Below are 54789 nucleotides of genomic sequence, written 5' to 3' on the forward strand. Positions count from 1 at the left end.
CGTCCGGTCGATCTCGTCATCCAGCGGCATATCGCCCAGCGACAGGTCGAAGCCGAGCGCGATCAGGCTGTTGAGGAAATGTTCGGGCAGCTCCGCCTTCATGTCGATGCGGCCGCCATCGGGATGATCGACCCGGATGCGACGGGCATGGAGGTGCATCTTGCGGCTGATCGAACCGGACAGGAAACTGTCCTTGCCGCCATATTTGCCGTCGCCGACCAGCGGGTGGCCGATCGCCGCCATATGGACGCGCAACTGGTGGGTGCGGCCGGTATAAGGCTGCAACTCGACCCAGGCGGCGCGGTTGCCGGCCCGTTCGATCACACGATAGCGGGTGCGGGCGGGCAGGCCCTCTTCCTCGTCCACATGCATCTTCTCGCCGCCGGTGCCCGGCTGCTTGGTGATCGGCAGTTCGATCATGCCATCGTCGATGCTGGGCACGCCGATGACGATCGCCCAATAGACCTTCCGCGCGGTGCGGCTGGAAAATGCCTTGGCGAAATGCGCGGCCGAGCGGCTGGAGCGGGCGAGCAGCAGCGCGCCCGACGTATCCTTGTCCAGCCGATGGACCAGCTTGGGCCGGGATTCCGCGTCGAAGATCAGCCCGTCGAGCAGACGGTCGACATGCTCGTCGGTCTTGGTTCCGCCCTGGGTAGCGAGGCCCGGCGGCTTGTTGATGACGATCGCCTGCTTGTCGCGGTGGATCACCATGTCCTGGACATAGGCGATCTCGTCCTCGGTCAGGTCGATGACGCGGACGCGCTTGGGCTTGTCGGCCGCCGCCACCTTGGGCTCGGCCGGCGGCACGCGGATCATCTGGCCTTCGGCGATGCGGTCGCCGGGCGCGGCGCGGGCGCCATCGACACGCAACTGGCCGGTACGCGACCAGCGCGACACGATGTTGAAGCCGACATCGGGCAAATGCCGCTGGAACCAGCGGTCGAGGCGGATGCCATCATCATCGGCCTGCACGCGATATTGCCGCACGTCCAGGCTGACGCCCTTGGCCGGATTGGGCTTGGCCGCGACCGCCGGGGCCGGTGCCGCCGCCTTGGCGGCGGGCGCCTTGGTGCGGGGCTTACCCACTGACTTGGCGCCGGGCTTGAACGGCCGGTCGCCATCCTGCTTGCGCGCACTCGCCGCCTTGGCACCGCCACGGGCACGACCGGGCGCGCCGCTGCGCCCTGCGGGCTTGCTACCGCCGGGCTTGCCGCCCCGTGCCGGACCGCCGGATTTGCCGGGAGGACGCCCCTTCATGCCGCAACACTCCGCATAACCGTAAGACCCAGCGCCAGCGCGGCCACCGCGCCGACCAGCGAGAAGAGCGCATAGCCCAGCGCCAGGCCGATCTGGCCGCGCTCGATCATCAGCATCGTCTCCAGGCTGAAGGAGGAAAAGGTGGTGAAGCCGCCCAGCACGCCGACGCCGAGCAGCAGCCGCATCGGCTCACCCGATACGGTGCTGCCGCGCGCCAGCCATCCGGCGAGCAGGCCCATGGCGAAACCGCCGATCAGATTGGCGGCAAAAGTGCCCCAGGGCCAGGCCGCGCCGGGCGCCATCTGCCCGGCGAACCGCCCCAGCAGATAGCGCAGCGCCGCGCCAACCGCGCCGCCGCCCATAACAAGGAAGATATTGGTCATGATTTTCGCCCTATCGCGATTCCGCCAAAGGGGAAAGGACGCATTCAGGCGGCGATGCTGGCCTCTGCCGGGATCGGACGGCGATGGGCGGCGATGCAACTCAGCACCGAGAGGATCACCAGCACGAATGCCGTGCCCTCCAAGGGCGTCGGCAGCCGCGCTTCCCAGATGAAACCATAGGGCAGGGCAAAGCCGGTTTCGAACAGGATCATCTGTCCCACCATGGTGAGCGGCAGCAGCCGGGTCATGCGATTCCACAGCGCATTGCCGACGATCGAGGCGAACAGGGCGACAGCGATCACGACAGCCGCAAAGCGGGTCCAGTCGGCCGCGTCATGCGTGCCACTGCCGAGCCACGGCACCAACGGCAGGAACAGCAGCGCCTGCGCCCCGGTGGCAAGGCCGATCAGGAAATTCCAGTCCTGCGACGTGATACCGTCCATCCGCCGCAGCCAATGGGCATTGCCGATCGCAAAGGCGGTCCAGGAAATCAGCGCGCCGACCGCGCAGGCAAAGCCGATGATCCGCGTCGCCACCGCGCCCCCGCCCGGCATGACGATCGCCTGCCAGCCAATGCACAGCGCACCCGCGATACAGAGTAGCAGCGACGGCGCCAGATGCCGCAGCGGCACCGCGCCCGCCTGCCGGCTGCCGACGATGGTCACCGCCACCGGCAGGAAGCCGACCACCAGCGAGGTCATGGCAATGCCACCCATCTGCACCGCGCTCACCAGCAGCACATAATAAAAGAGGTTCCCCGCCAGCGCGAGCCAGGCCAGCGCCCACAATATGCGCGGCGTCAGCAGCGGCCGGATCGTCCGCCATCGCGGCGCGACCAGCAGCACGGACATCAGCCCATAGACCAGATAGCGACCGATCGCCTGTTCGAGCGGACTGAAACCGGGCACGATCTCGGGCGCCAGGAAGACGAGGCCCCAGAGCGCCCCCGCCCCCATGCCGCAAAAGATGCCGGCCAGGATCGCGCCGGATGCTCGTGACTGGTTCATGCTCGCATTCCGCCTGTCGAAAATTCAGGTGACGGGAAATATCATCATCGACATGAGAAAGGCGCTCTTGATTGACCGGTCAAATGCAACAATTACTCATTTCATGAACCAGACCACCAAGATCGACCTTTTCGACCGGGCGATCCTGCGCCTGATCCAGCGCGACACTCGCATGCCCCAGCGCGCAATTGCCGAGGCGGTCAACCTGTCGACCGCCGCCGTGCAGCGCCGCATCGCCGCGATGGAGCGCAGCGGCGTGATCGTGCGCAATGTCGCGATCGTCGATCCCGATCAGGTGGGCCTGGGCGTGACATCGATCGTCGAGGTCAATCTGGTCGATGAAAAGGCGGCGCGCGTCGACAAGGCCAAGCAATTGTTCCGCGACGCGCCCGAAGTGCAGCAATGCTATTATGTCACCGGCGGCCGCAGCTTCATCATGCTGATCGTCGCGCCCGACATGCGCAGTTATGAAGCGATCACCCGCCGCCTGTTCGCGGAAAATGAATCGGTCGCCAGCTATCACAGCTATCTGGCGCTCAACCGGGTGAAGGCGGGCATGGAACTGGTCATTCCCTGATCCGTGCGCCGCTTCGGGTTACGGATTCGCCTCGATCGGAACCTGCTGCCGATCGGGACCACTGACCGCGGGCGGCGGCATCAGTTCGCGGATCACCCCCCAATAGCCCTGCGTAACGTGCGCATCGCGCGCATAGCGCGGATCGGACGCCATCAGATGCCGGTGCAACCGGCGCAGATTATGCCAGGGCACCGACGGGAACAGATGATGTTCCAGATGATAGCTGACATTGAGCGGCCCGATCAGTATCCGGTCGATCAGGGTCGGGATGACGGTGCGCGTGCCACGTATTTCCGTCTCGTCCGTGACGCCATTATGCTCCGCCATCGCCCGCAACCGGTTGAACACATTGGCCCAGATGAACTGGGGAATCATGAACAGGCCCAATATCTGCCAGCGCCAGGGCGACCACAGGATCGCGCCATAGACCAGGACCGCCCAGACGATGTAGCGGATGCGCAGCGCCAGCCGGAAATCGAAGCCGAAGCGCATCGGATTGTGAAAATTGGACAAGGGCGACCAGATTCGCGCCGCCCGCGCCGCCCGATAATAGTTGAGGCCGGACAGGCTCCGCAGCAGCAGCACGACCATGGCGCGCCCGCTTTTGGGGAAATGCTGGTCGGCATCCTTGCGCTGCACCCGATAATCATAGTCGCGCATCGTGTTGGTATGGCGATGATGCACCATATGGGCGACACGGTAGAGATCGATGCTCAGCGCCAGCGGATAGGCGACGAACAGGTCGCCGATCAGGTCGTTGACGCGCCGGTTGCTGAACAGCATCCCGTGACAAGCCTCATGCATCATCACCGCCAGAACCTGAATCCGCGTGCCGATGACGATGCCGGCGATCAGATAGGCCGGCCAGCGATCGGCCCGGATCGCGATCACGCAGGCGGCGATCATCACCGCCCATTGCAGCGCCAGCAGCAGCGCGTTGCGCCAGTTGGGCACGACCGACAATTGCCGGATCAGCGGCAGGGTAGCACGCCGCGAGTAACGATAGCCGGGGCCACGTTCCTGGGCGATATCCTCCATGGAAACTGCCTCCCGACACCATGCCTGCCTGGGACGGAATGCTATGGTCGGCGCAGAACAGCGTCAAGCACGCCCCTTCTTTCCCATCAGCATTAACGGCTTGTTAGGCGCATGGCCGCAGAAGGATCGCTTCCAATCGGTGGGGATCGATGATGGTTGATATTGTTTTCGAATTTTCGGCGCGCATGCTGGCGCTCGGGCTGATCGTCGGCGGGCTGTACAGCCTGACCAAGGAAGCCGGCTTGCGCTAAAGGCCATTCAGGCCAGCGTGCTACCCGTCAGCGACGGAAAGCTTTCCGCGACATAGTCGATGAACGCGCGCAGGGTCGGCGACATGCCGGTGCGCGCGGTGAAGAGGACATGGACGATGCCCTCGCTGGTCCGCCAGTCGGGCAGGACATGCACCAGCCGCCCCTGTTGCAGCTCGACCGAACAGGCCGCTGACGACAGCAGCGCCACGCCCAGCCCGGCCACCGCCGCATCGCGCACCGTGGCCGAATCATTGCTGCAGAAACGGGGATGATGGGCGACGACATGCTGTCGCCCCTGCCCGTTCATCAACAGCCATTCATCATGTTCGACATGCTCACCCACGCTCAGCGTCGGCAACTCGGCAAGGCTGGCGATGGTCGTTGCCGCGACCTGCGCCGCCACCGCCGGCGCGGCCACCAGGATGCGGTCCAGCCGCCCCAGCTGATGCATCGTCAGCGCCTGATCATGCACGGTGTCGATATCCACGCGAAAGGCGGCATCGAACCGCTCCTGGATCAGGTCGATCCGCTGGCTGCTGATATGCATTTCCAGATGCACGTCGGGATAGAGCAGCAGGAACCGGGCAAAGACGTCGGTGCGCAGATAGCGGGCCAGCCCCGGCGGGCAGGCGATGCGCAGATTGCCGCTGATCTGCGACCGGGCACGCGCGGCGATCGCCTGGGTAGCGTCGATCCCCTCGGCGATCGTCTCGCACTGGCGATAGATTTCGCGGCCGACATCGGTCACGCGCAAATTGCGGGTCGATCGCTCGATCAGGCGGACGCCCAGCACCTGTTCCAGCCGCGCGACCCGGCGACTGAGCTTCGCCTTGCGTTCGCCGGTGGCACGCTCCGCCGCGCTGAAGCCGCCATGGCGCACGACCTGGGCAAAGCTGCGCAAATCATCCAGATCCATGGCGCCGTCCCGTCCGCTCTCCTGCCGCGTCGGACCGGTGCTACACGCTCCGCCCGGCTGGCGCCAGCCGGGCGCGGCATCCGCGATCACCGCGCCTGGCCGCTGACCATCATCGGCAGGAACAAGAGCGACGCCGCGACCGTCGCCACGAAGGATACCAGCAGATCATCGACCATGCCGTTGATGCCGCTGAACAAAACGATTTCCACGAACAGGATCAGGAAGAACAGCGCCAGCCGCGTGACGACGCGCGGATGCGCCAGATGGAATGCGCGCAGCATCTCCAGCGCCTGCATCGGCGGCTGGCGCAACGCGCTGCCGGAAGGATCAGGCCGCACGGACCACCGCCCGCCGGGCATCCCCGGTCATGTAGAGCACGCGCAGCAGGTCGAGTTGCTCGCGCGAGAAACCCGCCGCATCGAACGCATCCAGTTCCTCGCCGGTCAGCGACCGGCCGGTGCGCAGGATGATCGCGCTCTGGCGCAGCGTTTCCAGCCGCGGATTGGCCAGGGTGTAGGTCGGTTCCGGGCCGCGCAGGAAGCTGCGCAACCGGCCGAGCGGCGCACGGACCGAAGGCACCGAACTGGCCGGATCGCTGTCGGCCAGCCAGAGCACCTGGCGCTCCTGCGCGTCAAAGGGTTCGCCGACATTGTCATTGGCCGTATCGGCCCGGTTGAAGACGGAGTGTTGCATCGCCTTGATCCCACCTGTTGTTGCAGGCGATGTAGCGATGCACGGGTCGGGCTTGTAGCCGGCAAAAGGACGACAGATCGTTTCCGTTTTGGAAACAAAGCGCCCCTGTGCAGCAAAAGAGGGCGAAGCCCCCCCTTATCGGTCCCTTCTTATCGGCCGTGATCGGCGATGATGTCGACGCCCGTCTTGCCGCCCGGCGCATTGGTGAAGACGATGAAATAGGCGCTGCCATCGGCCTTGCGCGTGCCGCCCAGCACATTGTCGCCCTCGACGATGCGATGTTCCGCATCGAAGCCGGCGCGGCGCGCCTGGGTATAATAATAGTCGATCACGCCCTGCTTGGGCACCGCCGTCACGAAGCTCGCCGCGCGCAGGGTGCAGCCATCCTTCTCCGCACCCGCCGCCTCGGTCAGTTGCGCGCCGGGATAGAGGGTGAAGGGATCGGGCATACGGCTGGCCCATTGCATGCCATAGACCAGCTTCTTGGCGCAGCCGGCATTGCCGCCGCCGCCCAGTTGCGCCTGTTCGCGCGCCAGCCCGCCCAGCGTCATCGGACTGTTCTTGATCGGGCCGCTGACCGGTGCCGGCGCGGACAGCAGCTTGCCGCCGACCAGCTTGGCCGCTTCCGACTGTGCCTTGCCGGCGTCGCCACCCAGCACCGGCAGGGCGCCATTGGCGGCGCGATCGGCACTGCGCACGGCATTGCGGTTCGACTGGCCGACCAGATTGGGATCGACGACGATATCATCGGCCAGCGCGCCCTTGACCGCCGGGTCCGCGGCATTGTTGGTCAACTGGTCGTCCAGCGCGGCGAGATTGCCGTCCTTGCCGCCCTTGCCGCAGGCCGCGAGCGCCAGCAGCAACGCCATCACACCAACTTGTCTGGAAATCGCCATCCGCCTCGCTCCTTCATAACCCGGCACATAGAACGGATAGCGGGACTTTCCGTTCGCATTCAGGGTGCATAGACGCCCCTACCCCATCGCAGGGCCAGTTTCTGCCGGGTGGCATGGTCGCTTGTCTTGTTCCGGGACAGCAAAGCCGCCATCAGTCGGACTATGCTCAACCTTCTGTCAGCCCTGATCGGTCTTGTCACCCTTGTCCTGATGATCCCGGCGGTGTTTCCGCTGCTCGGCGCGCTCAACTGGCTGCTGGTGCCGATGGCGCTGTTCGGCGCCTTCATCGGCCTGATGTCGTCGAAAAAGGGCGGGCAGAATTTCTGCCTGATCGTCGCCGCCTTCGGCGCGCTGCGCCTGTTCCTGGGCGGCGGCATCCTGTGACCATGGCGGAAAACGAAGCCCGCAAGGGCGTCATCGCCGCGATCGGCACCTACAGCATCTGGGGGATGCTGCCGCTCTTCTTCCGCCTGCTGCATCATGTCGACCCGATCGAGATCGTGACCCAGCGGGTGATCTGGTCGGTCATCCTGATCCTGGTGCTGCTGGCCGCGCGCAAGGGGCTAGGCGCCTTCGTCGCGGCATTGCGCACGCCCCGGCTGGTCCTGCCGCTGATGGCATCGGCGGTGATGATCGCGATCAACTGGCTGGTCTATGTCTGGGCGGTCAATGACGGCCATGTCGTCGCCTGCAGCCTGGGCTATTTCCTCAACCCGCTGGTCAGCGTGGGCCTGGGCGTGGTCATACTCAAGGAAAGGCTGCGGCGCGGACAGATGCTGGCGATCGCGATCGCCGCGGTCGGCGTCGCCATCCTGGCTGCGGCCGCGCTCACCACCCTGTGGATCAGCCTGGCGCTGGCGATCAGCTTCGCCCTTTATGGCCTGATCCGCAAGCTCACCCCGGTCGCGCCGATGACCGGCCTGGGCGTCGAAACGCTGCTGCTGGTCGCGCCCGCGATCGGCTACCTGATCTGGCTGTCGGGCCATGGCGGCATCAGCTTTGGCCAGGACGTGCCGACCACCGGCTTGCTGATCCTGGCCGGCGGCGTCACCACCGTGCCGCTGGTGCTGTTCGCCACCGCCGCCCAGCGCCTGCCGTTGGCGACGCTGGGGCTGCTGCAATATCTGGCGCCGACGCTGCAATTCCTGTGCGGCGTGGTGCTGCTGGGCGAGACGCTGAGCCAGGGCCAGATGCTGAGCTTCGGCCTGATCTGGCTGGGCCTCATCCTCTTCGCCAGCGACAGCTATGCCGCCGCCCGCCGCAACCGGCTGGCGACGGCCTGACCCCGGTCTGGACAGGTCCGTTCGGGGTAGCGGATGGGCGTGCATGGTGGGCGAAAAGGCCCAAACAGCGGGATTACATGGTCGCAAGAGGCGAAACTATACCGATCAGGTGGTGATAGCGGCTGCCCGATGACGTTTCACCCCAATCATAACAACGTCTTTTCAATGCCTTAGCTGAAGGCGCGCGGAAGTTTACGCGTGTGCGCCATGAGGGATATTGGGCCGATCGGAAAAAACGGCCGGAATAGAATGGGTTGACGATAGGAAGGAGCCGGCCGGAAGTTTATACCGGGTGCATGGCTGTAGGACAGGACTTTTATCGGGGCGGCCGGAATGGGTGGGGAGCGGACAGGCGGGTTTTCAACCCAGCTATTGGAAAGCAGACGGCGTCAGCCTAGAGCATTTGACATGAATGTGAATGATTACGATCTTCAGCTGGAAGAGTTGCAACGTCGCTCGACGATGCGGCTGTTGGCATCGGAAACCTTCGATACTGAGGCATTTGCTGCTTTGAAGGCACATATTTGCCGGAAAGCCGAAGACCTTCGTAACGAGCATGTTATTTCAAAACAGATACTTAAATGTCTGCGCGAAGCTTCCGGGGCGATCCGCAACCAAGCGGAGCACGTCCCCGCTGCTCGTGAGAAACTGCACGTCGCAAACGACTTCGAGATGTTGCTCGACCTCTTGATCGCTGGTGAGGGCTGCGCTGATCGCCAACCAGGAGTGCCTCGGATCATTTAGCTTGTGTCTGATTTCGGGCTCTGCAAGCGAGATTGGAACGGCAAAAAAATGGTCGCTTCTAGACCATCCTCCCCTGCAAGGGGAGGTGGCTGGCCGTAGGCCAGACGGAGGGGTGTCGCCCTCTCGATAGGGCGTCACCCCTCCACCACTTCGTGGTCCCCCTCCCCTTGCAGGGGAGGAATTTACAGCCGCTTCTGCTCAGCCGTCAAAATCCGACATCCTCATTGCGAGCGCAGCGAAGCAATCCACCGGCGTGAGATGGATTGCTTCGCTGCGCTCGCAATGACGCTATTTGGTCGTATTCCCCCCTCTCTCGCAGGCGGGAGGGGGGCTGGGGGCCGTCCCTCGCGACGGCCTGACCCGGTCAGTTGAACTCGGTCGCCTCGAACCGGACCGGCTCGCCGACCGCCTGATTGGCGAGGCTGTCTTCCCACATCACGCGGTTGCCGCGGATGATGGTGCCGATCGCCTTGCCGGTCAGGTCCATGCCGTCGAACGGCGACCAGTCGCAGCGCGAGGCGAGCCAGTCCTTGCCGACGGTCCATTTCTTCTTGAGGTCGACCACGGTGAAGTCGGCATCATAGCCGAGCGCGATGCGGCCCTTGCAGGTGAGGCCGAACACGCGCTGCGGCCCCGACGAGGTCAGTTCGATGAAGCGGCGCAGCGTCAGCCGCCCTTCCGCCACATGGTTGAGCAGCAGCGGCACCAGCGTCTGCACGCCCGGCATGCCGCTGGGCGAAGCGGGATAGACCTTGGCCTTTTCCTCGATCGTGTGCGGCGCATGGTCGCTGCCCAGCACGTCGGGCACGCCCTGGTTGAGCCAGAACCACAGGCCGTCGCGATGCGCCGCGCTGCGGATCGGCGGGTTCATCTGGGCATAGGTGCCCAGCCGCGGATAGGCGTCTTCCCCGGCCAGCGTCAGATGCTGCGGCGTGACTTCGCAGGTCGCGACATCCTTGTTCTGGCCGATATATTCCAGCTCAGCCGGGGTGGTGACGTGCAGGATATGGATGCGGCGACGCGCCTTGCGGGCGAGCGCGATGATCCGCTTGGTCGCGATCATCGCGCTTTCATCGTCGCGCCAGACGGGGTGGGAGGACGGATCGCCCTCCACCCGATAATCCTTGCGCGCGTTCATGCGCGTCTCGTCCTCGGCATGGATGGCGACGCGGCGGGTGCCCGACGCCAGCACGCGGGCCAGCGCCGCGTCATCGTCCACCAGCAGGCTGCCGGTCGATGCGCCCATGAAGATCTTGACGCCGGACGTGCCGGGAATCCGCTCCAGCTCCTTCAATTGCTCGGCATTTTCCGCCGTCGCGCCAACATAGAAGGCATGGTCGCACCACATGCGGTGATGGGCGCGCTTCAGCTTGTCATGCACCCGCTCGGCGGTGTCGGTATTGGGATTGGTGTTGGGCATTTCGAACACGGCGGTGACGCCGCCCAGCACCGCGGCGCGGCTGCCCGATTCCAGATCCTCCTTATATTCCAGCCCCGGCTCGCGGAAATGCACCTGGCTGTCGATGCAGCCCGGCAACACGTCGAGGCCGGTGCAGTCGATCACTTCGCCCGCATCGCCCAGGCTGGTGCCGATGGCGACGATCTTGCCGCCGCGCACGCCCACATCCACCTGCTCCGCGCCGCCCGGCGTATGGACGGTGCCGTTCTTGAGGATCATGTCGAAGGTCTGGGTCATGGCGATATTCCTGTCTGCTGTTCGCGCGAACCGCTTGGCGAAGTCGTGCCGCCGTCCTACCTAAAGCCGATGACCGATACCACCCTTACCGACCGAGCGATCCTGCGCATTTCCGGCGAAGAGGCGCGCCCCTTCCTGCAGGGGCTGCTGACCCGCGACGTGCTGACGTTGAAAGACGGCGAAGCGCGCTGGACCGCGCTGCTGACGCCGCAGGGCAAGGCGCTGTTCGACTTCATCCTGTGGGGCGACGACGGCGATATATTGATCGACTGCGAGGCGGCACAGGCCGATGCGCTGGCGAAGCGGCTGACCATATACCGGTTGCGGCGCAAGGTGGTGATCGCGCGCGACGAGTCGCTGGCGGTGCATTGGGCGATCGATGCGGCCGACAAACCCCGCGACCCGCGCCTGCCAGACCTGGGCGCGCGCTGGCTGGCGCCGGCGAGCGATGGCGACGCCGCCGCCGCGTTCCGCGCGCATCGGCTGTCGCTTGGGGTGTTCGAAGGCGCGGCGGAACTGGGGCAGGACCAGACGCTGTGGCTGGAAACCAATGCCGAGGAACTGCACGGCGTCGATTATGACAAGGGCTGCTATGTCGGCCAGGAAAACACCGCGCGCATGCATTATCGCAACAAGGTGAACCGGCGGCTGGTCGCGGTGCCGCTGGAACAGGCCGACGAGAAGCGCCAGCGCGCCGCCCTGCCCGACCTCAATCTGTCGATCGAACTGCAACGGGTGGAGGCGATCGACCCCGCCACCCTGCCCGCCTGGCTCGCCACCGCGATCGCCGCGCAGGCCGCCGAATGAGGCAAGGGCTGCTGGCGCTCGCCTGCGCCCTCACCCTGACCATGCCGGCTCGGGCCGAAACGCCCTGGACACTGGTCAAGGCCTATCCGCATGACCCGGCGGCCTTCACCGAGGGCCTCTTCTACCTCGACGGCGCGCTCTATGAGAGCACCGGCCTCGAAGGCCAGTCGGAGATTCGCAAGGTCGCGCTCAAGACCGGCAAGGTCGAGCAGCGCCGCGTGGTCGAGCAGCCCTATTTCGGCGAAGGCATCGTCAACTGGGGCGGCAAGCTGGTCAGCCTGACCTGGCGCCACCGCCAGGGCTTCGTGTGGAAGCTGGACGATTTCTCGCCCCTCTCCACCTTCCGCTATGAAGGCGAAGGCTGGGGCCTGACCCAGGATGGCCGGTCGATCATCATGAGCGACGGCAGCGCGCAGCTGCGCTTCCTCGACCCCGAGACGCTGAACGAACAGCGCCGCATTACCGTCACCTGGAACGGCCGCGCGGTCGATCGGCTCAATGAGCTGGAATGGGTCAAGGGCGAGATCTGGGCCAATGTCTGGTACGACACGAAGATCGCCCGGATCGACCCGCGCAGCGGCGGCGTGATCGACTGGATCGATGTCGCCCCGCTGCGCAAGCAGGCCGGCGTCACCGACAGCGAAGCCGTCGCCAACGGCATCGCCTATGACGCGAAGAGCGATCGCGTCTTCATCACCGGCAAGAACTGGCCGAAACTGTTCGAGATCAGGGTCGGAAAGTAAGGCGACGATCCCGCCTTAAAGCCCTCTCCCGCAGGCGGGAGAGGGTTGGGTGAGGGTCTTCTTCTTTTCCCTTACCCCGCCCGAGTGGCAAGCAATTCCAGCCTGATCCGCTCCACCACGCCGTCGAAATTCTCGACCACATCATGATTCCAGAACCGGTGGATCACATAGCCCGCCGATTGCAGTTGCGCCGTGCGCGACGCATCTGTTCGCTCATCATGCTGCCCGCCATCGATTTCGACGATGAAGCGACATTCGGCGCAGAGGAAATCCACCACAAACGGCCCGACCGTCGCCTGGCGCCGGAACTTGAAGCCTTCAAGATGGCGATTGCGCAGGACGGCCCATAACCGTTGCTCACATTCGGTTGCGTTGCGCCGCAGACGTGCGGCGTTGGGACTGGTCGGGCCGATGCTGGGCATCGGCAGAGCCTATCATGAGGGTCGCCTTAGAAAAGCCCTCACCCAACCCTCTCCCGTAAACGGGAGAGGGCTTTAAATGGACGTTCCGTTTACCGCTTCCAGCGTGCCCAGATGGCGGTGGGGAGCAGCAGGCCGCGGGCTTCCTCGCGCACGGTCAGTTCGCCCGCTTCCACCTCACCGGGCAGGTCGGCAAAGGCCTGGCGCAGCAATTCGCCGATCGCCAGCGCCGACATGCGCACCGCATAGACGGTGAGGAACAGGAAGCGGCTGTCCGCGTCCAGCAACTGGCGGCAATTGGCGATGAGGCCCGGCAGATCCTCTTCCAGCCGCCAAACTTCGCCATCGGGGCCGCGGCCATATTTGGGCGGGTCGAGCAATATGCCGTCATAGCGGCGGCCGCGCCGCACCTCGCGCGCGACGAACTTGGCCGCATCCTCGACGATCCAGCGGATCGGCCGGTCGCCCATGCCCGACAGGTCCGCGTTCGCCCGCGCCTGCGCCACCGATTTTTTCGACGCATCGACATGGACCATGCGGGCGCCGGCCGCCGACATGCCCAGCGTGCCGACGCCGGTATAGCCGAACAGGTTCATCACCTCGGCCTCGGGCTTGTCGGCCGTGCTGGCGCGCATGAAGTCCCACACCGGCGCCATGTCGGGGAAGAAGCCGAGATGGCGGAAGGGGGTGCAGCTCGACTGGAAGGTCACTTCCTTCCAGTGCAGCGGCCAGCCTTCGGCCGGGACCGGCTTGTCATAATACCAGCGGCCGCCGCCATCCTCGTCCGATCCGGGGATGAATTCGCCGTCGGCGCGCCAGTCTTGCGTCGCCGGCGCCCACATCGCCTGCGGTTCGGGGCGGATGAAGCGGAAACGGCCATAGCGTTCGAGCTTGCGGCCGTTGCCCGAGTCGATCAGGCCATAGTCGGACCAGGGTTCGCCGATGAGAGTCTTGAGTTCCATTCCGGCCTCATCGTCTCTTGCACCGCTCCTGTCGAGAGGAGATCAACCCGCGATCAGCCGCGCGGCGTCGCCCGCTCCGCGACATAGGCGGTCACCGCCTCAAAGGTGCCGGGCAGCTTGGCATAGCTTTCCTCGCGCGCGAACAGGTCGCCGACCCGTGCGGGCAGCGGCGGCCGCGTGCCGGTCGCCCGTTCCACCGCGTCGCGGAACTTGGCGGCATGGGCGGTCGCCAGCGTCACCACCGGGATCGACGGGTCGATGTCCGCCTCGCGCGCGGCGGCGAGGCCGATGGCGCTATGCGGGTCGATCACCTGCCCGGCGGCGTCGAACGCCCAGCGCATCGCCATGGTCATGCCGTCGGCATCGATCCGGGCGGAGGTGAACAGGTTGGCCGCACCTTCGCGCTGGGCATTGGTGAGGCGCATCGCCTTGCTCGCCTCGAAACCCTGCATCTGCTGGGCGAGCGCAACGCCGTCACGGCCGCCGGCATCGAACAGCAGCCGCTCGAAATTGGAGCTGACCTGAATGTCCATGCTGGGCGTCGCGGTCGGCACGACCTGGCCCTGGCTATAGTCGCCCTCCGACAGGGCGCGGTGCAGGATGTCGTTGACGTTGGTGGCGACCACCAGCCTGGCGACCGGCAGGCCCATTTTCGACGCGACATAGCCGGCGAAGACATCGCCGAAATTGCCGGTCGGCACCGAGAAGGCGATCGGGCGATCGGGCGCGCCCAGCCGCACGGCGGCGTAGAAATAATAGACGACCTGCGCCATCAGCCGCGCCCAGTTGATGCTGTTCACCGCCGACAGGTTGAAGCGCGCCTTGAAGTCCGCGTCGTTGAACATGCGCTTCACCAGCGCCTGCGCATCGTCGAAGCTGCCGTCGATCGCGATGTTGTAGACGTTCGGCGCCAGCACCGTGGTCATCTGGCGGCGCTGCACGTCGGACACGCGCCCCTCGGGATGCAGCATGAAGATGTCGACCTTCTCGCGGCCGGCGACCGCGTCGATCGCGGCCGAACCGGTGTCGCCCGATGTGGCGCCGACGATGGTCAGATGGTCGTCGCGGCGCGACAGGAAGCGCTCGAACAGCTGGCCGAGCAGCTGGAGCGCAACATCCTTGAACGCCAGGGTCGGACCATGGAACAGCTCCAGCATCCAGTGGCGATTGTCGAGCTGCACCAGCGGCGTCACCGCGTCATGGCTGAACCGGCCATAGGCGGCGGTGCAGAGGTCACGCAGTTCCTCTTCGCTCAGCGATCCGGCGACGAACGGCGCCATGACCCGCACGGCGGTTTCGACATAGGAAAGGCCGGCGAGCGCGCGAATGTCGGCAGCGGAAAATTGCGGCCAGCTCTCCGGCACATAAAGCCCGCCGTCGGACGCCAGGCCCGCCAGCGTGACATCTTCAAAACCGAGCGCCGGTGCGCTTCCCCTGGTGCTGACATATTGCATAATGGGAAAGCGCGGTAGCGACGCGGGCGCGCCGGGGCAAGTGTTTACGACGGCCTTGGTGGCTCCGCATTGCGCCGGCGCAGGACAAGCAGATAGATTATTGCTGCCAGCGCGGCAAAAATGAACCATTGCACCGCATAGGCGAGATGATTGTTGGGCACGTCGGCGGTGCTGGGCGGCGCCATGGGTTTCAGGCCCGGCGGCGCGGCGCGCGCGACCAGCATCGGCCGCAGTGGCATGGTCTTGCCGCTGGCGCGCGACAGGAGCGAGCGATGATCGGGCTCCTGCGAAATCCAGCCTTCGACCTGTCCGCCGGTCCAGGCCGGCTTGTCATCCGGCTTCTGGCCGACGCCGACCGCGACCAGCGCGCCCGGCCCTTCGGCGCCGGTCGCGCATTGGGCGATATGGCGATAGCCGGTCGATCCGTCGGCGGCGCGCCCGGCCACCACCTGCCAGCCGACGACGCGCAGGCAATGGACCGAGGATGGGCGGAACAGCAGTTCGTCGGGCACCGGCGGCATTTTGGGGAAGGCGACGGCCGGGCGCGACACATTGCTGGCGGCCAGCGCCAGCATGGATTCCTTCTCGCCCCGGCGCTGCAACTGCCAGATGCCGAGCGCGATCATGACTACGATCGCGACACAGACCAGCAGGGTCGGGACAATCGGGATGCGCCGTCCGCTCATGCGTCCTTCTTCTCCACCACCCGCCCCTCGCGGGCATTTTTGCGATATTCGAGCGTCAGCAGCGCACCCTTGGCGACGCGCAGGCTGCCGACCACGGCGCCGGCGGTCAGCGGCGCCCACAGCAGCAGGTGCAGCCACAGCGGCGGATGGACCGTCAGTTCCAGCGTCAGCGCCAGCGCGACCATGACCGCGCCGATGATCAGCGTCAGGAAAGCCGCCGGCCCGTCGCCGACATTATATTGGCCATAGTCCAGCCCGCACTGGCGGCAGCCCGACGCAAAACGCACCGGCCCTTCGAACAGGGTCGGTGCGCTGCAACGGGGGCAAAGGCCGCGGGCGGAGGCCGCAAGCAGGTCCATGCCTGTCGCCTTCGCCGTCATCCCTGAACCATCAGCCGCCGTGGATCGGCGCGCCCCAGCCGCCCCAGACATAGATGGCGGCGAACAGGAACAGCCACACCACGTCGACGAAATGCCAGTACCAGGCGGCGGCTTCAAAGCCGAAATGCTGGCGCGGGGTGAAGTCGCCCTTATAGGCGCGGATCAGGTTCACCACCAGGAAGATGGTGCCGACCAGCACATGGAAGCCATGGAAGCCGGTCGCCATGTAGAAGGCCGAGCTATAGGGCGAGCCGCCGAACGGGAACGGCGCGTGCATATATTCATAGGCCTGGATGCAGCTGAACAGCGCACCCAGGATCACGGTGCACCACAGGCCCTTCTTCAGCCCTTCGCGATCGCCATGGATCAGCGCGTGATGCGCCCAGGTCACGGTGGTTCCCGAGCAGAGCAGGATCAGCGTGTTGAGCAAGGGCAGCTCGAACGCGTTCATCACCTCGATGCCCTTGGAGGGGAACATGCCCTCGATCGGCGCCAGTTCGCTGGGAAAGAGGGAGAAGTCGAAAAAGGCCCAGAACCAGCCGACGAAGAACATCACTTCCGACGCGATGAACAGGATCATGCCATAGCGCAGATGCAGCTGGACCACTGGGGTATGATCGCCGGCATGCGCCTCGGCAATCACATTGCTCCACCAGCTGAACATGGTGAAGAGGACACCGGCCACACCGATCAGGAAGATCCAGCCACCGCCGGCAGGCATCGCGTCGGGATGCATCCACATGATCGCGCCCATCGCCATCACCAGCGCCGACATCGAGCCGAACAGCGGCCAGATGCTGGGCGGAAGGATATGATAATCGTGGTTCTTGGCGCCTGCCATGACGGTTTCTACCTCTTCCCTGTTTTTCGGTTATTCTCGTCAGCTTAGCTTGGCTGCTTCCCCTGCTCAACAGGATAGAAGGTGTAGCTGAGCGTTATCTGCTGCGTGTCCTTGTTGTCGGGATCCTGCAATATCTTGGGATCGACATAATAGATGACCGGCATGCGCACTTCCTCACCGGGCTGCAGCGTCTGCTGGGTGAAGCAGAAACACTGGATCTTGGTGAAATAGGCGCCGGCCTGGGTCGGCGTGACGTTGAAGCTGGCGGTGCCGGTCACCGGCTTGTCGGACAGGTTCTTTGCAATGAAAATCGCCATGTCGCGGGCCCCCACGGTCACCGTGTCGGTGCGATGTTCGGGCCGAAATTCCCAGGGCATGCCGGGCTGGACATTGGAATCGAAGCGGATCGACATGGTCCGCCCGGCCACCGGGGTCAGCTTCACATCGGCCGCCGCGCGCTGGGTCGTGCCGCCAAAGCCGGTCGTCTGGCAGAAGATGCGATAGAGCGGGACCGAGGCGAAACCGAGGGCAAGCATCGCCAGGCCGATGCCCGCCATCGCCACCAGCGTCCGCCGGTTGCGGCGGTCGCGGTCAAAGGGCGAGGGCGGGAGCGAGGCCATCAGATATTATGGCTCGCGCCGATCTTCGCCAAAGTGATGGCGAAGAAGAGGATGGCAAGGAAGCCGAGCAGCAGCCCGGTCACCAGCGCACGGGACTTTTGCCGCGCGCGCACCTGATCCTTATCTTCCGGACTCATGCCAGCAGCCAGCGGTCGACGACCACTGCCCCGAACAGCAGGAAGAGATAGAGGATCGAATATTTGAACAGTCGCTTTTCCGGCGCCATGCGCGCGGGATCGGTTTCGCGGCGCAGATAGACCTGAAAGGCCATGGCGGCGAAGATCGCGGTGCCGACCAGCGCCGCCGTGCCATAGATCGCGCCAGTCAGGTGCAGCGCGACCGGGGCCAACGCCGCAACCGCCATGATGAAGGTGTAGAAGAGGATCTGGCGCCGGGTGACGACCTCGCCCGACACGACCGGCAGCATCGGAATGCCGGCGGCGGCATAATCGGTCTTCACGAACAGCGCGAGCGCCCAGAAATGGGGCGGCGTCCAGAAGAAGATCAGCATGAACAGCGCAATCGGCAGCGCGGTGATGTCGCCCGTCACCGCCGCCCAGCCGATCACCGGCGGGAAGGCGCCGGCCGCGCCGCCGATGACGATATTCTGCGCCGTCCGGGGCTTCAGCCAGATGGTATAGATGAAGACATAGAAGAGGATCGAGACGGTCAGCACCGCGGCGGCGAGCCAGTTGGTCGCCATCCCCATCAGGATCACCGAGAAGAAGGACAGGCCGACGCCGAAATGCAACGCCGTCTGCCGCTCCATCCGCCCGGCGGGCAGCGGCCGGCTGGCGGTGCGCTTCATCTTGGCGTCGATATCGGCTTCCCACCACTGGTTGAGCGCGGCGGCCGCGCCGGCGCCCAGCGCGATGCACAATATCGCGGTAAAGCCCAGAACCGGATGGATATGACCGGGCGCGGCGAGCAACCCGCACAGGCCCGTGAACACCACAAGCGTCATCACGCGCGGCTTGGTCAGCGCGACGAAATCGCGCCAATGAGCGGGCAGGACGGGGGCATTAGCCCCGGACGAAAGCGGCGAACTGGCCATAAACTCCTCTTCGATCAGCCGGCGCCCCATACAGGCCCTGACCGATTCCGGCAAATGGACAGACGGTCCTACCCATCTGCCCCGCCGCAGGGGGGACGGAGTGCCCGGTCCAGGCCGGGCACCCGCATGGCGATCAGTCGATGACCGGCAGGGTCTCGAACTGGTGATAGGGCGGCGGGCTGGTCAGCGTCCATTCCAGCGTCGTCGCGCCTTCGCCCCAGGGATTGCCCTCAGCGCGTCTGCCGGCGAACAGCGACCAGAAGACGTTGACCAGGAAGATCAGCACGCCGACCGCCATGATCTCATAGCCGTGGGTCGCGATCTTGTTCCAATAGGCGAACGCCTCGGGATAGTCGGGATAACGGCGCGGCATGCCGCTCAGGCCCAGGAAGTGCATCGGGAAGAACAGCAGGTTCACGCCGATGAAGAAGACCCAGAAATGGAGCTGGCCCAGCACTTCATTATACATGCGCCCCGTCATTTTCGGGAACCAGTAATAGAAGCCCGCGAACAGCGAAAAGACCGCGCCCAGCGAGAGCACATAGTGGAAGTGCGCGACCACATAATAGGTGTCGTGCAGCACGTCGTCGACGCCGCCATTGGCCAGCACGACGCCGGTCACGCCGCCCACGGTGAACAGGAAGATGAAGCCCAGCGCCCACACCATCGGCGTCTTGAAGCTGATCGACCCGCCCCAGATGGTCGCGATCCACGAAAAGATCTTGATGCCGGTCGGCACCGCAATGACCATGGTGGCGGCGGTGAAATACATCTTCACATTCACCGACATGCCGGTGGTGAACATATGGTGCGCCCAGACGACGAAGCCGACCACGCCGATCGCGACCATGGCATAGGCCATGCCGAGATAGCCGAACACCGGCTTGCGGCTGAAGGTCGAGACGATCTGGCTGACGATGCCGAAGCCCGGCAGGATCATGATATAGACTTCGGGATGGCCGAAGAACCAGAAGAGATGCTGGTAGAGTTCGGGATCGCCGCCACCGGCCGCATCATAGAAGGTCGTGCCGAAATTGCGATCGGTCAGCAGCATGGTGATCGCCGCGGCCAGGACCGGCAGCGCCAGCAGCAGCAGGAAGGCGGTGACCAGCACCGACCAGACGAACAGCGGCATCTTGTGCAGGGTCATGCCCGGCGCACGCATGTTGAGGATGGTGGTGATGAAGTTGATCGCGCCCAGGATCGAGCTGGCGCCGGCGATGTGCAGCGACAGGATCGCCATGTCGACGGCCGGGCCGGCCGACCCGCTGGTCGAGAGCGGCGCATAGACGGTCCAGCCGGTGCCAGCGCCATTACCGGTGCCGCCGGGCACGAAGGTGGAGCCGAGCAGCAGCAGGAAGGCGGGGATGAGCAGCCAGAAGCTGATATTGTTCATCCGCGGGAAGGCCATGTCCGGCGCGCCGATCATGATCGGCACGAACCAGTTGCCAAAGCCGCCGATGATCGCGGGCATCACCATGAAGAACACCATGATGAGGCCATGGGCGGTGATCAGCACGTTCCACAGATGATAGGCCTGGTCCAGCGTCGCGGCGGGACCGTCGCTCCACTGCGCCCAGATATGCAGGAACTGGATGCCCGGCTCGCGCAATTCCATGCGCATCAGGCCGGAAATGGCGCCGCCGATCAGGCCGGCCATGATCGCGAAGATCAGATAGAGGGTGCCGATGTCCTTGTGGTTGGTGGACATGAACCAGCGCTGGAAGAAGGCCGGCTTGTGGTCGGCATCATGATGATCATGGGCATGGTCGCCATGATGATCGCCATGATGGTCGGCGGTGATGGTGGTCATGACGTTCCTACCCCTCAGATCTTCTTTTCAGCAGTAGCGGCAGCGGCTTCAGCCGTCTTCTCCGCCGCTGCGCCCTTCAGCGTGCCGCCCTGCGACTGGACCCACTGGTCGAACTGGGCCGGGGGCAGTGCCTCGATCGCGATCGGCATGAAGCCGTGGCGCGCGCCGCACAGTTCCGAACATTGGCCATAATAGACGCCCGGCTTCTCGATGGTGAAGCTCTTCTCGTTCAGGCGTCCGGGCACGGCGTCCATCTTCACCCAGAGCGAAGGCACGGCAAAGCTGTGGATCACGTCGGCGCCGGTGATGATCAGCTTGACCGGACGACCGACCGGCAGGACCAGGCGATTGTCGGGCGCGAGCAGATAGGGCTCGCCATTTTCCTTCGCCTTGTCCTCGGGCAGCATGTTCGACACGAATTCGGGGATGCCGTTGTCGGGATATTCATAGCCCCAATACCATTGATAGCCGGTGACCTTCACGGTCAGCGCATCCTTGGGCGCGGGCTTATACTGGTCGGCCAGCAGGCCGATCGAGGGAATCGCGATCACCAGCAGGATGAGGACCGGGACCAGCGTCCACACCACTTCGATGACAGTGTTGTGGGAGGTCTTGGACGGCACCGGATTGGCGGAGCGGCGATAGCGCACCATCACGTAGAGCATCAGCAGCAGCACGAAGACCGAGATGATGGTGATGAGCGGCAGCAGCATCTTGTCGTGCAACCAGCGCGCGGTGTGGCCGGTGGAGGTGAACTGCTCCTGCAGCGTGATCTCGCCGGGCTTGGGCATGCCGATGCCTTCGGTCGGCTTCATCCGCGGCGGCGCGGCGACCTTGGCGGCGGGCGCGGCTTCAGCCGCAGGGGCCGTCGCATTGTCGGGTGATTCGGTCGATATAGCTGCATTGTCAGCAGCGGGGGCGGCAGCGGCGGCATTCTCCTGCGCCAATGCCATCGGGCTCATCACCGTTGCCGGCGCCATTGCCAGCAAGCCGGCCAGAATGAGCGATCTCACCTTTTTCATAGCCTCATCTACCCCTAACCCCTTGTTGCCGCTGCAACGGGAACGTCCACTTTCGCGTCGTGCCCGCCCGTTCGGTCTATGTGGCGGCTTATAGGCAACGAATTTTTCTGCCTCAAGTCAGTGTGGACCAGATTTTCTTCGCTGTTGCAACGCCTCCCGCTCCCGCCTATCTCGCACCTCGCGCACAGGTGCGCGATCATGGGCATGTCATGCCCGTGCGATATGGGCGGGCCGGGCGCCGTTTTTGCGCGACCTCCCGCAACGGAATAGTGGAACAGGGCGGAATGACCGACGAAGAAGTATTGGCAGAATTCCGGGCAGCAGGTGCGCTGCTCGAAGGACATTTCATCCTGTCGTCGGGCCGCCGCAGCGCCAATTACCTGCAGTGCGCCCGCGTGCTGATGAATGCCGAACGCGCCGGCAAGCTGGCCCGCGCCACCGTGCAGCAGCTGCCGCGCGAGCTGCGCCAGGAGATCGACCTGGTCGTGTCGCCCGCCATGGGCGGCCTGATCATCGGCCATGAAGTCGGCCGCGCGCTCGACAAGGATGCGGTGTTCCTCGAACGGCCCGAGGGCGTGTTCGAACTGCGCCGCGGCTTTGCCATATCGCCGGGGCAGAAAGTGCTGATGGTGGAAGACGTCGTCACCACCGGCCTGTCCTCGCGCCAGGCGATCGAGGCGGTCGAGCGTGAAGGCGGCATCGTCGTCGCCGAAGTGGCGCTGGTCGATCGTTCGGCCGGCGAAGTGGACCTGGGCGTCCCCTTCTACCCGCTCGTGAGCATCAATTTCCCGGTCTATGACGCCGATCAGCTGCCGCCCGAACTGGAAGCGGTGCCGGCGATCAAGCCCGGCAGCCGGAAGCAGTAAGATGGCCGCCGGTCCGCTGCGCCTGGGGGTCAATATCGACCATGTGGCGACGATCCGCAACGCGCGGGGCGGCGAACATCCCGATCCGGTCAAGGCCGCGCTGCTGGCGGTGAAGGCCGGCGCCAACGGCATCACCGCGCATCTGCGCGAGGATCGCCGCCATATCCGCGACGAGGATATCGCGATGCTGATGGCGGCGCTCGACGTGCCGCTGAACCTGGAAATGGCGGCGACGCAGGAAATGCTGGGCATCGCCCTCAAGCACAAGCCGCATGCCGCCTGCATCGTGCCGGAAAAGCGCGAGGAGCGCACGACCGAGGGCGGCCTCGACGCCGCCGGCCAGATCGCGGTGTTGCGCCCGATCGTCGCCGCGCTCACCGATGCCGGCATCCGCGTCAGCCTGTTCATCGAGGCCGACGCCGCCCAGATTGAGGCCGCGATCCAGCTTGGCGCGCCCGTGGTCGAATTCCATACCGGCGCCTATGCCCATCTGACCGGCGAGGCCCGCGCGGTCGAGCTGCGCCGCATTGCCGACGCCGCCGCGCTCGCCGCCAAGAACGGCATCGAGCCGCATGCCGGCCATGGCCTCACCTTCGACAATGTCGCGCCGATCGCCGCCATCCCGCAGATCGCCGAACTCAATATCGGCCATTTCCTGATCGGCGAGGCGATTTTCGGCGGGCTGGAAGCCAGCATCCGCGAAATGCGCCGCCAGATGGATTTGGCGCGATGACCGCCGCATGATCATCGGCCTCGGCTCCGATCTCTGCAATATCGAGCGGATCCAGAATTCGCTCGACCGCTTCGGGGACCGGTTCGTCCAGCGCGTCTTCACCGATGTCGAACAGGCCAAGGCGGAACGCCGGCCGTTCACGAAAGCCGGCACGCTGGCCAAGCGCTTCGCCGCCAAGGAGGCCTTTTCCAAGGCGGTCGGCACCGGGTTCAAGGCCGGTGTCTTCATGAAGGACATCGGCGTCGTCAACGCGCCCAGCGGCGCGCCCACGCTGGCGCTGACCGGCGGCGCGGCACAGCGGCTGGCATCGATGGTGCCGGCGGGCTACAAGCCGGTCATTCACCTGACGCTCACGGACGATCATCCATGGGCCCAGGCCTTCGTCATCATCGAGGCGCTGCCGCTTTGAGCGGGCCGCCCTCCCCATCCGAGCATAGCCCTTCCATGACGGCAGTCGACATGACCCAAACCGACCCCCTGCCCCCCGCCGCGCCCGAAACGGCAGCCGACGACAAGGAGGCAGGCACCAGCGGGGCCGGCGGCAGCGGGGTGAACTGGTGGCATGAGGTGAAGAGCATCGTCCTGCTCATCCTCGCCGTGCTGGCCTTCCACAGCTTCGTCGCCAAGCCCTTCTACATCCCGTCGGAATCGATGATGCCGGTGCTGCTGAAGGGCGACCGGCTGGTGGTCAGCAAATTCCCCTATGGCTGGTCCTATGTCAGCCCCAGCTTCCATCCGCTGCCCTTCCTGAAGGGGCGCATCCTGGGCCATCTGCCCGAGCGTGGCGACATCGTCATCGTCTCGCCCCAGAACCGGCGCGAGGATTATATCAAGCGGGTCATCGGCCTGCCCGGCGACATTGTCGAGGTGCGCGGCGGCCAGGTGATCCTGAACGGCGTGCCGGTGCCGCAGAAGGTGCTCAAGCCCCTGCGCATAGCGGTCGACGGCAACGCCCCCTGCCCGCCGATGCAGTTCCCCGGCGCGCTGGTGACCGACAAGGCGGGCAAGAGCTGGTGCGAACTGCCGGTGCGGCAAGAAGTGCTGCCCAACGGCAAGACCTATGTCACGATCGACATGGGGCCGAGCGCGCTCGACTGGTATGGCCCGGTCCGCGTGCCCGCCGACCATGTCTTCCTGATGGGCGACAATCGCGACAACAGCGCCGACAGCCGCGCGCCGCTGGAGGAAAATGGCCTGGGCGGCCCGGTGCCATGGGAAGCGATCGGCGGTCGCGCCGAATTCATCACCTTCAGCCTGGACGGCGATTCGAGCTGGAACCCGCTCAGCTGGTTGCATGCCTTCCGTGGTGGCCGTGCCGGGAACAGCCTGCGCCCCCAGAGCGTTACCGAGGCGAAATAGTTCACAGCGATTGATGGGGGTTCCGGGTTTGAGCGACGCGCAGCAGCATATCGAGCAACCCGGCCCCAGCGAATTGCGCAGCCCGCTGGTCCAGCATGAGATCAAGCGGGCGGGCGTCTGGTTCGCGATGGCGATCGGCATCGCCCTGATCGTGCTGCTGGCCCAGCCGATCATGCTGATCCTGGGCGCGCTGGTCTTCACCACCATGATGGATGGCGGCACCCGCCTGCTCGGCCGCGTGCTGCCGATCGGCCGGGGCTGGCGCCTGACGATCGTCCTGCTCGCCGTCGTCGCCTTCCTCGCCTATACCTTCTACCTCACCGGCTCCAGCCTGGCCGCCCAGGCGCAGGCGATGCGCACCATCGTCGAGGCGCAGGTGGAACGGGTCGGCGGCTGGATGCAGCAACTGGGCATCACCACCACGCCCGAAGACCTCAAGAGCCTGGCCCAGCAGGCGATGAGTTCCATGGGCCGGGTCACCGCCGCCGTCGGCACCGCCGTCGGCGCGATCACCAGCGGCGTCATGATGCTGGTGCTGGCCATCTTCATCGCGGTCGAACCCAAACTCTATGAACGCGGCGTCGCCTGGATGCTGCCGATGGACAAGCGCGCCCATTTCTACACGGTCGCCGACAAGATGGCCTTCACCCTGCGCCGGCTGATGTTTGGCCGACTGATCGGCATGGCGGTGGAGGGCGTGGGCGTATGGCTGCTGCTGTGGGCGGGCGGCGTGCCGATGGCGGGCCTGCTCGGCATCCTCACCGGCCTGCTCGCCTTCCTGCCCAATATCGGCGCCATCATCTCGGGCGTGCTGATCGTCCTCGTTGGCTTTTCGGGCGGCACCCATACCGGCCTCTATGCCTTTGGCGTCTACATGGCGGTGCAGATCATCGACGGCTATCTGATCGTGCCGATGGTGGCCAAGCGCGCGACCGATCTGGCCCCGGCGCTGGTGCTGGCGGCGCAGATCCTGCTCGGCGCGCTGTTCGGTATCCTCGGCCTGTTCCTGGCCGATCCGATCGTCGCGATGATCAAGGTCTATCTGGAGGAACGGTCCAAGGCTCTGGCAGGGTAGACCACCCTGAAAAGCGACGATAAAAACGGCGATTGACGAATGCGTCCCGGAACGTAACGATTGCTCCTGCGCTTCTATCCTAAAGCGAAAGGAGAGAATGGCATGACCGTGGCAATGGAGCAGCAGAAGAAGCTGCATTTCGAACTGACCAATGTCGGCATGCGGGCCCAGGCAACCGCCGCCGGCATGGTCCAGCTCTGCCGGGAACTGCATCGGGCCGGCATCCTCGACAATGACGCGCTGGAACGGATCAAGTCGGCGATCGCCGACGATATCGACATTGGCGCGCCGCGTTCGGTGTCCTGCGTCGAATATCGGCGCGACGTGAAGGCGCGACTCGACCGCCTGTTCACCGGCGAGGAAAAGATTGGCAGCGCCGAAGGCCTTGCCTTCCCGCCATCGGCCCCCGGCGACCAGGCCAGCCTCTGAGCATTTGTCCGGACTGCGCCTCTGGCGCAGCCGCACCGGTGGTCGGGTGTGGGCCGGTGCCGCATCAAAAATGCGCCCTTTCGCGCATTTTTCAGACAGCGCTCTGATCACAAAAGAAAAAGGGCCTGGAAACCAGGCCCTTCTCTACTCTCGGATCGATCGGATCAGTTGCCCGGCACGCCCTGCGGAACGGCGCCCTGCGGCATGCCACCCTGCATCTGCTGCATCCGCTGCTGCATCTGCATGATTTCCGCGCGCGACTTGAAGTCGTGCAGCTGGACATCGAACACCAGCACCGAATTGGCCGGGATCGGGCCGGCGGCCTGTTCGCCATAGCCAAGCTGCGGCGGGATCCACAGGCGGTACTTGCCGCCCTTCTTCATCTTCTGCAGGCCTTCGGAGAAGCCCGGCACCACGCCGTCGACCGGCATCGGCGTCTGCGGATTCTCGTCGAACACGGTGCCGTCGAGCAGCGTGCCCTTATAGCCCACCAGCGCAACGTCGGCGGTCGTCGGGCTCGGCCCGCTGCCTTCCTCCAGCACCTGGTACTGCAGGCCCGACTCGGTCGTCACCACGCCCTTGGCATGGGCGTTCTGCGTCAGGAAGGCGGCAGGCGATGCTTCCACGCCTTGCTGCCCTGCCCAGGCCAGACCACCGGCCGCCAGCGCGATCGCGGCGACACCGATCCAGAGTCGCGTCAGCGACCCCTTGGCGATAGGACGAAGGGGGACAGCCGTCGTGGACATGGGCGAACGCCTCGCAATGAAGAACGGGAAATCAGCAAAGAGTCAGGACGACCGCGAACCGGCCGTCCTGATATCGGCAGTCCTTAACGGACGCCGTCGCGCTCGGCGCGCTTGCGCTCCAGCTTGCGGGCGCGGCGGACAGCAGCCGCCTTTTCGCGCGCACGCTTTTCCGAGGGCTTCTCGTAGTGACGACGCAGCTTCATTTCGCGATACACGCCTTCACGCTGCAGCTTCTTCTTGAGCGCGCGGAGGGCCTGGTCGACATTGTTGTCGCGAACGATGATCTGCATAAGTCCGTCAATCTCCAATCGAAAACGGGCGGATCGCCAGGAATGAAACCCTCCCGACGGGCCGACCGAATATAAAAATCCGTGAGTCGCCACAGGTCACCCTGAGGCATGTGGGGCGCGCCCTACCAGCAGAGTCGCGCAAATTCAACCCCTGCAGGGCTTTCACGCCCTTTCCCTCGACAGAATGCGTCGAGCGGAGGATAGTGGCGCCCATAATATAGAGGATAGTGGCGCCCATAATATAAAGGAGGATGGCCATGGCAAGTGCCGCCAGACAGCCCGACATGTCGCCTGCCGAATGGGAGGCGCGCCAGCAGCTCGCCGCCTGCTACCGCATCTTCGACCATTTCGGCTGGTCGGAACTGATCTACAATCACATCACCCTGCGCGTGCCCGATGAGGAAAATGCCTTCCTCATCAACCCGTTCGGCCTGCTCTACAGCGAGGTGACGGCGTCCAACCTGGTCAAGATCGATATCGACGGCCATGTGCTGGACGGCAGCCCCTATCCGGTCAATCGAGCCGGCTTCACCCAGCATAGCGTGTTCCACCGCCACCTGGCCGACGCCCATTGCATCATCCACACCCATACCACGGCGGGCATGGCCGTCAGCGCCACGCAGGAAGGGCTGCGGCCGATCAATTTCTACGCCGCCGCCTTTGCCGGGCGGATCGCCTATCATGACTTTGAAGGCGTCACGATCCGGCCGGAGGAAGGGGAAAGGCTGATCGCCAACCTTGGCGAGCGGCGAATCATGATGCTGCGCAACCATGGCACGCTGGTGATGGCCAAGAGCCTGCCCGAAGCCTTCCTGATGCAATGGATGCTCCAGCGCGCCTGCGAGATTCAGGTCGCCGCCTGCGCCGCCGGCACGCCGGTGGAGATCCCGGCCGATGTCATCGCCGTGCATCAGCGCGATCTTGCCGGCGTGCAATTGCCGGTCGGCGTCGGCGTGCCCGATTTCCAGGCGATGGTCCGCCTGATCGACCGCACCGACAGGAGCTGGCGGGACTAGCGCCCTGCCTTCCCCGCCTCTGTCCGCTTGCCGCGGACGGTGGCGGATCAGCCCTTGCCGAATCCGCCGCCGCCCGGCGTCTCGATCACGAAGACGTCGCCCGGCGCCATCTGCGCCGATCCGGTCGCGCCCAGCCTATCGATCCGGCCATCGCCACGCTCGACCCAGTTGCGCCCCAGCCCACCGGGCGCGCCGCCGTCGAGGCCAAAGGGCGGCACGCTGCGCCGGTTGGCCAGGATGCCGGCGGTCATATCCTCCAGGAAGCGGATGCGACGCAGCCCGCCATTGCCGCCATGATGGGCGCCCGCGCCGCCCGATCCGGGCCGAATCGAAAATTCCTCCAGCAGCACCGGGAAACGGCTTTCCAATATTTCGGGGTCGGTGAGGCGGCTGTTGGTCATGTGGGTCTGCACCACATCGGCACCGTCAAAATCCGGCCCGGCGCCCGATCCGCCCGAGATCGTCTCATAATATTGGTGGCGCGCATTGCCGAAGGTGAAATTGTTCATCGTCCCCTGCGCGCCCGCCATCACGCCCAGCGCGCCGAACAGCGCGTCGGTGACGACCTGGCTGGTCTCGACATTGCCGGCGACCACTGCCGCGGGATAAAGCGGCCGCAGCAGCGATCCCTCCGGCACCACCAGAGTCATGGGCTTGAGGCAGCCGTCATTCATCGGCACGGCCTCGTCCACCAGCGTCCGCACGACATAGAGCAGGGCCGCGCGCGCGACCGACAGCGGCGCGTTGAAATTGCCCGGCAACTGGTCCGACGTGCCGGTGAAATCCACCGTCGCGCCGCGCGCCGCCCGGTCGATCGTCACGCGGACGACCACCTCCGCCCCATTATCCATCGCATAGCGATAGTGCCCGTCGGACAGGCGATCGATCAGCCGGCGCACCGCTGCCTCGGCCTGATCCTGCACATGGCCCATATAGGCGGCCACGACATCGGCACCATAATCGCCGCTGATCCGCTGCAGCTCGGCCGCGCCCTTGGCGCAGGCGGCGATCTGGGCGGACAGGTCGGCGATATTCTGGTCGACATTGCGCGAGGGCCAGCGGCCCGACCCCAGCAGGGCGCGCAGATCACCCTCCAGAAAGCGACCCTGATCCACCACCAGCACATTGTCGAGGACGATGCCCTCTTCCTCGATACTGCGGCTGTCGGGCGGCATGGAACCGGGCGAGATGCCGCCAATATCGGCATGATGGCCGCGCGCCGCGACATAGAAGGCCGGCGCACCCGCTTTCCCGTCGACGAATACCGGCATCACCACCGTCACGTCGGGCAGGTGGGTGCCGCCATCATAGGGCGCGTTGAGCGCATAGACGTCGCCCGGCAACATGCCGCGCCCGTCGATCGCCCGGCCATCGGCGCCGATCCCGCGCCGGCGCATGACCGCGCGGATGCTTTCCCCCATGCTGCCGAGGTGAACCGGCATGTGCGGCGCATTGGCGACCAGATTGCCGGCCGCGTCGAACAGGGCGCAGGAGAAATCGAGCCGCTCGCGAATATTGACCGAGGAGGCGCTGTGCTGGAGCGCGGCGCCCATTTCCTCGGCGATCGCCATGAACAGGCCGCCCATCACTTCCAGCCGGACCGGATCGACGGCGGTGCCGTCATCGGCGGCCGGCGCAGGGCGCGGCGCATGACGGGTCAGCACCAGATTGCCGATCGCATCGAGCCGCGCGCGCCAGCCCGGCTCGACCACCGTGGTCGACACCGGGTCGCTGATCAGTGCCGGGCCATCGACGATGCTGTCCAGCGTCAGCCCGGCCCGGTCGAACACCGGTGCCTGCGCGCCCGCCAGCATCACCTGCGCCAGCGGCGCGGCCGGCTGGGTCGCGATGGTCGCCACCTTGCCCATATCCTCGGCGGTCGGCGCGATCGCCTCGACCCGCACCATGTCGACCAATATGGTGCCGGTGCCGCCATAGCCGAAGCGGGCCTGATATTGCGCCTCGAAATCGGCCAGCATCGCCGCCCGATCGCCCAGCATCACGTCGAACAGGCTGTCGGTGCCATCATAGCGCAGCCGCAGCACCGTCTCGCTCCGCTCTGCCTCGGGCAGGTCGGCGCGCGCCTGCTCCGCCAGCTCGGCGATCGCCGCCGTCAGCGCGTCGGCGCCCGCATCGTCCAGCGGCAGTGCCAGCGTCCGCTCGCGCACCGCGCGCCGGTCGGCCAGGCCCATGCCATAGGCGGACAGGACGCCGCCCAGCGGATGGATCATCACCCGGTCCATGCCCAAGGCATCAGCGACCAGACAGGCATGCTGCCCGCCCGCCCCGCCGAAACTCGCCAGCGTATAGCGCGCCACATCATGGCCGCGCGCGACCGAGATGCGCTTGATCGCATTGGCCATGCTGGCAACGGCGACGGCGATGAAGCCCTGCGCCGCGTCCTGTGCGGTCATCACCCGGCCGGTCTGCGCCTCTACCTGCGCACAAATGTCGGCAAAGCGCGCCTCGACCGCGTCCCGGTCGAGCGGCTGGTCGCCCCTGGGGCCGAACAGGCTGGGGAAGAAATCGGGCTGCACCTTGCCCAGCATGACATTGCAGTCGGTGATGGTCAGCGGTCCGCCGCGCCGGTAGCAGGCCGGCCCCGGCACCGCGCCGGCCGATTCCGGACCGACGCGAAAACGCCCGTCGACCACCGAACAGATGGAACCGCCGCCCGCCGCGATGGTGTGGATGCGCATCATCGGCGCGCGCAGCCGCACGCCCGCCACCCGCGCCTCATTGTCGCGTTCATAGCTGCCGGCATAATGGGACACGTCGGTCGACGTGCCGCCCATGTCGAAACCGATCACCTCGCCGAACCCCGCCTGCTCGGCGGTGCGGGCCAGGCCGACGATGCCGCCGGCCGGGCCGGACAATACCGCATCCTTGCCGCGGAACAGGTCGCCGCGCGTCAGCCCGCCATTGGACTGCATGAACAGCATGTCGGCGTCCTCGCCCAGCGCCGCGCCCAGCCCGTCGACATAGGCGCGCAGCACCGGCGAGAGATAGGCGTCGGCCAGCACCGTGTCGCCCCGCCCGACCAGCTTGATGAGCGGCGCGACCTCATGGCTGACCGATATCTGGGTGAAGCCGATCTGCCGCGCGATCCGCGCCAGCGCCTGCTCATGGGCAGGATAGCGATAGCCATGCATCAGCACGATCGCGACCGCGCGCAGCCCGGCATCATAGCCGCGCTGCAACGCCGCCTGCGCAGCCGCCTCGTCCAGCGGCGTCAGGATGGTGCCGTCCTGCATCACCCGCTCGTCCATCTCCACGACATCGGCATGAAGCGGCGACGGCAGGTCGATCCGCCGCGCGAACAGGTCCGGCCGGTCCTGATAACCGATGCGGATGGCGTCGCGGAATCCCTTCGTAATCGCCAGCAGCACCGGCTCGCCCTTGCGCTCCAACAGCGCATTGGTGGCGATGGTCGTGCCGATCCGCAGCGTGCAGGGCGGGATCGGCCCGTCGCCCGCGCCGGTCAGCCGCCGGATCGCCTCGACCGCCGCGTCGGCATAGCGCTCGGGGTCGCTCGACAGCAGCTTGGCGGTGTGAAGAACCCCTTGCGGGTCGCGTGCCACCACGTCGGTAAAGGTGCCGCCGCGGTCGATCCAGAATTGCCATTGCATGCCCCGCCTGATGGCCGCGCCACGGGCGGTTGGCAAGCCGCTTGGCTCAATGGCCGGTCAGCGGCTCGATCGCCCCGGTCGCCAGCAGCGCGGCGTAACGCTGGTCGAAATCCGCCGCGATCTGCGCTAGCGTCACCTGCCCCAGCCGGGCGATCAGCATCGCCTCCGCCTCCTGCATCGCTGCCGCCATGGAGGCGTTGACCGCCTGTTCGACCAGGCATTGCGGATTGGGGTCGGCCGGCCCGATCGAAAAGATGCGCGGCTCGCCCACCGCGCGATAAATGTCGAGGATGCGGATCGCATCGAGCGGCCGGGCCAGGGTCCAGCCACCGCCATGCCCCTTTTCGGAGCGGACATAGCCCGCGTCGCGCAGGCCCGCCATGGTCCGCCGCACCACCACCGGATTGGTGCGCAGCATCTGCGCCGCCAGCTCCGACGTCATCGGGCCGTCCAGCCGATCCATGTGGATCAGGATATGCAGCATTCTCGACAGGCGCGCATCCAGCTGCATCGCAGGCGTCTCCTTTCCCGCCCGCCTATCACGCAACATCAATTGTTGCAAATCAGGTTGGCCGGATTATGTAACTTATCAAGTATCGTGATTCGACGCAGCCATTGAAAGGAAGACCCATGCATGACGTGATCGTGATCGGCGGCAGCTTTGCCGGCCAGTCGGCGGCGATGCAGCTCGCCCGCGCGCGGCAGGATGTGCTGCTGATCGATGCCGGCCTGCCGCGGAACCGCTTTGCCGACGCCGCCCATGGTTTCCTGGGTCAGGACGGCCGCACGCCCCGCGCCATCATCCGCGATGCCGAACGCCAGTTGCTCGCCTATCCCACCGCCCGGATGCTGGCTGGCGAAGTGCACCATGCCATCAAGACCAGCGACGGCTTCGCCCTGACCCTGGCCAGCGGCGAAACCCGACTGGCCCGGCGGCTGATATTGGCGACCGGCGTGAGCGACGAGTTGCCGCCGATCCCCGGCATGGCCGAACGCTGGGGCGAGACGGTGCTGCACTGCCCCTATTGCCATGGCTATGAAGTGCGCGACCATCCGCTCGGCATCATCGCCAACCACCCGATGTCCGCGCATCAGGCCGCGCTGATCCCCGATTGGGGACCATCCACCTATTTCACCCAGGGCCAATATGAGCCGGACGATGCCGAACGCGCCCGGCTGGAAGCGCGCGGCGTCGCGATCGAGCGGGTGCCCGTCGTCGCGCTGATCGGCGATGCGCCCGCGCTGAGTGCCGTGCAACTGGCCGACGGCCGGACGATCGAAATCGCCGCTGTCTTCACCGCCCCCAGAACCCGGCTCAGCAGCGATGTCGCGGTCCAGCTCGGCTGCGCGCTGGAGGATGGCCCGACCGGTCCCTTCATCAGCATCGACGCCTGGGGCCTGACTTCGGTGCCCGGCGTCTATGCCGCCGGCGACGCCACCTCCCCCATGCACAATGCGACCTTTGCATCCGCGTCCGGCGTCAAGGCCGGGGTCGGCGCGCACCAGTCGCTGGTCTTCGCCTAACAGGCGGGCGGGCTGGACGGCGGCGCTATTTCCAGAAGGCCGCCAGCTTGCGCACCGATGCCTCGGCGGCTTCGCGGTCGGGGGCTTCGTTGGCGTCGCCATAGCCGAACCAGTCGTCCTCCCCGACCTCCTGCACCACGATGCCGTCGCGCCGCGCCAGCATCGCCAGCTTGTCATGATAGACGCCATAGGTGGCGCCCGCCTGCGGGATCAGCCAAGCGATCTGGCCGCGCACCGGCACGATGCTCTCGTCCCGCCACAAAGCCCGCGCGCCATAGCCGGTGCAGTTGATGACGGTCTTCTGCTTCAGCCGCGTCACGTCCTGGGGTTCGTGCAATTCCATCGGCACGATCCGACCGCCGCCGATCAGGAAATCGGTGGTCAGCTGATGGGCAAGGTCTGCGACATTGAAGGTCAGCGAACTGCTGCGCCGGGCCCGCTCGGTGCGGAAAGGATGGGTGCCCGGTGCCAGCTCGACCGATCGCGGCATGATGTCATGCAGCCGGTCCTCCAGCCGGATGAAGCGATCGGGTCGTTCGGGCCTCACCCTCTCGACGGCGGGCGCCACAGCCGGACCGTCCGACAACATGTAACGGTCGGTCCATTCCACCGGATCGCCCGGCAGGCCGAGCAGGCCCTGATAGAAAGCGAAGGATCGCCGCGCCATCGCCTCCCAGCGATCGCCAAAGCCGGCATCCACGCCGCCCTCCATCGCGATCCGTGAATCGGGCGACCAGGTGCCGGTCGCCCGCGCCGATCGCACGTCGGGAAATTGCTCCTTGGCATAGATGGTCACCTTCGCCCCGGCACGCTGCGCCGTGAGCGCAGTGGTGAGGCCGATCGCGCCGGCGCCGATCACGGCAATATCCGTCATCCCCTCGGCCAGCGCCATGCCGACCGCAACCTCGGCCGATCCCCAGGACAGCGACCAGCCGCTGCCGCCATGGCCATAATGATGGACAACCCGCTTGCGCCCCACCTCTTCCACCGCGATGCGCGGCCCGGCGGCGCGGAAGGGCCGCAGGCAGACGGTGATGCGGAAGATGCGATCGGGCGTCGCGCGGATCGGCTCCAGCCCGGCCAGCGGATCGAACAGACTGGCTGCATCGGCCCCCGCCGCCAGCGACAGGGCACCCAGCCCGCCGAGGCCCCGCGCCAGAAAATCGCGTCTGTCCATCATCCCGCCCCCTATCTGCCGACCGGTTCAACGAAGTGCCCGGACATAACCGCAACGGCCCGTCGCACGACAGACACAATCGGGTTGCCCCACCCTTGTTAATTGCCCATTAAGACCAGATGAATGCGCTCCGCCCCGAACGATCCATCGTCGTTCTGCTGCTCGCGCTTGCCACCGTCGTCGTTGCGGTGAGCGGCACCATCTGGCTCTACCGCAGCCAGCAAGCCGAAATCGGCTGGGTCAATCATACGCTGCGTGTCGAAAACCGCCTGTCAGTCATCCTGTCGCGGGTGCAGGCCGCCGAAAGCGCCCAGCGCGGCTATATGCTGACCCGGCAGGATCCCTTTCTGGGGCCGTTCGACGCGTTCAAGACGGACTGGCCGCGCGAGATCGCGCAATTGCGCGAGGATGTGCGCGACAATCCGGAACAGGTGCAGGCGACCGATCGGCTGGGCCAGATGCTGGCGCAGCGCCTGACCCTGCTGGAGGGCGGGATCGAGCTGCGACGGCGCAACCGCCCGGTCGATCCCAACGCCTTCGCGCCGGGCCTGATGTCGATGGCCGGCATCCATGCCCATATCACCGCCATGAAGGCGCGCGAGACCGATCTGCTGCGCCTGCGCAGCATGGAAGCCAACCGGCTGACCTTCTGGGTCACCGCCAGCCTGTCGGTCAGCGCCGCATTGGTCATCATCCTGGGCCTGCTGGCCCTGCGCAACGCCCGCCGCCGCATGATCGAGGCGGTCGCGAGCGAACGGGCGCTCGCCGAGGCCAATGCCCGGCTGGTCAGCGAAGCGGAACAGCGCACGGCGATGGAGGCGCAGGTCCGCCAGTTGCAGAAGATGGAATCGATCGGCCAACTGACCGGCGGCATCGCCCATGACTTCAACAATATGCTCGCGGTCGTCATCGGCTCGCTCGACATGGCGCGGCGGCGCCTGCCCGCCGATATCGATCGGCGCATCAGCAACGGCCTCGACAATGCAACCGAGGGGGCGCAGCGCGCAGCGCAGCTGACCGCGCGGCTGCTCGCCTTCTCGCGCCAGCAGCCACTGGCGCCGCAATCGACCGACGTGAACAAGCTGGTGGGCGGCATGTCGGACATGCTGCGCCGGACGATCGGCGAGCGGGTGCGGGTGGAAAGCGTGCTGGCCGGCGGCCTGTGGCGGGCCAGCATCGATCCCGGTCAGCTGGAAGCGGCGATCCTGAACCTGTGCGTCAATGGCCGCGACGCCATGCCCGATGGTGGCCGACTGACGGTCGAAACCGGCAATGCCTATCTCGACGATGCCTATGCCGCCGCCCATGCGGAGGTGGTCCCCGGCCAATATGTATTGGTGTCGGTGACCGACAGCGGCACCGGCATGACGCCCGACGTGGTGGAGCGCGCGTTCGACCCCTTCTTCACCACCAAGGGCGTGGGCAAGGGCACGGGCCTGGGCCTCAGCCAGGTGTTCGGCTTCGTCCGCCAGTCGCACGGCCATGTGAAAATCTATTCCGAACCCGGTCAGGGCAGCACGATCAAAATCTATCTGCCCCGCCATTATGGCGTGCCGGTCGCCGATCCGGTCGCGCCCGCCATCGCCCTCGACCTGCCCCGTGCCCAGGGGGACGAGATCATCCTGGTGGTCGAGGATGAGGACCGGGTGCGCCACATGTCCGTCGATTCCCTGCGCGAACTGGGCTACACCATCGTCCAGGCCGCCGATGGCGAACAGGCGCTGGCGATGCTGGCGATCGAACCGCGGGTCGACCTGCTCTTTACCGACATCGTCATGCCCGGCATCAACGGCCGCATCCTGGCCGACCGCGCCCGTGCCGACCGGCCGGAGCTGCGCGTCCTCTACACCACCGGCTATACCCGCAACGCCATCGTCCATAACGGCATGCTCGATCCCGGCGTCGCCTTCCTGGCCAAACCCTTCACCATGGACCAACTCGCCGGCAAGGTGCGCCAGGTGTTGGACGAGGAACCGGCCTGATCTGGATTATGGACAAGGCGGTATATGGAACGTAACATGAACATATGTCCGCCCTGTCCACCCGTAAAAAGCTCGAAATCCTCGCCGATGCCGCCAAATATGACGCATCCTGCGCCTCGTCGGGCACGACCAAGCGGGATTCGCGCGACGGCAAGGGGATAGGATCGACCGAGGGCATGGGCATTTGCCATGCCTATGCGCCCGACGGCCGCTGCATCTCGCTGCTGAAAATCCTGCTGACCAACAGCTGCATCTTCGACTGCCATTATTGCATCAATCGCCGGTCGAGCGATGTTCGCCGCGCTCGCTTCACCGCGCGCGAAGTGGTCGACCTCACGCTCAGCTTCTACCGCCGCAACTATATTGAGGGGCTGTTCCTCTCCTCCGGCATCATCCGCTCGTCCGACTATACGATGGAGCAGATGGTCGAGGTCGCCCGCAGCCTGCGCGAGGATCATGATTTTCGCGGCTATATCCATCTGAAGACCATTCCCGACGCCGATCCGGAACTGCTGCGTCAGGCCGGCCTCCATGCCGATCGGCTGTCGATCAATGTCGAGCTGCCGACCGAACCCGGCCTCAAGCGGCTGGCGCCGGAAAAGGACGGCCGCCGGATCGAGGGAGCGATGGCGCAGATGCGCAGCCAGATGGACGATATGGGCGACGCCCGCCGCAAATATCGGCATGCCCCGCGCTTTGCCCCGGCGGGCCAGTCGACCCAGATGATCGTCGGCGCCGATGCCGCCGACGATCGCGCCATCATCCAGCGCGCGAGCAGCCTTTATGACCGGCACAGGCTGCGTCGCGTCTATTACAGCGCCTTCTCCCCCATACCCTCGCCCAGCAGCGTGCTGCCGCTCAAGCGCCCGCCGCTGATGCGCGAGCATCGGCTCTACCAGTCGGACTGGATGATGCGCTTCTATGGCTATTCCGCGGCCGAGGTCGCCGCCGCCACCGACCGGGACAGTGGCTGCCTGCCGCTCGACATCGACCCAAAGCTCGCCTGGGCCTTGCAGCATCGCGCCAGCTTCCCGGTCGACGTCAATCATGCGCCGCGCGAAATGCTGCTGCGGGTGCCGGGGCTGGGGGTGAAGGCAGTCGACCGCATCCTGGCCAGTCGCCGCCATCGCCGGCTGCGGCTAGAGGATGTCGCGCGCCTGACCACATCCATCGTCAAGCTGCGCCCCTTCCTGATCGCCGCCGACTGGCGCCCGGTGCAACTGGCCGACCGAGTCGATCTGTCCGCGCAGTTGCGGCGTCCCGCCGCCCAGCTCGAACTTTTTTAAGGGGAGCCGAGGCAATTTTGCGGTTGATCGCAAGCACGGTTCATGAAACTCTTGTAACACGATCAGCAAGGGGATCGGGACTTTGGCGACACTTTTCGACAATCAGGCCATTGAGCGGCAGGGCGCAGGCTTTGCCAAGCGCATCAGCACGCATCTTGCGGCCGCCCTTGTCGTCTTCTGCCTGCTTCAGATCTTCATCGTCGCCAAGATGGGCGGCTCGCTGGTCCTGCACCTTGGCGTCATCATCGCGATCGGCGGTTTCGCCATCGCCGCCCGCGCGCTCGAACATCGCTGGCAGATGCTGGATCATAGCGGCCTGTCCCATGCCGGCCTACGCCTGCGCTTCCGCCGCGACCTGCTCCAGCTCTGGGGCACCAGCCTGCTGGGCGCGCTGCTCTGGGTGCCGGTCGCGATCATCTTCCACGCGCTGTTCGGCTAAGCGCCGGACCCTTTTTACTGGGCCATCGTTTCCCCCTTCACCGCATGAAGGAGGATTGCCCATGGCCAAGGCCAGCATTTTCGATCGCCTGAAACAGGATCATGACGCCCATCGCCAGCTGTTCGACAAGATGGCGGCGGCGACGCGGGAAAAGGATGACGACCGGCTGGAAAAGCTGTTCGACCAGTTCAAGGTCGAAGTGACGGCCCATGCCGCCGCCGAGGAAGAGACGCTCTACGCCACCATGCTGGCCCAACCCGACCTGCGCGAGGATGCGCAGCACAGCGTGTCCGAGCACAAGGAAATCGACGATTTTCTGGAGGAACTGGACGGCCTCAAATTCAACGGCGATGCCTGGCGCCGCACCTTCGACCAGCTGAAGAAGCGCTACCTCCACCATATCGAGGAGGAAGAGGAAGAGATGTTCCCCGACGCCGCGAAGGAACTGAGCGCCGCCGAGGAGGAAAAGCTGGCGAAGCTGTTCGCCAAGCGCAAGCCCGCCGAACTGGCCCGTGCCGAGGCGGAGGACTGACCGGACGGCCATGCATCGGGTGACGCTGGCGGGGCCGGATGATTTTGAGGGCTGGCGCGATGCGGCCCGCGCGATGGCCCTGGCCGCCATTCCCGCCGACGCCATCCTCTGGGACGTTGCGGGCAGCGCCACGCCCGACCTGTTCGGCAGCGACGCGACGCCCCTGCCCCCGGCTCCGGCGGATGCCGTCTTCTCCGTGCCGCGCGCCTTTGTCGAACTGGCGCAAAGCGCGATCCTCCATCGCGACCCCGCCCGCTTCGCCCTGCTCTACAGCCTGTTGCTGGCGGTGCGCGCGGTGCCCGGCCGTATGGAGGATCGCGCCGATCCGCTGCTGCGCCGGGTCGAGGATCTGGCCAAGGCGGTGCGGCGCGATATCCACAAGATGCGCGCCTTCGTCCGCTTCCGTGAACTGGATGAAGGCGACGGCCCGCGCTTCATCGCCTGGTTCGAGCCGGACCATCATATTGTCCGCGCCAATGCCGGCTTCTTCACCCGCCGCTTCGCCTCGATGCGCTGGTCGATCCTGACGCCGGAAGTCAGCATCCATTGGGATGGCCACATATTGACCGAAGGCCCCGGCGCGCAGCGCGGCGACGCCCCGGCCGAAGATCCCGTCGAAGATGTGTGGAAGGGCTATTATGCCGCCATCTTCAACCCGGCCCGGCTGAAGACCGGGGCGATGCTGTCGGAAATGCCGCGCAAATATTGGCGCAACCTGCCCGAAGCTGCCCTCATCCCCGATCTGGTCGCCGGCGCCCAGGCGCGCGAGGCGGCAATGATCGCCACCGCTCCCCGCCCCGCAGCCCGCACCGGCAACAGCCGCGCCGCCTGGCAGGCGCTGCGCGACGAGGCGATGGCCTGCACCCGCTGCCCGCTGCACGGGCCGGCCACGCAGACCGTGTTTGGCGACGGTCCGCTCGACGCATCTTTGCTCTTCATCGGCGAACAGCCCGGCGATCAGGAGGATCTGGCTGGCCGCCCCTTTGTCGGTCCCGCGGGGCAATTGTTCGATGCCGCCCTGGCCGAGGCCGGCGTGGATCGGGCACGCGCCTATGTCACCAACGCCGTCAAGCATTTCAAATATGAACAGCGCGGCAAGCGCCGCCTGCACCAGACGCCCGACGTGCCGGAGATCAGGGCCTGCCGCTGGTGGCTGGAACAGGAACTGGACCTGATCCGCCCGCGCATCATCGTCGCCCTGGGCGCCACCGCCGCCCGTGCCCTGCTGGGCAAGCCGGTGACGATCAGCCAGATGCGCGGCCGCCCGATCCCGCTCGACGACGGCGTCGAAGCCTGGATCACCGTCCATCCCAGCTATCTGCTGCGCCTGCCCGACCCCGATCGTCAGGCGCAGGAACAGGCCCGCTTCGTCGGCGACCTGCGGATGGTCGGCGAACGGCTTGCCATCCGCGCCTGATATAAATCCGTTGACGGCCGGCCCGCTGCGCGCGACGCTGCCGCCATCAAATTTAACAGGGGTTTACATGATCTGGGGGAAGGCAGCGGCGCTGGCCGCATGCAGCATGGCGGCGCTGGTCGCAGTGTCGGCGCCGGCCGTAATGGCCAAGGATGTCGTGGTCCATGCCGGACGGATGATCGACGGCACCGGCGCCGCCGCGCGCGAGAAAGTGTCGATCCTGATCCATGACGATCGCATCACCGCGATCCAGTCGGGCTTCGTCACGCCCGCCGGCGCGGAGGTGATCGACCTGTCGGCCAAGACCGTGCTGCCCGGCCTGATCGACACCCATGACCATATCACCGCCGGCTGGCACAGCGGCGACCCGATCCGCAATGCGGTGACGCGCAGCGCCTATGAGGACGCGATCGAGGCGACCGGCTTCGTGCGCAACACGCTGCTCGCCGGCTTCACCTCGGTCCGCGACTGCGGCGCCGATACCCAGGTGATCGTCGCGCTCAAGAAATCGATCGACGGCGCCGTCATCCCCGGCCCGCGCCTGTGGGTGGCCGGCACGCCGCTCGGTCCCACCGGCGGCCATGGCGACGCGGTCAACGGCCTGCGCGTCGAATTTGCCGACATTCCCCACATCAGCGACAATGTGATCGACAGCCCGGAAGCCGCTCGCATCGCCGTGCGCCGGCTCAAGCGCGAGGGCGCCGACCTCATCAAGATCATGCCGTCGGGCGGGGTCATGTCGATCGGCGATGATCCCAAGCATCAGCTGATGACCGACGAGGAGATCAAGGCGGTGATCGACACCGCCCATAGCCTGGGCATGAAGGTCGCGGCCCATGCCCATGGCAAGGAAGCGATCGACCACACGATTGCGCTGGGCGTCGATTCGATCGAACATGGTTCCTATGCCGACGCCGGCAGCTACAAGATCTTCAAGCAATATGGCGCCTATCTGGTGCCGACCATGCTGGTGGGCGAGCGCGTCTATCAGCGCGCCAGGGAACATCCCGAACAGCTCAATCCCTCGACCGCCGAAAAGGCGCTGGTGATCGGCCCGCTGCTGCAGAAGAATCTGCGCGATGCCTATGCCGCCGGGGTCAAGATCGCTTTCGGTACCGACACGTTCGGCCTGTCCGACCATGGCGAAAATGCCCAGGAATTCGCGCTGATGGTGCGGGCGGGCATGCCGGCGATGGAAGCGATCAAGGCCGCCACCGCCAATGCCGCCGACCTGCTGGGCAGCGCCGATGTCGGTACGTTGCAGGCCGGCCGCTATGCCGACCTGATCGCGGTCGACGGCGACCCGCTGGCCGATGTCCGCCAGCTCGAAAAGGTCGGATTCGTGATGAAGGGCGGCGCCGTGGTGAAGGCCGATGGCAAGCCGATGATCTGAGCCTCGCCTGGGGCTGGCGTCAGACCAGCCCCAGCCGCGCCAGTTCGTTCAGCATGGCGGGCGGCATCGCTTCCAGATCGTCCGCCTCGCCCCCGCCCAGATCGGGCGGCGCATCCTTGTTCTCCAGATAGCGCCAGCCCTGATGCGCCCGCTTGGGCGCCGTCCGTACCGGGATCAGCCGCGGCGCCAGCCGGATCCAGTAGCGCCCCTGCCCGGTCTCCTGAAATCCCAGGATCGGGCTGCGGCCGACCAGCGCATGGCCGTGAATCCAGTAGAGCGATCCGCCCTCCATCTCCTCCAGTCGTTTGGGCAGGTAACGGGTGGTCAGGCGCGCCTCGTCCGCATGGCTTTCCAGCCAGGCCTTGAGGGTCGCGGGGCTTTCGCTCTGGAAGGCGATCTTGGTCAGGTGCAGCGGCATTGGCGTCTAGATGGGGCGGCGGTTCAGCCGGTCAATCCCGCCGCCGTCGCCAGCCCCAGAAAAGCGAAGAAGCCCATCGAGTCCGTGATCATCGTAACGAAGATGGACGATGCCACCGCCGGGTCGAGGTTCATCCGGTCGAACGCCAGCGGCACCGCCGCGCCCGCCAGCCCGGCGGTCACGATATTGGTCATCATCGCCGCGGCAATCACGCCGCCCAGCGCGACATTGTGGAACACCAGCCCCACGCCCAGCCCCAGCACCAGCGCCACGGTGCAGCCGTTGAGCAATGCCACGCGAATTTCGCGCAAGATGGTGCGACGGGCGTTCGACCCGGTAATCTGGTTGGTGGCCAGCGCGCGCACCGTCACCGCCATGGTCTGGCTGCCGGCATTGCCGCCCACGCCCGCGACGATCGGCATCAGCGTGGCCAGCGCCACCATCTTCTCGATCGTATGTTCGAAAATGCCGATGATGGTCGACGCCACCAGCGCCGTCAGCAAATTGGTCAGCAGCCAGCGCACGCGCGCGCGATAGCTGTCCATCACCGGCTCGTTGATGTCGCCTTCGCCCGCACCCGACAGGCGGAGAATATCCTCGCCCGCTTCCTCGGAAATGATGTGGACGATGTCGTCGACCGTGATCATGCCGACCAGCCGGCCGCTGCCATCGACCACCGCGGCGGAAATCAGCGCATATTTCTGGAAGCGCAGCGCCACTTCTTCCTGGTCCATGTCGACCGGAATCAGCGTCTGCTCGCGCTTCATCAGGTCGGCCATGGCGATGCCGCGCGGACAGGTCAGCACCCAGCTGAGCTGACAGGTGCCGATCGGCTTATGCCCTTCATCGACGACGAAGATTTCCCAGAAATCACGGGTCAGGTCGCCATTGTCGCGCAGATAGTCGATCACCTGGCCGACCGTCATATGTTCGGGCACCGCGACCAAGTCGCGCTGCATCATGCGGCCAGCGGATTCTTCGGGATAGGAAAGCGCGGACTCGATCGCGGCGCGATCCTCCGGCTCCATCGCCTCCAGCACCGCCTGCTGGTCGGCCTCCTCCATGTCCTCGATGATCGCGACGGCGTCGTCGGTATCGAGTTCGGAGGCGAATTCGGCGACCTGTTCGGGCGCCAGCGCGCCGATCAGGTCGTCGCGCACATAATCATTGAGTTCGGACAGAACCTCCGCGCCAACCAGGTCGCCCAGCGCGGCGGCCACTTCGCCACGCTGCTCGGCGGGCGTCAGTTCCAGAAGGTCGGCGATGTCGGCGGGGTGCAGCGGCGAAACCAACTCGCGCGCATGGTCGATATCGCCTTCATCCACCGCATCCAGCACGGCGGACAGGAATTCGGGCTTCAGCCGGTCATCCTCGTCCAGGCTCGACTCGGCCTGCTCCATACCGGCCGAGATCAGACTCTCGTCAGCAAGTTCCTCGTGCGGCCGCGGCTCGGCCAAATCGCCACGTTCGGTCATGGCGCGCGCAACTGTCCGGTTCCTGTAACATTTCGATGCTTTCGCCGATGCACAATATAATTGCAATGGGGTTGGACGCGCTTTGGCAACAGATGGGACAGGCTTTACCAAACAGCCGCTTCCATCCCCATCCCAAGCCTCTATATGAGGCGATCAACGCCTTCCCCAATGAGAGGATCTTTCATGGCCGACGAAACCCTTACCCTTTCCCTCGACAGCGGCGGCGACGTCGTGATCAAGCTGCGCCCCGATCTGGCGCCCGGCCATGTCGAACGCATCACCACCCTTGCCAAGGACGGCTTCTATGACGGCGTGGTCTTCCACCGCGTCATCCCCGGCTTCATGGCGCAGGGCGGCGATCCGACCGGCACCGGCATGGGCGGTTCCAAGCTGCCCGACATCAAGGCCGAATTCAGCCGCGAACCGCATGTCCGCGGCGTGTGCTCGATGGCCCGCGCGATGAACCCGAACAGCGCCAACAGCCAGTTCTTCATCTGCTTCGACGACGCCACCTTCCTCGACGGGCAGTACACCGTCTGGGGCGAAGTCACTTCGGGCATGGAACATGTCGACGCGCTGCCCAAGGGTGAGCCGCCCAAGACTCCGGGCAAGATCGTCAAGGCGACCGTCGCCTAAGCGACATTGTCCTTCCGGCCGCTGCCAGCCCCGCGACGGGACTGGCAGCGGGCCAAGCCCCGACACCGGTGCGGCCCCGCCGCGCCGGTGTCTGCGTTTCCGGGTCAGTGTTTCCGGGCCATGCCGTCGGTCACGGAAATCAGCTGCGCGGTCTGGGTCGCATTGTCCGCCTCGTCCGCCGGCGGCGCGACATAGGCGCCGATCGATTCGATATGCCAGCGCCGATCCGCCTCGCTCGCGCCCGGCACCGCATCGACCCGGCGCAACACCACTTGGCGCAGCCGATACCAGGGCTTGCCGTTCGCCTTCAGCCGGCCATAGACCTGCACCGGCACCGTCACGAAGCTTGATCCGGCCGCGCCCTCGATCTCGGCCGGGCTGCCGATATTGGCATGGATCTCACTGAAGCCACGGAAGCGCGCGGCGAAATGCGCATCATCCTGCGCGCCGATCGCGCTCTTGTCGTTCCACAGATCCTGCGCGTCGCTGAAGCGCTTTTCCTCCAGCAAGCCATAATAGCCCTGCACCACCTGGGCCGCGCCCTGCGCGCTGTCGGGGTCGATCGCGCCTTCCTCGGCCGGTGCCGGTTCGACCGGCAGCCCGCCGGGCGTGCCAGGCGCCGGCGGCGCCAGCGGCTCCATCAGCGCCTGCGCCTCGGCCCGGACATTATTCTCGACCTGGCTGGCATTGGCGCCATTGGCCAGATTGTCGATCGCGCTTTCCTCCCGCCCGTCACAGGCGGCCAGACTCACCAGACCCAGCAACAACGCGGCGCCAGCCATGCCCCTCATGAACGTCTCCCGCATTATTGGGGCCGGGTCCGAACCGGATCGCGACCACTGCCTCTTGTCCCGGCGTCCGACCGCATGCGCGGTGCCGGACGGGCGCTGCCGCCCATGTCGCGCGGCGGGCGGCTCGCCTGGGGCGGGCGCTGGCCGGGCTGCGGCACATAGCGCTGGTCGCCGCCGCTGGCACCGGGACGCCCGCGGCCGGGCGTGTCATTGCCGCGCGGCGGGCGCGGACGGCTCCAATTGCCGTCATTGGGTCGGCCATCGCCGCCATTCCAGCCGGGGCGACCGCCAGGGCGTCCGTCGCCCGGTCGATTGCCATCGGGACGCCCGTCACCCGGACGGTCCCAGCCCGGCCGACCATCCCCCGGACGTCCGTCACCGGGTCGCCCATAACCGGGCCTGCCGTCACCGGGCCGACCATTGCCCGGCCGGTCCTTGCGACGCGCTTCCCAGTAGCGGCGCTGGCTGTCATTCCAGCGATGCCGCGCACCGGCGCGGTCATAGACATAATAGCCGCGCCCCGGATAATAATAGTCATTGTACCAGCCGCCATAGCCGCCCGGCGCATAGCCATAAGGCCCGTAATAGCCGTCGCCATAATAGCCGCCACCGCCATAATAGCCGGTGCCGACGCTCACGCCGCCATAGCCATAGCCGTCATCATAGGCGCAGCCCCCCAGGGCCATCGCGCTCGCGAGACCAAGCGCAGCCAGGAATCGTGATCCGGTCCGCGTCATTGCCTGTCTCCTCATATGCTTCATGACCCCGGTTAACGCCGCGCGGTTGAATTGGTGGTGAATGAAAAGCGGTTCAAGATCGGGCATTTATCTGTGGTTCAGAAAAAGCGACTTTCGTTCATCCCCCTGACAGAAACCGTGTCGTTTCCAACACATAATCATGGCCCGGGCAATATTTCGCATTTCGTTCAGGAAACCTTCCGCCGGCCCCGACCATTGATGCCCCATGTCCTCGCAGACGCTTGCAGCGCACGGGACATGCCGGCGGGTCCACACCCCGGCCCAATTTCAGAAACAGATAAAGGGTCACCCCCATGAAGACACTGCTTTTCACGGCAGTTGCTGCCGCCACCCTGTTGCCTGCCGCCGCCATGGCGCAGGAAGACAGCAGCTCCACCCGCCGCATCGAACCCTATGTCGGCGTGATGGCGGGCGTGCATAATTATGACAGCGAGACCAGCAAGGAGGGCATTCCGCCCGTCGGCTACAAGGGCCGCATGGTCGAAGGCGTCGCGGGCGTGAACTATAATGTCGCCGGCCCGCTCGTGCTGGGCGTCGAAGGCACCGTGTCCAAGGGCGTCAGCGGCGACATCGACTGGGAATATGGCGCGGCCGGCCGCGTCGGCGTGAAGGCCGGCAAGGACAGCATGTTCTTCGGCAAGGTCGGCTATCAGTGGACCAATTTCGACGCGCTGGGCAAGGATAGCCGCGACTATCATGGCATGACCTATGGTGCGGGCCTGGAACTGTCGCCCGCCGACCTTGGCAGCTCGGCCGAGCGCAGCAATGTCCGCCTGCGCGTCCAGGCCGACACGACCGGCAATTTCCATTCGATCCGCCCGATGGCCGGCGTCGTCGTCAAATATTGATCGCATGAACGGGTGGGCCGGTCATTGATCGGCCCGCCCGCCCAGCCTTCATCCCTTTCCATAAAGGGATCTGGGGTGCGGGACGGCCATGGACTGCGGCCGTCCCGCATTCACCTGTTCCAATATAGTTGACTGCGTCAACAATCCATGCTGAAGCGTCGGCATGGAACAGGCCATTGCAACCATCCGCACCTTCAACCGCTTCTTCACCCGCCATGTGGGGGCGATCGACGCGCGCTTCCTCGACAGCGACGCCAACCTGCCCGAGGCGCGGCTGCTGTTCGAAATCGCCCGGCTGGAACCGGTCCTCGCCAGCACGCTCCAGGCCGAACTGGACCTGGATCGCGGCTATCTCAGCCGCATGATCGCCCGCTTCGAGAAGAAGGAGTGGATCGTCCGTGATCAGGAAGCCGCCGACGCCCGCGCCCGCCCGATCCGCCTCACTGCCGCCGGCCGCGCCGCCTTCGACCAGCTCGACAGCCGCCAGCGCGCCGTCGTCGCCCAGGATCTGGACCGGCTCGACAACGTCGAGCAGCAGGATCTGCTCCAGGCGCTCACCCGCGCCCGGCTGTTGCTCGATCCCGCCAGCGGCGGCCCCTTCATCATCCGCCCCTTCCGCACCGGCGAGGTCAGCCAGGTCGTCACCCGCCAGTCGATCCTCTACGCCGCCAGCCATGGCTGGGGCCGGCCGCTCGAAACGCTGGAGGCCGAAACCGTCGCCGCCTTTCTGCGCGACTTCAAGCCGGATCGCGAACAATGCTGGATCGCGGAGATCGACGGCGTCATGGCCGGCGCGATATTCCTGACCGACGAGGGCGACGGCCTCGCCCGGCTGCGCCTGCTCCATGTCGAGCCCTTTGCGCGGCGGCGCGGAATCGGCGACGCGCTGGTCGCCACCTGCCTGCAATTCGCCCGCGACAAACATTATCGCGCCGTCACGCTGTGGACGCACAAGATATTGGAACCCGCGCGCCGCATCTATGCCCGGCACGGCTTCGTCTGCGTATCGAGCGACGTCCACACGGTCTTCGGCGACCCGATCGAGGGCGAGACCTGGCGCATCGCCCTCCATCCCTGACCGCGCCTGTCCTATCCAGCGAAGCGATGCTATAAGGGGAATGGACCGGCTGGCTGCTCGCAACATGATTTCCCACAATTGATCGATACGATCAAAATGTGCGGGAAATGTGCGAAGTTAAGCGCGGCAAATCCTACAGAGCGGGTCGGCCATCCCCAACCCGCTCCGTAGCATTCCAGTTCAACCGCTGTTGCGCAGCGCGGTCGCGATCGCGTTGATCGACAGTTCGATGCCTTCCTTGATCCGGGCATCATCCTCGCCGGCGCGATAGCGCTTGAGCAGTTCGACCTGCAGCAGATTGAGCGGCTCGATATAGGGAAGCCGCAGCCGGATCGACGTCTCGGTCGTCGGGCTCCGTTCCAGCAGGCGCGACTGGCCGGTGGCCGCCAGCAGCCCGTCATGGGTCAGCGACCAGCCTTCGCGGATACGCCCGAACAGCGTTTCCGCCTTGGCCTGGTCCTCGACCAGCGGCAGATATCGCGCCGCAATGCCGAGGTCGGACTTCGCCAGCACCATCTCCAGATTGGCCAGCGCCGACTGCAGGAAGGACCAGTGCTGCGCCATGTCCGCCAGCAGCGCCTTGTCCTCGAACGCGGCGATCGCATGGCCGAAACCATACCAGCCCGGCAGCATGACGCGGGCCTGTGCCCAGCTGAACACCCAGGGAATGGCGCGCAGATCCTCGATCGCGGTGCTCTTGGTCCGGCTCGCCGGACGCGACCCGATCTTGAGGCCGGAGATTTCCTGGATCGGGGTGAGCTGGCGGAAGAATTCCTTGAACCCATCGGTGCCGTAGACCAGATCGCGATAGGCGGTGAAGGCGTTCTTCGACAGCTCGTCCATCGCCGCGGCAAAGCGGGCGGCATCCTTCGCCGACACGCCTTCGGGTTCCAGGCTGGCCAGCAGGGTCGCGCTGGTCATCGCTTCCAGATTGGTCATCGCCACGTCGCGCGCGCCGAACTTGGCCGCGATCACCTCGCCCTGCTCGGTGATGCGGATGCGCCCCTGCACGCTGCCGCGCGGCTGCGCCTGGATCGCCTTGAACGCCGAACCGCCGCCGCGCCCGACCGCGCCACCGCGACCATGGAACAGCTGCATCGCCGCCCCGGCCTCGGCAAAGACCGGCTCCAGCGCCTGGCTCGCCTTGTAGAGGCTCCAGGTCGAGGTGATATAGCCGCCATCCTTGTTGCTGTCGGAATAGCCGATCATCACTTCCTGATGGCCGCGCGCCTGCACCACCCCGGCAATTTCGGGCAGGCCGAAATAGGCGGTCATGATCTTGGGCGCGGCCTCAAGGTCGCCGATCGTCTCGAACAGCGGGATCGACATGATCGCCGCCTTGGCCGGGTCGCCATTTTCCGGCGCGCGCCACAGTCCCGCTTCCTTCAGCAGGATATTGACCTCCAGCATGTCGGACACGCTTTCGGCCTTGGAAATGATATAATGGGTGATGCACTGCGGCCCATAGGTGCGGTGCGCCTCGGCTGCGGCATGGACGATCGCCAGCTCCGACGCCGTTTCCTCGGAATATTCCGAAAAGCGCGTGCCGAGCGGCCGGTTCGTCGCCAGTTCCCTGCGCAACAGGGCGATGCGGGCAAATTCGTCCAGCCCGGCATAATCCGCCTCGACCCCGGCGACCTTCAGCAGTTCGGCGACCACGCGCTGATGCACGTCGCTATTCTGCCGCATGTCGAGCGTGGCGAGATGGAAGCCGAAGGTTTCGACCGCGCGGATCAGCCGGCCGAGCGCGCCGCCGGTCGACAGCGCGCCATCGCCCTCGCTCGCCAGCCCCTGCGCCACGGTGACGAGGTCGCGGCGGAAATCGCCCGGCGCGGCGTAGGGCTCGCCCTTCAGCGCCGACGGGCGCGGCGGGGCCTTGCCGACCAGATGGACATAGGTGGTCGCCAGTCGCGCATAAATGCCCGAAATGGCGCGGCGATAGGGCTCGTCCTGCCGGCTGGGCGATGCGTCGCCGCTCGCCTCCGCCAGCGCCAGCACCGCTTCGGGCACATGGGCGAGTTCGGTCGAGACCGACAGTTCCGCACCCAGCGCATGGATCGATTCCATATAATAGGCCAGCGCCGCCTCGCAGCCCCGGCCCAGCGCCGATCGCAGCTGCGGCGCCTGGACGAACGGGTTGCCGTCACGGTCGCCGCCGATCCAGTTGCCGACCCGCAGGAAGCTGTGCGGCCGTGCGCCCAGCACCCGCTCCCACCGGCCATAGAGCGCCGGCAGCGTGGGCAGGAAGATATCGCGGAAATAGGTCAGGACATTGTCGATCTCGTCCTGCACGAACAGCTTTTCGCGGCGCAGCGGGCGCGTCTGCCACAGCAGCGCGATCTGGCGGAAGATCGCCTCGTCCAGATTCTCGCCATCATCCGTCTCGGTCCGCCCGGCATCCTTCAGCTGCATCAGGTCGGCGATGCGATTCTTGTGGTCGATCATGCTTTTGCGCCGCACCTCGGTCGGGTGGGCGGTCAGCACCGGCACGATCAGGCTGTGCGACAGCAATTCCAGGACAGCATCCTTGCCGATGCCATGCGATTCGAGCTTGGCCACCGCCGACGCGACATCGGCGCCCGGTTCCGCCGCCACGCCCTGCCGATCCTCGGCCAGATTGGCGAGCATCGAGAACAGCATGAAGCCGCGGGTGAAGTTGAGCGTGTCGTCGAGATTGAGGGCATCGAGGCCCGTGTCTGTCAGGTCCGCCCCCTGCAGCCCGCGCGCGCGGTCGACCGAGGCGGAGCGGATATATTCGGTCTGCTTGTAGAGTTTCTCCCCGCCATAGGCCCGAATGACATCGCCCAGCAGGCGTCCCAGATAACGGATGTCGGGATTCTGCGTGATCGCAGGCGCGGATTGGGCGGGGTTTATGCTCTCCATGATGGATCGATGCTGCATCGCAACAATGCGATGGTCAAGATATTACGCGGCCAACGCTGGCAAACTGCCCAATACGGGTTGCGCGCAGGCCACAGGCTGGGCCAAAGGACGTTCGTGACCGCCAGCATCAGCATAGGAAATGACGGCACGGGCAATCCCGTGCTGGTCGATGTCGAGGAACTGCTTGCCACCCGTCTGCTCGTCCAGGGCAATTCCGGGTCGGGCAAGTCGCATCTTCTGCGCCGCCTGCTGGAGGAAAGCGCGCCGATGGTGCAGCAGGTGGTGATCGACCCGGAAGGCGATTTCGTCACCCTGGCCGACGAATATGGCCATGTCGTGATCGATGCCGGCGATTATAATGAGCGCGAGATCGTCAAGATGGCGGCCCGCATCCGCGAACATCGCGCGTCGGTGGTGCTGAGCCTCGAGTCGTTGGAACTGGAAGCGCAGATGCGCTGCGCCGCGACCTTCCTGTCGACCCTGTTCGATGCGCCGCGCGACCATTGGTATCCCGCCTTGGTGGTGGTGGACGAGGCGCAGATGTTCGCCCCGGTCGCCGCCGGCGATGTATCGGACGAGGCCCGGCGCCTGTCGCTCGCCGCCATGACCAACCTGATGTGTCGTGGCCGCAAGCGCGGCCTGGCCGGCGTCATCGCCACCCAGCGCCTGGCCAAGCTGGCCAAGAATGTCGCGGCCGAAGCCTCCAACTTCCTGATGGGCCGCACCTTCCTGGACATCGACATGGCCCGTGCCGCCGACCTGCTGGGCATGGAGCGCCGCCAGGCGGAGCAGATCCGCGATCTGGAGCGTGGCCGTTTCCTGGGGCTTGGGCCCGCGATCGCCCGCCGCCCGGTGGCGGTGAAGATCGGTGCGGTAAAGACCGGCACGCGCGGCGGCACGCACAAGCTGATGCCGCCGCCGATCACCACCGGCGAGGATTTTCAGGAATTGCTGTTCGCGCGGGTCGAGGAAGAATCGATGCCGCCGCCCCCACCCCGCGCCGAACCGCCGGCACGCCCGGCCGAGGAGATCATGCGCCAGCTTGCCGATGTGCCGTCGGCCAAGCCCGCCGCGCCGGAACTGGATTTCGGCGAGAATGAGCCGATCGTGATCGCCGTGCTGGACGAAATCGTCGCGGACCTGGGCGAAGCCGTCCCCAGCGTCGCCGCCCTGTTCCAGGATTTCGGCGTCCGCTGCCGGATGAAGGGGCTGCGCAAGCCGCCGCTCGACCTGCCCGCCTTCCGCAAGCGCTTCGCCATGGCGCTCGCCGGCATGAGCGATTCGGCCGACCCGCGCTGGGAAGAGCCGATCCGCGCCGCCGATCCGGTGCCCGAGGATATGCTGGCGCCCTTCCTGCTGATCGCCCGCGCGGCGATGGAGGGCGAGCCCTGCCCCGAGGATACGGTGCTGGCCCGCGCCTATGGCACCAGCTCGCCCGGCCGTGTGCGCCGGCTGATCGAATATATGGAGAAGCTGGGCGTGATCGTCGCGCGCACCGATTTCGGCGGCCGCCGCTCGATCGGCATCCCCGCTCTTGGCCTCAGCACGGCCGCCGCCGAATGACGCAGGCGTCGGTCCTGTTCGTCTGCCTCGGCAATATCTGTCGCTCCCCGCTCGCCGAAGCCGCGCTGCGGGCGGAGGCCGAACAGGCCGGACTGGACATAGTGGTGGATTCGGCCGGCACTGGCGACTGGCATGTCGGCGACGCGCCCGATCCGCGCGCGCAGGCGGTAGCGCGGCGCCATGGCATCGACATCAGTGGCTATCGCGGGCGGCAGGCGAAGCCGGCGGATTTCCACCGCTTCACCCATATCTTCGCGCTCGACAGCGACAATCTCGCCAATCTGCGCCGCATCCGCCCCGCCGACGGGACCGCCAGCCTGTCGCTGCTGATGGACCTGGTGCCGGGGCGCGAGGGCAGCGGGGTCACCGACCCCTATTATGGCAATGATGCCGGCTTCGACATCACCTGGGACGATGTCACCCGCGCCGCCAGGGCGATCGTGGCCAGGCTCCAGACCTGACCACCAACGCGATCAGGCCAGCGTCGTCGCGATCGGCAGGCCCTGTTTCAAGGTCAATGTGACCGGGGTCCGCTCGGCGACGTCGGCCAGCCGTGCCCGCTGTTCCGCGTCCAGCCCGACGATCGTCAGGGTCCGGTCGATCCGCTTCTCCTCCTTGCCCGACAGGCGCAGCGCGACGTCGAGCGATTCAAGCGCCCACCCCTTCTTCTCCGATACATGCGCAGCGTGATTGCGGTGCAGGCCCCCAGCGCCGCCAGCAGCAGGTCATAGGGCGCCGGGCCAAGATTGGCGCCGCCCAGCGCCTCCGGCTCGTCGGCGGTGATGGCATGACCGCCGACGACGATCTCCGTGCGATACCGGTCCTTGCCGATATGGGCGCTACCCTGGGCCATGATGCTGCTCCTTATGCCGGGAGGGGGATGAATTCATGCTCTTCCGGCACCGGGGCGAAGCGCTGGGCCTGCCAATCGGCCTTGGCCTGCTCGATCCGCTCGGGCGAGGAAGAAACGAAGTTCCAGAAGATATGGCGCTTCTCGGGCAGCGGTTCGCCGCCCATCAGCATCAGCCGGGTCGCGCCCCTGGCGCGCAGGATGATCTCCGCGCCGGGCTTGAACACCACCAGTTCGCCGCTCGCGAAGCCGCCGGTCTGGCCGATCACCTCGACTTCGCCCTGCACCACATAGATGGCGCGTTCGACATGCTCGGCCTTGAGCTGATAACGGGCGCCGTCCTGCAGCGCGATATCGGCGTAGACCATGTCGGAGAAGGTCTTCACCGGGGACACCAGACCATCGGAGCTGCCGGCGATCAGGGTCAGGCGCGTGCCCGCATCCTCGATCGTCGGGATTTCGTCGGCCTTGTGATGGGCGAAGCCCGGATCGACTTCCTCCGCCTGCGTCGGCAGCGCAACCCAGGTCTGCAGGCCGAACAGCTTGCCGCCCTTGGCGCGATTTTCCTCGCTGGTGCGCTCGCTATGGACGATGCCGCTGCCCGCGGTCATCCAGTTGACCTCGCCGGGGCGGATCGACTGGACCGATCCGACGCTGTCGCGGTGCAGGATTTCACCCTCCAGCAGATAGGTGACGGTGGCGAGGCCAATATGCGGATGCGGGCGCACGTCCAGCCCCTCGCCGCTGTTGAAGGTCGCCTCGCCCATCTGGTCGAAGAAGATGAAGGGGCCGACCATGCGGCGATGCGCGGACGGCAGCGCGCGGCGGACCGAGAAGCCATCGCCCAGATCGCGGACCGGGGGCAGGATGACCAGATCGACGCCGTCGACCTCTGAAGTGCGGATGGACATGGGACTTATCCTCTTTTCGGAAAATGGGGTCAGGCGCCGAGCAGCGCCAGCGCCTCGATCTGGGCGCGGCTATAGCCCTGCGCGGCGAGTGCGGGGACATGGCGTTCGGCGATCGCGCGGGTGCGGCCGGATTCGCAGAGAAATTCGCGGACATCGTGCAGATGCGGGGCCAGCGTCACCGGCTGGGCCTTTTTCGGTCCCAGGATCGCGTCGAGCGCATGGCCGATCCGCGAGCGGACCGGGCCGGCCGCCGCCGGTTCGCCACAGCCGCAATCGGCAACGGCGCTCAGGGTGGCCTTCACGTCCTGCCATTCGGCGGAGCTGAGGCGCGGGGTGGCGATGTTCAGCATGAGAAGGCTCCCTGTTCGTCTGGACCGTTTTCTTGCCTTCCTTCTAGCGCGATGGCGCTTTCAGGATCAGCCAGATAAAATCGGTCACTCTGTTCTATATTCTGGAAAAGAAGGGGCGCATTACCCGCGCCCCTCCCCTTTTATCGTCAGGCCGCGTCGACCAACACGATCTCGCTATCCTCGATCGCCGTCACGCGGATGACATCCAGATCCTGGATCGCCACGCCGTCGCGGGCATTGGCCCGCACATCGTCGATCTGGATCGCGCCGGTGGCCGGGACCAGATAGGCCTTGCGATCCTTGCCGATCGGATATTCGGCGCTCTCGCCCGCCTTCAGCGTCGCGGCGACAACCCGCGCATCGGTACGGATCGGCAGCGCGTCATTGTCATTCCCGTAACCCGACGCCAGCGTCACGAACTGGCCGCTGCGCTCGCCCTTGGGGAAGGGACGCGAGCCCCAGCTGGGTGCTTCGCCGTCGCGGGTCGGGATGATCCAGATCTGGAAGATCTGCGTCGTCACATCCTCGCGATTATATTCCGAATGGGTGATGCCGGTGCCGGCCGACATGACCTGCACATCGCCCGCCTCGGTCCGGCCCTTGTTGCCCAGATTGTCCTGATGGGTGATCGCGCCTTCGCGGACATAGGTGATGATTTCCATGTCGCGGTGCGGGTGCGGCGGAAAGCCGGTGCCCGGCGCGATCGTGTCGTCATTCCAGACGCGCAGATTGCCCCAATGGACGCGGGCGGGATCATGATAGCCGGCGAACGAGAAATGATGCTTGGCATCCA

Annotated in this window: 58 protein-coding genes and 1 pseudogene (2 of these 59 cut by a window edge); 25 read left to right on the forward strand and 34 right to left on the reverse strand. The window is 65.9% G+C overall.

The window, feature by feature from the left end; all coding sequences use genetic code 11:
• The 3 genes in view from U0025_RS16695 to U0025_RS16705 are tightly spaced (at most 44 nt apart) and all read right to left on the reverse strand, a layout consistent with a single transcriptional unit that may run on beyond the window.
• Positions 1-1257 carry the 5' portion of an RluA family pseudouridine synthase gene (locus tag U0025_RS16695; RefSeq protein ID WP_004208584.1) on the reverse strand. It extends 96 nt beyond the left edge of the window, so 1257 of the gene's 1353 nt are visible here — the first part of the coding sequence; it begins with the start codon at positions 1255-1257; its stop codon lies off the left edge, out of view.
• Positions 1254-1640, reverse strand: a complete 387-nt coding sequence (gene crcB / locus U0025_RS16700; RefSeq protein WP_004208585.1) for a fluoride efflux transporter CrcB — start codon at positions 1638-1640, stop codon at positions 1254-1256. Before crcB ends, U0025_RS16695 begins: the two co-directional genes overlap by 4 nt.
• Before the next feature lie 44 nt (positions 1641-1684).
• Positions 1685-2647, reverse strand: a complete 963-nt coding sequence (locus U0025_RS16705; RefSeq protein WP_004208586.1) for a DMT family transporter — start codon at positions 2645-2647, stop codon at positions 1685-1687.
• Here U0025_RS16705 and U0025_RS16710 point away from each other — a divergent pair.
• Positions 2646-3224 carry an Lrp/AsnC family transcriptional regulator gene (locus tag U0025_RS16710; protein WP_037490535.1) on the forward strand — a complete coding sequence of 193 codons (579 nt, stop codon included), beginning with the start codon at positions 2646-2648 and terminating at the stop codon, positions 3222-3224. The two genes, U0025_RS16705 and U0025_RS16710, sit on opposite strands and share 2 nt — an antisense overlap.
• Before the next feature lie 18 nt (positions 3225-3242).
• On the opposite strand, the gene U0025_RS16715 is transcribed toward U0025_RS16710, so the two are convergent.
• From U0025_RS16715 to U0025_RS16735, 5 genes are all read right to left on the reverse strand, one after another.
• Complete coding sequence (locus tag U0025_RS16715; protein WP_004208588.1) at positions 3243-4262, reverse strand: fatty acid desaturase family protein; 1020 nt, start codon at positions 4260-4262, stop codon at positions 3243-3245.
• Positions 4263-4520: 258 nt separating this feature from the next.
• Positions 4521-5429, reverse strand: coding sequence for a LysR substrate-binding domain-containing protein (locus tag U0025_RS16720; protein WP_004208590.1), 909 nt, complete (start codon positions 5427-5429; stop codon positions 4521-4523).
• Between the two features lie 86 nt (positions 5430-5515).
• Complete coding sequence (locus tag U0025_RS16725) at positions 5516-5767, reverse strand: hypothetical protein (protein ID WP_230588523.1); 252 nt, start codon at positions 5765-5767, stop codon at positions 5516-5518.
• Entirely contained in the window at positions 5757-6122 is a 366-nt protein-coding gene (locus U0025_RS16730) for a hypothetical protein (protein WP_004208592.1), read from the reverse strand. Before U0025_RS16730 ends, U0025_RS16725 begins: the two co-directional genes overlap by 11 nt.
• A 149-nt stretch (positions 6123-6271) precedes the next feature.
• Entirely contained in the window at positions 6272-7018 is a 747-nt protein-coding gene (locus U0025_RS16735; RefSeq protein WP_004208593.1) for a hypothetical protein, read from the reverse strand.
• A 162-nt stretch (positions 7019-7180) separates the two neighbouring features.
• On the opposite strand from U0025_RS16735, the gene U0025_RS16740 reads away from it, so the two are divergent.
• The 3 genes from U0025_RS16740 (at position 7181) to U0025_RS16750 (ending at position 9045) form a co-directional block, all read left to right on the forward strand.
• Positions 7181-7402, forward strand: a complete 222-nt coding sequence (locus U0025_RS16740) for a hypothetical protein (RefSeq protein ID WP_004208594.1) — start codon at positions 7181-7183, stop codon at positions 7400-7402.
• Positions 7403-7404: 2 nt separating this feature from the next.
• On the forward strand, positions 7405-8301 hold the full coding sequence (gene rarD, locus U0025_RS16745; RefSeq protein WP_004208595.1) for an EamA family transporter RarD: 897 nt from the start codon (positions 7405-7407) through the stop codon (positions 8299-8301).
• 408 nt (positions 8302-8709) lie between these two features.
• The gene (locus U0025_RS16750) at positions 8710-9045 is read left to right on the forward strand and encodes a hypothetical protein (RefSeq protein WP_037490538.1); all 336 of its coding nucleotides are present in this window, start codon (positions 8710-8712) and stop codon (positions 9043-9045) included.
• A gap of 364 nt (positions 9046-9409) precedes the next feature.
• On the opposite strand, the gene U0025_RS16755 is transcribed toward U0025_RS16750, so the two are convergent.
• On the reverse strand, positions 9410-10741 hold the full coding sequence (locus U0025_RS16755; RefSeq protein WP_004208596.1) for a dihydroorotase: 1332 nt from the start codon (positions 10739-10741) through the stop codon (positions 9410-9412).
• Positions 10742-10810: 69 nt separating this feature from the next.
• On the opposite strand from U0025_RS16755, the gene ygfZ reads away from it, so the two are divergent.
• Positions 10811-11548 (forward strand): CAF17-like 4Fe-4S cluster assembly/insertion protein YgfZ, encoded by a 738-nt coding sequence (ygfZ, locus tag U0025_RS16760; RefSeq protein ID WP_004208597.1) that lies wholly within the window; start codon positions 10811-10813, stop codon positions 11546-11548.
• Complete coding sequence (locus tag U0025_RS16765; protein WP_004208598.1) at positions 11545-12291, forward strand: glutaminyl-peptide cyclotransferase; 747 nt, start codon at positions 11545-11547, stop codon at positions 12289-12291. Before ygfZ ends, U0025_RS16765 begins: the two co-directional genes overlap by 4 nt.
• 71 nt (positions 12292-12362) lie before the next feature.
• On the opposite strand, the gene U0025_RS16770 is transcribed toward U0025_RS16765, so the two are convergent.
• From U0025_RS16770 to coxB, 11 genes are all read right to left on the reverse strand, one after another.
• A complete protein-coding gene (locus U0025_RS16770) occupies positions 12363-12713 on the reverse strand; it encodes an endonuclease domain-containing protein (protein WP_004208599.1) in 351 nt (116 codons plus the stop codon).
• Positions 12714-12802: 89 nt separating this feature from the next.
• Positions 12803-13672, reverse strand: a complete 870-nt coding sequence (locus tag U0025_RS16775) for a class I SAM-dependent methyltransferase (protein ID WP_004208600.1) — start codon at positions 13670-13672, stop codon at positions 12803-12805.
• A gap of 53 nt (positions 13673-13725) precedes the next feature.
• Positions 13726-15126 (reverse strand): threonine synthase, encoded by a 1401-nt coding sequence (thrC, locus tag U0025_RS16780; protein WP_004208602.1) that lies wholly within the window; start codon positions 15124-15126, stop codon positions 13726-13728.
• Positions 15127-15170: 44 nt separating this feature from the next.
• Positions 15171-15812: an SURF1 family protein gene (locus U0025_RS16785; RefSeq protein WP_004208603.1), complete on the reverse strand. Its 642-nt coding sequence runs from the start codon at positions 15810-15812 to the stop codon at positions 15171-15173.
• Positions 15809-16192 (reverse strand): DUF983 domain-containing protein, encoded by a 384-nt coding sequence (locus U0025_RS16790; RefSeq protein ID WP_037490541.1) that lies wholly within the window; start codon positions 16190-16192, stop codon positions 15809-15811. The genes U0025_RS16785 and U0025_RS16790 overlap by 4 nt, the downstream gene beginning before the upstream one ends.
• Positions 16193-16202: 10 nt before the next feature.
• Entirely contained in the window at positions 16203-17033 is an 831-nt protein-coding gene (locus U0025_RS16795; RefSeq protein WP_004208605.1) for a cytochrome c oxidase subunit 3, read from the reverse strand.
• 44 nt (positions 17034-17077) lie between these two features.
• Positions 17078-17653 (reverse strand): cytochrome c oxidase assembly protein, encoded by a 576-nt coding sequence (locus U0025_RS16800; RefSeq protein WP_004208606.1) that lies wholly within the window; start codon positions 17651-17653, stop codon positions 17078-17080.
• Entirely contained in the window at positions 17653-17790 is a 138-nt protein-coding gene (locus U0025_RS16805) for a hypothetical protein (RefSeq protein WP_004208607.1), read from the reverse strand. The genes U0025_RS16800 and U0025_RS16805 overlap by 1 nt, the downstream gene beginning before the upstream one ends.
• Complete coding sequence (locus tag U0025_RS16810; RefSeq protein ID WP_026108937.1) at positions 17787-18707, reverse strand: heme o synthase; 921 nt, start codon at positions 18705-18707, stop codon at positions 17787-17789. Before U0025_RS16810 ends, U0025_RS16805 begins: the two co-directional genes overlap by 4 nt.
• A 133-nt stretch (positions 18708-18840) precedes the next feature.
• Entirely contained in the window at positions 18841-20520 is a 1680-nt protein-coding gene (gene ctaD, locus U0025_RS16815; RefSeq protein ID WP_004208609.1) for a cytochrome c oxidase subunit I, read from the reverse strand.
• A gap of 14 nt (positions 20521-20534) precedes the next feature.
• Complete coding sequence (coxB, locus tag U0025_RS16820) at positions 20535-21542, reverse strand: cytochrome c oxidase subunit II (RefSeq protein ID WP_004208610.1); 1008 nt, start codon at positions 21540-21542, stop codon at positions 20535-20537.
• A gap of 284 nt (positions 21543-21826) precedes the next feature.
• Here coxB and pyrE point away from each other — a divergent pair, with 284 nt between their 5' ends.
• The 6 genes from pyrE to U0025_RS16850 all read left to right on the forward strand — a co-directional run bounded on the left by pyrE (position 21827) and on the right by U0025_RS16850 (position 26004).
• Positions 21827-22408 (forward strand): orotate phosphoribosyltransferase, encoded by a 582-nt coding sequence (gene pyrE, locus U0025_RS16825; RefSeq protein ID WP_004208611.1) that lies wholly within the window; start codon positions 21827-21829, stop codon positions 22406-22408.
• Between the two features lies 1 nt (position 22409).
• On the forward strand, positions 22410-23141 hold the full coding sequence (locus U0025_RS16830) for a pyridoxine 5'-phosphate synthase (RefSeq protein ID WP_004208612.1): 732 nt from the start codon (positions 22410-22412) through the stop codon (positions 23139-23141).
• Positions 23142-23148: 7 nt separating this feature from the next.
• The gene (gene acpS / locus U0025_RS16835; RefSeq protein WP_004208613.1) at positions 23149-23550 is read left to right on the forward strand and encodes a holo-ACP synthase; all 402 of its coding nucleotides are present in this window, start codon (positions 23149-23151) and stop codon (positions 23548-23550) included.
• A gap of 35 nt (positions 23551-23585) precedes the next feature.
• Complete coding sequence (gene lepB, locus U0025_RS16840; RefSeq protein WP_004208614.1) at positions 23586-24500, forward strand: signal peptidase I; 915 nt, start codon at positions 23586-23588, stop codon at positions 24498-24500.
• Positions 24501-24528: 28 nt separating this feature from the next.
• Positions 24529-25575 (forward strand): AI-2E family transporter, encoded by a 1047-nt coding sequence (locus U0025_RS16845; RefSeq protein ID WP_051156883.1) that lies wholly within the window; start codon positions 24529-24531, stop codon positions 25573-25575.
• Positions 25576-25677: 102 nt separating this feature from the next.
• On the forward strand, positions 25678-26004 hold the full coding sequence (locus tag U0025_RS16850; RefSeq protein WP_004208616.1) for a hypothetical protein: 327 nt from the start codon (positions 25678-25680) through the stop codon (positions 26002-26004).
• A gap of 164 nt (positions 26005-26168) precedes the next feature.
• Here U0025_RS16850 and U0025_RS16855 read toward each other — a convergent pair whose 3' ends face one another.
• Entirely contained in the window at positions 26169-26750 is a 582-nt protein-coding gene (locus tag U0025_RS16855; protein ID WP_004208617.1) for an FKBP-type peptidyl-prolyl cis-trans isomerase, read from the reverse strand.
• Positions 26751-26833: 83 nt separating this feature from the next.
• Positions 26834-27040, reverse strand: a complete 207-nt coding sequence (gene rpsU, locus U0025_RS16860; RefSeq protein ID WP_004208618.1) for a 30S ribosomal protein S21 — start codon at positions 27038-27040, stop codon at positions 26834-26836.
• A 257-nt stretch (positions 27041-27297) separates the two neighbouring features.
• Here rpsU and U0025_RS16865 point away from each other — a divergent pair, with 257 nt between their 5' ends.
• The gene (locus U0025_RS16865) at positions 27298-28056 is read left to right on the forward strand and encodes a class II aldolase/adducin family protein (protein ID WP_004208619.1); all 759 of its coding nucleotides are present in this window, start codon (positions 27298-27300) and stop codon (positions 28054-28056) included.
• Between the two features lie 47 nt (positions 28057-28103).
• Here the strand turns inward: U0025_RS16865 and U0025_RS16870 are convergent, their stop codons facing one another.
• Together U0025_RS16870 and U0025_RS16875 are read right to left on the reverse strand one after the other, a co-directional pair.
• Complete coding sequence (locus U0025_RS16870) at positions 28104-31685, reverse strand: hydantoinase B/oxoprolinase family protein (protein WP_004208620.1); 3582 nt, start codon at positions 31683-31685, stop codon at positions 28104-28106.
• A 46-nt stretch (positions 31686-31731) separates the two neighbouring features.
• The gene (locus U0025_RS16875; RefSeq protein ID WP_004208622.1) at positions 31732-32196 is read right to left on the reverse strand and encodes an Rrf2 family transcriptional regulator; all 465 of its coding nucleotides are present in this window, start codon (positions 32194-32196) and stop codon (positions 31732-31734) included.
• Positions 32197-32315: 119 nt separating this feature from the next.
• On the opposite strand from U0025_RS16875, the gene U0025_RS16880 reads away from it, so the two are divergent.
• A complete protein-coding gene (locus U0025_RS16880; protein WP_004208623.1) occupies positions 32316-33209 on the forward strand; it encodes an NAD(P)/FAD-dependent oxidoreductase in 894 nt (297 codons plus the stop codon).
• 25 nt (positions 33210-33234) lie between these two features.
• On the opposite strand, the gene U0025_RS16885 is transcribed toward U0025_RS16880, so the two are convergent.
• A complete protein-coding gene (locus U0025_RS16885) occupies positions 33235-34389 on the reverse strand; it encodes an FAD-dependent oxidoreductase (RefSeq protein WP_004208625.1) in 1155 nt (384 codons plus the stop codon).
• A 116-nt stretch (positions 34390-34505) separates the two neighbouring features.
• Here U0025_RS16885 and U0025_RS16890 point away from each other — a divergent pair, with 116 nt between their 5' ends.
• The 6 genes from U0025_RS16890 to U0025_RS16915 all read left to right on the forward strand — a co-directional run bounded on the left by U0025_RS16890 (position 34506) and on the right by U0025_RS16915 (position 41435).
• The gene (locus U0025_RS16890) at positions 34506-36368 is read left to right on the forward strand and encodes a CHASE3 domain-containing protein (RefSeq protein WP_004208626.1); all 1863 of its coding nucleotides are present in this window, start codon (positions 34506-34508) and stop codon (positions 36366-36368) included.
• 44 nt (positions 36369-36412) lie between these two features.
• Entirely contained in the window at positions 36413-37654 is a 1242-nt protein-coding gene (locus tag U0025_RS16895; protein ID WP_004208627.1) for a putative DNA modification/repair radical SAM protein, read from the forward strand.
• Positions 37655-37736: 82 nt separating this feature from the next.
• The gene (locus U0025_RS16900; protein ID WP_004208628.1) at positions 37737-38093 is read left to right on the forward strand and encodes a hypothetical protein; all 357 of its coding nucleotides are present in this window, start codon (positions 37737-37739) and stop codon (positions 38091-38093) included.
• A 61-nt stretch (positions 38094-38154) separates the two neighbouring features.
• A complete protein-coding gene (locus U0025_RS16905) occupies positions 38155-38625 on the forward strand; it encodes a hemerythrin domain-containing protein (RefSeq protein ID WP_004208629.1) in 471 nt (156 codons plus the stop codon).
• A 10-nt stretch (positions 38626-38635) separates the two neighbouring features.
• Positions 38636-40042, forward strand: coding sequence for a UdgX family uracil-DNA binding protein (locus tag U0025_RS16910; protein WP_004208631.1), 1407 nt, complete (start codon positions 38636-38638; stop codon positions 40040-40042).
• Between the two features lie 67 nt (positions 40043-40109).
• Positions 40110-41435 (forward strand): metal-dependent hydrolase family protein, encoded by a 1326-nt coding sequence (locus U0025_RS16915; protein ID WP_004208633.1) that lies wholly within the window; start codon positions 40110-40112, stop codon positions 41433-41435.
• A 19-nt stretch (positions 41436-41454) separates the two neighbouring features.
• Here the strand turns inward: U0025_RS16915 and U0025_RS16920 are convergent, their stop codons facing one another.
• Positions 41455-41853 (reverse strand): DUF1489 family protein, encoded by a 399-nt coding sequence (locus tag U0025_RS16920; RefSeq protein WP_004208634.1) that lies wholly within the window; start codon positions 41851-41853, stop codon positions 41455-41457.
• 23 nt (positions 41854-41876) lie between these two features.
• Positions 41877-43328, reverse strand: coding sequence for a magnesium transporter (mgtE, locus tag U0025_RS16925; RefSeq protein ID WP_004208635.1), 1452 nt, complete (start codon positions 43326-43328; stop codon positions 41877-41879).
• A gap of 183 nt (positions 43329-43511) precedes the next feature.
• Here mgtE and U0025_RS16930 point away from each other — a divergent pair, with 183 nt between their 5' ends.
• A complete protein-coding gene (locus tag U0025_RS16930; protein ID WP_004208636.1) occupies positions 43512-43964 on the forward strand; it encodes a peptidylprolyl isomerase in 453 nt (150 codons plus the stop codon).
• 104 nt (positions 43965-44068) lie between these two features.
• On the opposite strand, the gene U0025_RS16935 is transcribed toward U0025_RS16930, so the two are convergent.
• Complete coding sequence (locus tag U0025_RS16935) at positions 44069-44755, reverse strand: hypothetical protein (RefSeq protein WP_004208637.1); 687 nt, start codon at positions 44753-44755, stop codon at positions 44069-44071.
• 14 nt (positions 44756-44769) lie between these two features.
• Complete coding sequence (locus tag U0025_RS16940) at positions 44770-45492, reverse strand: hypothetical protein (protein WP_004208638.1); 723 nt, start codon at positions 45490-45492, stop codon at positions 44770-44772.
• Between the two features lie 314 nt (positions 45493-45806).
• Here U0025_RS16940 and U0025_RS16945 point away from each other — a divergent pair, with 314 nt between their 5' ends.
• Positions 45807-46361 (forward strand): outer membrane protein, encoded by a 555-nt coding sequence (locus U0025_RS16945; RefSeq protein ID WP_004208639.1) that lies wholly within the window; start codon positions 45807-45809, stop codon positions 46359-46361.
• A gap of 163 nt (positions 46362-46524) precedes the next feature.
• Positions 46525-47439, forward strand: coding sequence for a bifunctional helix-turn-helix transcriptional regulator/GNAT family N-acetyltransferase (locus U0025_RS16950; RefSeq protein WP_004208640.1), 915 nt, complete (start codon positions 46525-46527; stop codon positions 47437-47439).
• 180 nt (positions 47440-47619) lie between these two features.
• Here the strand turns inward: U0025_RS16950 and ppc are convergent, their stop codons facing one another.
• Positions 47620-50322, reverse strand: a complete 2703-nt coding sequence (gene ppc, locus U0025_RS16955) for a phosphoenolpyruvate carboxylase (protein ID WP_004208641.1) — start codon at positions 50320-50322, stop codon at positions 47620-47622.
• A 114-nt stretch (positions 50323-50436) separates the two neighbouring features.
• Between ppc and U0025_RS16960 the strand changes: the two genes are divergently transcribed.
• Positions 50437-51885 (forward strand): helicase HerA domain-containing protein, encoded by a 1449-nt coding sequence (locus U0025_RS16960; protein ID WP_004208642.1) that lies wholly within the window; start codon positions 50437-50439, stop codon positions 51883-51885.
• Positions 51882-52346, forward strand: coding sequence for a low molecular weight protein-tyrosine-phosphatase (locus U0025_RS16965; RefSeq protein ID WP_004208643.1), 465 nt, complete (start codon positions 51882-51884; stop codon positions 52344-52346). The genes U0025_RS16960 and U0025_RS16965 overlap by 4 nt, the downstream gene beginning before the upstream one ends.
• A 12-nt stretch (positions 52347-52358) precedes the next feature.
• On the opposite strand, the pseudogene U0025_RS16970 reads toward U0025_RS16965, so the two are convergent.
• The 4 genes and pseudogenes from U0025_RS16970 to U0025_RS16985 form a co-directional block, all read right to left on the reverse strand.
• A pseudogene (locus tag U0025_RS16970) lies at positions 52359-52738 on the reverse strand (OsmC family protein).
• Between the two features lie 11 nt (positions 52739-52749).
• Positions 52750-53646 carry a pirin family protein gene (locus tag U0025_RS16975; RefSeq protein WP_004208645.1) on the reverse strand — a complete coding sequence of 299 codons (897 nt, stop codon included), beginning with the start codon at positions 53644-53646 and terminating at the stop codon, positions 52750-52752.
• A gap of 29 nt (positions 53647-53675) precedes the next feature.
• The gene (locus U0025_RS16980; RefSeq protein WP_004208646.1) at positions 53676-53996 is read right to left on the reverse strand and encodes a hypothetical protein; all 321 of its coding nucleotides are present in this window, start codon (positions 53994-53996) and stop codon (positions 53676-53678) included.
• Between the two features lie 146 nt (positions 53997-54142).
• A protein-coding gene (locus U0025_RS16985) for a pirin family protein (protein ID WP_004208647.1) crosses the window boundary here: on the reverse strand, positions 54143-54789 show its 3' portion. Its footprint extends 52 nt past the window's final position; 647 of the gene's 699 nt are visible here — the last part of the coding sequence; the start codon falls outside the window, past its right edge; it ends in the stop codon at positions 54143-54145.

The sequence above is a fragment of the Sphingobium yanoikuyae genome (assembly GCF_034424525.1).
Lineage (GTDB): Bacteria > Pseudomonadota > Alphaproteobacteria > Sphingomonadales > Sphingomonadaceae > Sphingobium > Sphingobium yanoikuyae.

What these genes read in the sequence shown, in the direction of transcription:
- crcB (WP_004208585.1), bottom strand. Translation starts at nt 1,640, where the DNA reads ATGACCAATATCTTCCTTGTTATGGGCGGCGGCGCGGTTGGCGCGGCG.
- U0025_RS16710 (WP_037490535.1), top strand. Translation starts at nt 2,646, where the DNA reads ATGCTCGCATTCCGCCTGTCGAAAATTCAGGTGACGGGAAATATCATC.
- U0025_RS16705 (WP_004208586.1), bottom strand. Translation starts at nt 2,647, where the DNA reads ATGAACCAGTCACGAGCATCCGGCGCGATCCTGGCCGGCATCTTTTGC.
- U0025_RS16715 (WP_004208588.1), bottom strand. Translation starts at nt 4,262, where the DNA reads ATGGAGGATATCGCCCAGGAACGTGGCCCCGGCTATCGTTACTCGCGG.
- U0025_RS16720 (WP_004208590.1), bottom strand. Translation starts at nt 5,429, where the DNA reads ATGGATCTGGATGATTTGCGCAGCTTTGCCCAGGTCGTGCGCCATGGC.
- U0025_RS16730 (WP_004208592.1), bottom strand. Translation starts at nt 6,122, where the DNA reads ATGCAACACTCCGTCTTCAACCGGGCCGATACGGCCAATGACAATGTC.
- U0025_RS16735 (WP_004208593.1), bottom strand. Translation starts at nt 7,018, where the DNA reads ATGGCGATTTCCAGACAAGTTGGTGTGATGGCGTTGCTGCTGGCGCTC.
- U0025_RS16740 (WP_004208594.1), top strand. Translation starts at nt 7,181, where the DNA reads ATGCTCAACCTTCTGTCAGCCCTGATCGGTCTTGTCACCCTTGTCCTG.
- rarD (WP_004208595.1), top strand. Translation starts at nt 7,405, where the DNA reads ATGGCGGAAAACGAAGCCCGCAAGGGCGTCATCGCCGCGATCGGCACC.
- U0025_RS16750 (WP_037490538.1), top strand. Translation starts at nt 8,710, where the DNA reads ATGAATGTGAATGATTACGATCTTCAGCTGGAAGAGTTGCAACGTCGC.
- U0025_RS16755 (WP_004208596.1), bottom strand. Translation starts at nt 10,741, where the DNA reads ATGACCCAGACCTTCGACATGATCCTCAAGAACGGCACCGTCCATACG.
- ygfZ (WP_004208597.1), top strand. Translation starts at nt 10,811, where the DNA reads ATGACCGATACCACCCTTACCGACCGAGCGATCCTGCGCATTTCCGGC.
- U0025_RS16765 (WP_004208598.1), top strand. Translation starts at nt 11,545, where the DNA reads ATGAGGCAAGGGCTGCTGGCGCTCGCCTGCGCCCTCACCCTGACCATG.
- U0025_RS16770 (WP_004208599.1), bottom strand. Translation starts at nt 12,713, where the DNA reads ATGCCCAGCATCGGCCCGACCAGTCCCAACGCCGCACGTCTGCGGCGC.
- U0025_RS16775 (WP_004208600.1), bottom strand. Translation starts at nt 13,672, where the DNA reads ATGGAACTCAAGACTCTCATCGGCGAACCCTGGTCCGACTATGGCCTG.
- thrC (WP_004208602.1), bottom strand. Translation starts at nt 15,126, where the DNA reads ATGCAATATGTCAGCACCAGGGGAAGCGCACCGGCGCTCGGTTTTGAA.
- U0025_RS16785 (WP_004208603.1), bottom strand. Translation starts at nt 15,812, where the DNA reads ATGAGCGGACGGCGCATCCCGATTGTCCCGACCCTGCTGGTCTGTGTC.
- U0025_RS16790 (WP_037490541.1), bottom strand. Translation starts at nt 16,192, where the DNA reads ATGACGGCGAAGGCGACAGGCATGGACCTGCTTGCGGCCTCCGCCCGC.
- U0025_RS16795 (WP_004208605.1), bottom strand. Translation starts at nt 17,033, where the DNA reads ATGGCAGGCGCCAAGAACCACGATTATCATATCCTTCCGCCCAGCATC.
- U0025_RS16800 (WP_004208606.1), bottom strand. Translation starts at nt 17,653, where the DNA reads ATGGCCTCGCTCCCGCCCTCGCCCTTTGACCGCGACCGCCGCAACCGG.
- U0025_RS16805 (WP_004208607.1), bottom strand. Translation starts at nt 17,790, where the DNA reads ATGAGTCCGGAAGATAAGGATCAGGTGCGCGCGCGGCAAAAGTCCCGT.
- U0025_RS16810 (WP_026108937.1), bottom strand. Translation starts at nt 18,707, where the DNA reads ATGGCCAGTTCGCCGCTTTCGTCCGGGGCTAATGCCCCCGTCCTGCCC.
- ctaD (WP_004208609.1), bottom strand. Translation starts at nt 20,520, where the DNA reads ATGACCACCATCACCGCCGACCATCATGGCGATCATCATGGCGACCAT.
- coxB (WP_004208610.1), bottom strand. Translation starts at nt 21,542, where the DNA reads ATGAAAAAGGTGAGATCGCTCATTCTGGCCGGCTTGCTGGCAATGGCG.
- pyrE (WP_004208611.1), top strand. Translation starts at nt 21,827, where the DNA reads ATGACCGACGAAGAAGTATTGGCAGAATTCCGGGCAGCAGGTGCGCTG.
- U0025_RS16830 (WP_004208612.1), top strand. Translation starts at nt 22,410, where the DNA reads ATGGCCGCCGGTCCGCTGCGCCTGGGGGTCAATATCGACCATGTGGCG.
- acpS (WP_004208613.1), top strand. Translation starts at nt 23,149, where the DNA reads ATGATCATCGGCCTCGGCTCCGATCTCTGCAATATCGAGCGGATCCAG.
- lepB (WP_004208614.1), top strand. Translation starts at nt 23,586, where the DNA reads ATGACGGCAGTCGACATGACCCAAACCGACCCCCTGCCCCCCGCCGCG.
- U0025_RS16850 (WP_004208616.1), top strand. Translation starts at nt 25,678, where the DNA reads ATGACCGTGGCAATGGAGCAGCAGAAGAAGCTGCATTTCGAACTGACC.
- U0025_RS16855 (WP_004208617.1), bottom strand. Translation starts at nt 26,750, where the DNA reads ATGTCCACGACGGCTGTCCCCCTTCGTCCTATCGCCAAGGGGTCGCTG.
- rpsU (WP_004208618.1), bottom strand. Translation starts at nt 27,040, where the DNA reads ATGCAGATCATCGTTCGCGACAACAATGTCGACCAGGCCCTCCGCGCG.
- U0025_RS16865 (WP_004208619.1), top strand. Translation starts at nt 27,298, where the DNA reads ATGGCAAGTGCCGCCAGACAGCCCGACATGTCGCCTGCCGAATGGGAG.
- U0025_RS16870 (WP_004208620.1), bottom strand. Translation starts at nt 31,685, where the DNA reads ATGCAATGGCAATTCTGGATCGACCGCGGCGGCACCTTTACCGACGTG.
- U0025_RS16875 (WP_004208622.1), bottom strand. Translation starts at nt 32,196, where the DNA reads ATGCAGCTGGATGCGCGCCTGTCGAGAATGCTGCATATCCTGATCCAC.
- U0025_RS16880 (WP_004208623.1), top strand. Translation starts at nt 32,316, where the DNA reads ATGCATGACGTGATCGTGATCGGCGGCAGCTTTGCCGGCCAGTCGGCG.
- U0025_RS16885 (WP_004208625.1), bottom strand. Translation starts at nt 34,389, where the DNA reads ATGATGGACAGACGCGATTTTCTGGCGCGGGGCCTCGGCGGGCTGGGT.
- U0025_RS16890 (WP_004208626.1), top strand. Translation starts at nt 34,506, where the DNA reads ATGAATGCGCTCCGCCCCGAACGATCCATCGTCGTTCTGCTGCTCGCG.
- U0025_RS16895 (WP_004208627.1), top strand. Translation starts at nt 36,413, where the DNA reads ATGTCCGCCCTGTCCACCCGTAAAAAGCTCGAAATCCTCGCCGATGCC.
- U0025_RS16905 (WP_004208629.1), top strand. Translation starts at nt 38,155, where the DNA reads ATGGCCAAGGCCAGCATTTTCGATCGCCTGAAACAGGATCATGACGCC.
- U0025_RS16910 (WP_004208631.1), top strand. Translation starts at nt 38,636, where the DNA reads ATGCATCGGGTGACGCTGGCGGGGCCGGATGATTTTGAGGGCTGGCGC.
- U0025_RS16915 (WP_004208633.1), top strand. Translation starts at nt 40,110, where the DNA reads ATGATCTGGGGGAAGGCAGCGGCGCTGGCCGCATGCAGCATGGCGGCG.
- U0025_RS16920 (WP_004208634.1), bottom strand. Translation starts at nt 41,853, where the DNA reads ATGCCGCTGCACCTGACCAAGATCGCCTTCCAGAGCGAAAGCCCCGCG.
- mgtE (WP_004208635.1), bottom strand. Translation starts at nt 43,328, where the DNA reads ATGACCGAACGTGGCGATTTGGCCGAGCCGCGGCCGCACGAGGAACTT.
- U0025_RS16930 (WP_004208636.1), top strand. Translation starts at nt 43,512, where the DNA reads ATGGCCGACGAAACCCTTACCCTTTCCCTCGACAGCGGCGGCGACGTC.
- U0025_RS16935 (WP_004208637.1), bottom strand. Translation starts at nt 44,755, where the DNA reads ATGAGGGGCATGGCTGGCGCCGCGTTGTTGCTGGGTCTGGTGAGTCTG.
- U0025_RS16940 (WP_004208638.1), bottom strand. Translation starts at nt 45,492, where the DNA reads ATGACGCGGACCGGATCACGATTCCTGGCTGCGCTTGGTCTCGCGAGC.
- U0025_RS16945 (WP_004208639.1), top strand. Translation starts at nt 45,807, where the DNA reads ATGAAGACACTGCTTTTCACGGCAGTTGCTGCCGCCACCCTGTTGCCT.
- U0025_RS16950 (WP_004208640.1), top strand. Translation starts at nt 46,525, where the DNA reads ATGGAACAGGCCATTGCAACCATCCGCACCTTCAACCGCTTCTTCACC.
- ppc (WP_004208641.1), bottom strand. Translation starts at nt 50,322, where the DNA reads ATGGAGAGCATAAACCCCGCCCAATCCGCGCCTGCGATCACGCAGAAT.
- U0025_RS16965 (WP_004208643.1), top strand. Translation starts at nt 51,882, where the DNA reads ATGACGCAGGCGTCGGTCCTGTTCGTCTGCCTCGGCAATATCTGTCGC.
- U0025_RS16975 (WP_004208645.1), bottom strand. Translation starts at nt 53,646, where the DNA reads ATGTCCATCCGCACTTCAGAGGTCGACGGCGTCGATCTGGTCATCCTG.
- U0025_RS16980 (WP_004208646.1), bottom strand. Translation starts at nt 53,996, where the DNA reads ATGCTGAACATCGCCACCCCGCGCCTCAGCTCCGCCGAATGGCAGGAC.